36 protein-coding genes and 1 other RNA gene are annotated in these 40859 nt (G+C 63.5%); 26 read left to right on the top strand and 11 right to left on the bottom strand.

Annotation, left to right across the window (positions count from 1 at the left end):
• Positions 1-92: 92 nt before the first annotated feature.
• Positions 93-1952 carry a tetratricopeptide repeat protein gene (locus NCS00_RS10680; protein ID WP_250440050.1) on the bottom strand — a complete coding sequence of 620 codons (1860 nt, stop codon included), beginning with the start codon at positions 1950-1952 and terminating at the stop codon, positions 93-95.
• A gap of 131 nt (positions 1953-2083) precedes the next feature.
• Between NCS00_RS10680 and NCS00_RS10675 the strand changes: the two genes are divergently transcribed.
• From NCS00_RS10675 to NCS00_RS10665, 3 genes are read left to right on the top strand one after another with little or no spacing between them, the layout of a single operon-like run.
• On the top strand, positions 2084-2443 hold the full coding sequence (locus NCS00_RS10675; protein ID WP_085955275.1) for an ArsR/SmtB family transcription factor: 360 nt from the start codon (positions 2084-2086) through the stop codon (positions 2441-2443).
• 25 nt (positions 2444-2468) lie between these two features.
• A complete protein-coding gene (locus NCS00_RS10670) occupies positions 2469-3464 on the top strand; it encodes a cation diffusion facilitator family transporter (protein WP_250440049.1) in 996 nt (331 codons plus the stop codon).
• Between the two features lie 57 nt (positions 3465-3521).
• Entirely contained in the window at positions 3522-5258 is a 1737-nt protein-coding gene (locus tag NCS00_RS10665) for an FAD-dependent monooxygenase (protein WP_051996560.1), read from the top strand.
• Positions 5259-5290: 32 nt separating this feature from the next.
• Here NCS00_RS10665 and NCS00_RS10660 read toward each other — a convergent pair whose 3' ends face one another.
• Genes NCS00_RS10660 through NCS00_RS10645 form a run of 4 tightly spaced genes read right to left on the bottom strand, consistent with a single transcriptional unit; the run spans position 5291 to position 10519 of the window.
• On the bottom strand, positions 5291-5536 hold the full coding sequence (locus NCS00_RS10660; RefSeq protein WP_008342440.1) for a formate dehydrogenase subunit delta: 246 nt from the start codon (positions 5534-5536) through the stop codon (positions 5291-5293).
• Between the two features lie 3 nt (positions 5537-5539).
• On the bottom strand, positions 5540-8461 hold the full coding sequence (gene fdhF, locus NCS00_RS10655; protein WP_244807481.1) for a formate dehydrogenase subunit alpha: 2922 nt from the start codon (positions 8459-8461) through the stop codon (positions 5540-5542).
• A gap of 16 nt (positions 8462-8477) precedes the next feature.
• On the bottom strand, positions 8478-10034 hold the full coding sequence (locus tag NCS00_RS10650; protein ID WP_250440048.1) for a formate dehydrogenase beta subunit: 1557 nt from the start codon (positions 10032-10034) through the stop codon (positions 8478-8480).
• On the bottom strand, positions 10031-10519 hold the full coding sequence (locus NCS00_RS10645; RefSeq protein ID WP_250440047.1) for an NAD(P)H-dependent oxidoreductase subunit E: 489 nt from the start codon (positions 10517-10519) through the stop codon (positions 10031-10033). Before NCS00_RS10645 ends, NCS00_RS10650 begins: the two co-directional genes overlap by 4 nt.
• A gap of 128 nt (positions 10520-10647) precedes the next feature.
• On the opposite strand from NCS00_RS10645, the gene NCS00_RS10640 reads away from it, so the two are divergent.
• Both NCS00_RS10640 and NCS00_RS10635 read left to right on the top strand, forming a co-directional pair.
• Complete coding sequence (locus NCS00_RS10640; protein ID WP_008342436.1) at positions 10648-11718, top strand: substrate-binding domain-containing protein; 1071 nt, start codon at positions 10648-10650, stop codon at positions 11716-11718.
• Positions 11719-11812: 94 nt separating this feature from the next.
• Positions 11813-12082 carry a hypothetical protein gene (locus tag NCS00_RS10635; RefSeq protein WP_008342435.1) on the top strand — a complete coding sequence of 90 codons (270 nt, stop codon included), beginning with the start codon at positions 11813-11815 and terminating at the stop codon, positions 12080-12082.
• Between the two features lie 383 nt (positions 12083-12465).
• Here NCS00_RS10635 and ssrA read toward each other — a convergent pair.
• From ssrA to ompA, 4 genes are all read right to left on the bottom strand, one after another.
• Positions 12466-12824, bottom strand: a transfer-messenger RNA (tmRNA) gene (gene ssrA / locus NCS00_RS10630).
• Positions 12825-12883: 59 nt separating this feature from the next.
• Complete coding sequence (gph, locus tag NCS00_RS10625; RefSeq protein ID WP_250440046.1) at positions 12884-13648, bottom strand: phosphoglycolate phosphatase; 765 nt, start codon at positions 13646-13648, stop codon at positions 12884-12886.
• Positions 13649-13652: 4 nt separating this feature from the next.
• Positions 13653-14351, bottom strand: a complete 699-nt coding sequence (gene ubiG, locus NCS00_RS10620; RefSeq protein ID WP_008342396.1) for a bifunctional 2-polyprenyl-6-hydroxyphenol methylase/3-demethylubiquinol 3-O-methyltransferase UbiG — start codon at positions 14349-14351, stop codon at positions 13653-13655.
• Between the two features lie 192 nt (positions 14352-14543).
• Positions 14544-15206, bottom strand: coding sequence for an outer membrane protein OmpA (ompA, locus tag NCS00_RS10615; RefSeq protein ID WP_033537188.1), 663 nt, complete (start codon positions 15204-15206; stop codon positions 14544-14546).
• A gap of 732 nt (positions 15207-15938) precedes the next feature.
• Here ompA and gyrA point away from each other — a divergent pair.
• The 16 genes from gyrA to cysM all read left to right on the top strand — a co-directional run bounded on the left by gyrA (position 15939) and on the right by cysM (position 33833).
• Positions 15939-18584, top strand: coding sequence for a DNA gyrase subunit A (gene gyrA, locus NCS00_RS10610; protein WP_075583528.1), 2646 nt, complete (start codon positions 15939-15941; stop codon positions 18582-18584).
• 150 nt (positions 18585-18734) lie between these two features.
• Entirely contained in the window at positions 18735-19349 is a 615-nt protein-coding gene (locus NCS00_RS10605; RefSeq protein WP_008342389.1) for a DUF2059 domain-containing protein, read from the top strand.
• 207 nt (positions 19350-19556) lie between these two features.
• On the top strand, positions 19557-20639 hold the full coding sequence (gene serC, locus NCS00_RS10600) for a 3-phosphoserine/phosphohydroxythreonine transaminase (protein WP_008342388.1): 1083 nt from the start codon (positions 19557-19559) through the stop codon (positions 20637-20639).
• Between the two features lie 26 nt (positions 20640-20665).
• The gene (pheA, locus tag NCS00_RS10595) at positions 20666-21748 is read left to right on the top strand and encodes a prephenate dehydratase (RefSeq protein WP_034472713.1); all 1083 of its coding nucleotides are present in this window, start codon (positions 20666-20668) and stop codon (positions 21746-21748) included.
• A gap of 34 nt (positions 21749-21782) precedes the next feature.
• Positions 21783-22703, top strand: a complete 921-nt coding sequence (locus tag NCS00_RS10590) for a prephenate dehydrogenase (protein WP_250440045.1) — start codon at positions 21783-21785, stop codon at positions 22701-22703.
• 21 nt (positions 22704-22724) lie between these two features.
• Entirely contained in the window at positions 22725-24029 is a 1305-nt protein-coding gene (gene aroA, locus NCS00_RS10585; RefSeq protein WP_250440044.1) for a 3-phosphoshikimate 1-carboxyvinyltransferase, read from the top strand.
• 75 nt (positions 24030-24104) lie between these two features.
• The gene (gene cmk / locus NCS00_RS10580) at positions 24105-24791 is read left to right on the top strand and encodes a (d)CMP kinase (protein ID WP_008342380.1); all 687 of its coding nucleotides are present in this window, start codon (positions 24105-24107) and stop codon (positions 24789-24791) included.
• Positions 24792-24898: 107 nt separating this feature from the next.
• Entirely contained in the window at positions 24899-26629 is a 1731-nt protein-coding gene (gene rpsA / locus NCS00_RS10575; RefSeq protein ID WP_174447740.1) for a 30S ribosomal protein S1, read from the top strand.
• A gap of 23 nt (positions 26630-26652) precedes the next feature.
• Positions 26653-26982, top strand: a complete 330-nt coding sequence (locus tag NCS00_RS10570) for an integration host factor subunit beta (protein WP_008342376.1) — start codon at positions 26653-26655, stop codon at positions 26980-26982.
• A 295-nt stretch (positions 26983-27277) separates the two neighbouring features.
• Positions 27278-27571: a LapA family protein gene (locus NCS00_RS10565; protein ID WP_008342374.1), complete on the top strand. Its 294-nt coding sequence runs from the start codon at positions 27278-27280 to the stop codon at positions 27569-27571.
• 38 nt (positions 27572-27609) lie between these two features.
• Entirely contained in the window at positions 27610-28785 is a 1176-nt protein-coding gene (gene lapB, locus NCS00_RS10560; protein WP_250440043.1) for a lipopolysaccharide assembly protein LapB, read from the top strand.
• 82 nt (positions 28786-28867) lie between these two features.
• A complete protein-coding gene (locus NCS00_RS10555) occupies positions 28868-30271 on the top strand; it encodes a UDP-glucose dehydrogenase family protein (protein ID WP_034472707.1) in 1404 nt (467 codons plus the stop codon).
• The gene (gene rfaE1 / locus NCS00_RS10550) at positions 30237-31211 is read left to right on the top strand and encodes a D-glycero-beta-D-manno-heptose-7-phosphate kinase (RefSeq protein ID WP_008342371.1); all 975 of its coding nucleotides are present in this window, start codon (positions 30237-30239) and stop codon (positions 31209-31211) included. The genes NCS00_RS10555 and rfaE1 overlap by 35 nt, the downstream gene beginning before the upstream one ends.
• A gap of 19 nt (positions 31212-31230) precedes the next feature.
• Positions 31231-32223 carry an ADP-glyceromanno-heptose 6-epimerase gene (gene rfaD, locus NCS00_RS10545; RefSeq protein WP_250440042.1) on the top strand — a complete coding sequence of 331 codons (993 nt, stop codon included), beginning with the start codon at positions 31231-31233 and terminating at the stop codon, positions 32221-32223.
• Positions 32224-32298: 75 nt separating this feature from the next.
• Positions 32299-32673 carry a ComEA family DNA-binding protein gene (locus NCS00_RS10540; RefSeq protein ID WP_008342369.1) on the top strand — a complete coding sequence of 125 codons (375 nt, stop codon included), beginning with the start codon at positions 32299-32301 and terminating at the stop codon, positions 32671-32673.
• Between the two features lie 257 nt (positions 32674-32930).
• The gene (gene cysM / locus NCS00_RS10535; protein WP_250440041.1) at positions 32931-33833 is read left to right on the top strand and encodes a cysteine synthase CysM; all 903 of its coding nucleotides are present in this window, start codon (positions 32931-32933) and stop codon (positions 33831-33833) included.
• Positions 33834-33906: 73 nt separating this feature from the next.
• Here the strand turns inward: cysM and mltB are convergent, their stop codons facing one another.
• Entirely contained in the window at positions 33907-35079 is a 1173-nt protein-coding gene (mltB, locus tag NCS00_RS10530) for a lytic murein transglycosylase B (RefSeq protein ID WP_250440040.1), read from the bottom strand.
• A 308-nt stretch (positions 35080-35387) separates the two neighbouring features.
• Between mltB and NCS00_RS10525 the strand changes: the two genes are divergently transcribed.
• Entirely contained in the window at positions 35388-36311 is a 924-nt protein-coding gene (locus tag NCS00_RS10525; protein WP_244807478.1) for a histone deacetylase family protein, read from the top strand.
• Here the strand turns inward: NCS00_RS10525 and NCS00_RS10520 are convergent.
• Positions 36308-37189 (bottom strand): alpha/beta hydrolase, encoded by an 882-nt coding sequence (locus tag NCS00_RS10520; RefSeq protein ID WP_008342362.1) that lies wholly within the window; start codon positions 37187-37189, stop codon positions 36308-36310. The two genes, NCS00_RS10525 and NCS00_RS10520, sit on opposite strands and share 4 nt — an antisense overlap.
• A 164-nt stretch (positions 37190-37353) precedes the next feature.
• Here NCS00_RS10520 and NCS00_RS10515 point away from each other — a divergent pair, with 164 nt between their 5' ends.
• The 4 genes from NCS00_RS10515 to NCS00_RS10500 all read left to right on the top strand — a co-directional run bounded on the left by NCS00_RS10515 (position 37354) and on the right by NCS00_RS10500 (position 40765).
• Positions 37354-38388, top strand: a complete 1035-nt coding sequence (locus NCS00_RS10515; protein WP_008342360.1) for a methionine ABC transporter ATP-binding protein — start codon at positions 37354-37356, stop codon at positions 38386-38388.
• Complete coding sequence (locus NCS00_RS10510; protein ID WP_008342358.1) at positions 38378-39031, top strand: methionine ABC transporter permease; 654 nt, start codon at positions 38378-38380, stop codon at positions 39029-39031. The genes NCS00_RS10515 and NCS00_RS10510 overlap by 11 nt, the downstream gene beginning before the upstream one ends.
• 14 nt (positions 39032-39045) lie before the next feature.
• Complete coding sequence (locus NCS00_RS10505; protein WP_008342356.1) at positions 39046-39840, top strand: MetQ/NlpA family ABC transporter substrate-binding protein; 795 nt, start codon at positions 39046-39048, stop codon at positions 39838-39840.
• A gap of 175 nt (positions 39841-40015) precedes the next feature.
• Positions 40016-40765 carry an electron transfer flavoprotein subunit beta/FixA family protein gene (locus NCS00_RS10500; RefSeq protein ID WP_034472697.1) on the top strand — a complete coding sequence of 250 codons (750 nt, stop codon included), beginning with the start codon at positions 40016-40018 and terminating at the stop codon, positions 40763-40765.
• The last annotated feature ends 94 nt before the right edge of the window (positions 40766-40859 follow it).

Here is a 40859-nt window from a genome sequence, read left to right as displayed (position 1 = left end):
GAGTCGTGCGCTGTACTTGCTCATGAAAAAACACCCCAAATCGTTGAACGGGTGTCCAACTTTTGGGGTGCAGTTCATGAAGCGGGGATTTTTTATGCGGGAAGCGCCGCCAGCGCCGCCGCGGTGTCGTCGATGACTTCGCGCCATTGCCCCGGCGCGCGCTGACGCACGAGCCGCGCGCCCGGATACCACGCGCATTCGGCGCTGCCGATGCCCCAGCGCCAGTCGGCGGCGAACGGCAGCATTACCCAGAGCGGCTTGTCGAGCGCGCCCGCGAGGTGCGCGACGGACGTATCGACGGAGACGACGGCGTCGAGCCGATCGACGATCGCGCCCGTATCGGCGAAGTTTTCGAGCCGGTTTTCCAGCAGATGAATCGATGCCGCGTTCGCATGCGCGCCCAGCAAGTCACGCTCGCGGCCCGTGACGAACGGCTGCAGCACGACCCAGTCGATGCCTTCGAGCGCGAACAGCGGCGCGAGCTCGGCGACAGGGATCGAGCGCGTTTCGCCCGGCTGCATCCGTCCGGACCAGGCGATGCCGATCTTGCGCTTGTGCTGGCCACCGATCGAGCCGCGCCACTTGCGCCGGTATTCGGCGGGCACGACGAGATAGGGCGCGCGCGCCGGGATCGCGTCGAGCGCGGTCATGCCGAGCGCGAGCGGCAGGCTTAACAGCGGACAGAACGCGTCGGCGTGCACCGGGACGCCATCGGACTTGCTCTTCAGTTCCACGCGCGCGGCATGCGCGGCAGGCGCGAGCAGCGGCACGAGCGCGGGCTGCACTTCGAGCACCAGCTTGCCGGCGAGCTTCGCCGCGAACGGCACGAAACGCGCGAACTGCAAGGTGTCGCCAAAGCCCTGCTCGGCGCGCACGAGCAGCGTGCGGCCCGGCATCGGTTCGCCGTTCCAGCGTGGCAGGCGCGGCGGCGGCTCGCTGCCGGGCGTCTGCAGACGCCACTCGTAACCGGCGAGACCGCGCGCGTAATCGCCGATGGCGAGCAGGGCCAGCGCCCGGTTCAGATGCGCGGCGGGCATCGAAGGATCGATGCGCAACGCTTCGTCGAATGCGCGCAGCGCCGCCTGATGCGCGCCGAGCGCAAGCCGCGCGTTGCCGAGGCACAGCCAGGCGACGCCGTATTTCGGATCGAGCCCGACCGCGCGCTCGAAGTGCGCGATGGCGTCATCGTGACGGCCCAGCTTCGCGAGCGCGTGACCAAGCCCGAAATAGCCCGGCGCGAAATGCGGATGCAAGGCGACGGCTTTCTGCAGCGCTGGCAGCGCGTCTTCCGGATGGCCGTGCGTTTCGAGGAGATTGCCGAGATTGAAGTGCGCGGCGACGTAGTTGGGCTCGGCGTCGAGCGCGGCGCGAAAGTGCGCGATCGCGCCGAGGGTATCGCCGAGCGCGTTCAACGCCATGCCGAGATTGTTGTGCGCGCCGGCATGACGCGGACGCAGCGCGAGCGCGCGCCTGAACGCCTGCGCGGCGTCTTTGAAGCGCTGCAGCGCGGAAAGCGAGTTGCCGAAGTTGTTCCACGCGGCGGCGTCGTTCGGCTGCAGGCGCAGCGCCTTTTCGAACGCGTCGGCGGCGTCTTCGTGACGGCCGGCCGCCGTGTAGGCGTTGCCGAGGTTGTACTGCGCGAGCGGAAAGCCCGGCGCGAGCGTGAGCGCGTTGCGAAAGCGCTCGATCGCGTCGTCGAGACGGCCGAGCGCCTTCAGCGCGTTGCCGAGATTGAGCTGCAGGCCGGCATCGGTCGGGCGCAGGTCGACCGCGCGGCGCACGAGCTCGGCCGCCTCCGCGTGCTGGCCCTGTTGATGGCGCAGCACGCCGAGATAGTGCAAGGCGTCGACATGATGGGGTTCGGCGGCGAGCGCGGCCTGATAGTCGCGCTCCGCGTCGGTCAGGCGACCGTCGCGATGGGCCGCGAAACCGCGGGCGAATACGGTGTCCATGACGGGGAAACTGCTGTCCCGGAAAAGCAAACCTCGCATTTTCCCACACCGGGGACAGCGCCCCGCCAAAGCGACGTTGACTTGTTGCGGCGATGGCACTTAACATATGAACATCTATTCATATGTTGACGATGTCCGTGGCTTCCGATCCGGTTTCCGATTCTTCCGCCGCCGTCCCGATCACTTCGGATGACCGCGTCGTGCCGCTCGCCGATCTGTTCCGTCTGCTCGGCGACCCGACGCGCCTGCGCATCGTGCTCGCATGCGTCGAACGCAAGCGCGCGGTGGGGGCGATCGCGGAGTTGCTCGGGTTGTCCGCGTCGCTGGTGAGCCATCATCTGCGGCTCTTGCGCGCGGCGCGAATCGTGCGGGCCGAACGCCAGGGCAAGCAGGTTTTCTACGTGGCGGCGGATCGCCATATCAGCACGATGCTCGCCGAGTTGCGAGAGCACATCGCGGAGCCGCAGGCCGATGCCGCGGACATCGAATGACACTCACCGAACAACGAGCACGCCGATGAGCACGCATCAGCACGACAAACACGAGCATCACGACGGGCACGAGCACGAGCATGGGCACGCGCACGGGCACGGGCACGGCGGACATGGACATCACCATCATCACGCGCCGCAGGAAGGGCAGGGCCGCACGTTCGCGCTCGCGGTCGGCCTGAATCTGCTGATCGTGATCGTGCAGGCCATCTACGGCTTTCTCGCGCATTCGACCGCGCTGCTCGCCGACGCCGGCCACAATCTCTCCGATGTGCTCGGCCTGCTGCTCGCGTGGGGCGCCGTGTGGCTCGGCAAGCGCCGGCCGAACGCGCGCTATACGTTCGGTCTCGGCAGCTCGTCGATTCTGGCGTCGCTCGCCAACGCCGCGCTCCTGCTGTTCGCGTGCGGCGCGATCGTCCTCGAAGCGATCGAGCGTCTCTTCGACCCGGCGCCCGTCGCGGGCCTCGACGTGTTCATCGTCGCGACGCTCGGCATGGTCGTGAACGGCTTTTCCGCGTGGCTCTTCATGCACGGCAGCAAGGAAGACCTCAACGTGCGCGGTGCGTTCCTGCACATGGCCGCCGATGCCGCGATCTCCGCCGCCGTCGCGGTGAGCGGCCTCATCATCCTGTTCACGGGCGCGAGCTGGCTCGATCCGCTGATGAGCCTGATCGTCGTGTCGGTGATCGTCTACGGCACCTGGGGACTCGGGCGCGACGCGATGCGCCTCGCGATGGCCGCCGTTCCGCCTTCGGTCGACATGTCGCGCATCGAGCGATATCTGACCGGGCTTCCCGGCGTGCGCGACGTCCACGACCTGCACGTCTGGGCGCTCTCGACGACCGAAAACGCGCTCACCGTGCATCTCGTGATGCCGCAAGGCCATCCCGGCGATGCGTTCGTGCAGGACGTCGTCACGACCTTGCGCAGCGAATATTCGATGCATCACGCGACCGTGCAGGTCGAGTTCGGCGAGGCATGCCAGGCGTGCGTGCTCAGCGAGCGCGGCCACGCCCACTGAGCGAGCGGTTCGCGGGCGTACACTAGAGCGCGTGACGTTTCAGGGAGGACCGACTGCATGTTCGCGCCAAAGCTGAATCCGAACGACAAGCTGGACGTGGCGCCCGTTCTCATCGTCGGCGCCGGTCCGACGGGCCTCGCCGCCGCGATGAGTCTCGCGCGCGCGCACATTCCGGTGAGGCTCGTCGACCGCGCGCGCGAGCCGTCGCCGCATTCACGCGCGATCGGCATTCAGGCGCGCACGCTCGAACTCTTCGAACAGCATCGCGTCGTCAAGCCGTTTCTCGAGCTCGGCCATCGCGCGCGCGTCGCGAATCTCTATTCCAACGGCCAGCGCCTCGCGCGCCTCGATTTCGATCCGCTGCAGACGCGTTATCCGTATCTGCTCTTTCTCGAACAGTCGCAGACCGAACGTCTGCTCGCCGAGCATCTGGCGGGCTGTCGCGTCGATATCGAGCGCGGTGTCGAAGTGGTCGATGTGTCGCAAGGCTCCGCCGGTCTGCACGCGACGCTGCGCCATCCGAACGGGCGCGACGAGCTGCTGCGGCCTTCGTATCTGATCGCCGCGGACGGCGCGCACAGTTTCGTGCGGCATCGGCTCGGCATCGGTTTCGACGGCAAGACGTTCGATCAAACGTACCTGCTCGCCGATCTCGATGCGGACTCCGACTGGCCCGACGACGAATTTCACATCTTCGCTTCGGGCGAAGGCTTGGCCGCGCTCTTTCCGATGGGCGGCGACCGCGCGCGCCTGATCGCCGATCTGCCCGCGCCTGCCGCAAGCGCGGTCAACGCGGCCGGCGCGAAAGCCGGCCCGACGCTCGACGAATGCCGCGCGCTCGTCGAGCGGCGCGTGCATCACAAGATCGCGCTGTCGAACATGACGTGGTCGTCGTACTTTCATCTGAATAGCCGCATGGTCGACAAGCTTCGCGTGGAGCGCGTGTTCCTGGCCGGCGATTCGGCGCACGTGCATAGTCCCGCCGGCGCGCAGGGCATGAACACCGGCATTCAGGAAGCATTCAATCTCGGCTGGAAGATCGCTCGCATGCTCGCGGGCAACGCGCCCGAGCGGCTGCTCGACACTTATCACATGGAGCGGCATCCGATCGAGCGCGACGTGCTGCGCCAATCGAGCATGCTCACGCAGATGGCAGGCGCCGAGCATGGCCCGATGAAGCTGATGCGCGATCACGTGATGCCCGCGCTCGCCGCGATCGGTCCGTTGCGCGACGCGATGCGGCGCACGGTCAGCGAGCTGTCGATCAACTATCGCAAGAGTCCGCTCACGCTGGAGCGTCTGCTCGACGGCGGTCCGCGCGCGGGCGAGCGCGCGCCCGATGCGCGTGTGCATGTCGTCGACGGGCCGCTCGGGCGTTTGCCGGGCGTCGGCTGTCTTTACGATCTGCACGATCCCGGCTGCTTCTCGCTGTTTCTGCTGGTGAATCCGTCGGGCGAGGACGATATCGCCCTCGCGCCCGCGACGATCACCGTCGCCCACGCGATGCGCGATCCCGATCTCGACGGCCTCGCGCAGTCCGTCGAAGCGATCCTGCCGAACGCGGTGCGCGTGTGGCGCATCACCGATACGCAAGGCGACGGCGCGAACTCGCTCACCGACAACTATGGCCGCACGCGCCCCGCGTTCTATCTCGTGCGTCCCGATGGCTATATCGCGGCGCGCGGGCGGGCGCCGTCGGATGTGCACGCGCTCTTGCGTCACTGCGAAACGTGGTTCGGCGCGCAGGAGACGAACATCGAGCGGCAGCCGCAACGCGAGTATCGGGAGGATTGAAAAAGCCCTGCGGTGCAGGGCTTCGAGGAGTTTCAGGCGGTCGCAGCTTTCGGCGTCAGATCTATTCGATGCAGACTGAGCGCCTCGCGCACGATCGGCTCCATCGTCGCGCTCGCTTCCGGATTGTCGAGCGCGGCGAGAATCGCGAGCCGCATGCGCGGCTCCCAGAACCGGCGGATGTGATCCGCGACGCTATCGACGGCTTCGGGGCGGTCCGGCATCGAATCGAAGAATTCGCCGATGCGGTTCGCCATCTCGATCAGGTTATCGACATCCATTGCTTATTTTCCTGAAGAAGTCGTGGCGAGGTTGAGCAGTTCGAGCTGCTGCGTGTTGAAGCGCGAATACTCCTTCTGCCATTGCGACGGCTGCTCGACCGGCATCACCTGCACCGCCGTCACCTTGTACTCCGGACAGTTCGTCGCCCAGTCGGAAGAATCCGTCGTGATGACGTTCGCGCCCGACTCGGGGAAGTGGAACGTCGTATAGACGACGCCCGGCTGCATGCGCTCCGAGATCTTCGCGCGCAACACGGTCTGCCCCGCGCGCGACTCGATGCCGACCCAGTCGTCCATCTTGATGCCGCGATCTTCCGCGTCGACCGGATGGATCTCCAGGCGATCCTCGTCGTGCCATTGCGAGTTTTCGGTACGACGCGTCTGCGCGCCCACGTTGTATTGCGACAGGATGCGTCCCGTCGTGAGCAGCAGCGGATATTTGCGCGTGACCTTTTCCGGCGTCGCGACGAACTTCGTAATGACGAAGCGTCCCTTGCCGCGCACGAATTCGTCGATGTGCATGGTCGGCGTGCCGTCCGGCGCGCGCTCGTTGCACGGCCACTGGATGCTGCCGAGCTCGTCGAGACGTTCGTACGAGACACCGTGGAACGTCGGCGTGAGACGCGCGATCTCGTCCATGATCTCGGACGGGTTCGCGTAGTTCATCTCGTAGCCGAGCGCGCGCGAAAGCTTGATGGTCACTTCCCAGTCGGAGAAGCCCGCGAGCGGCGGCATCACCTTGCGCACGCGCGAGATGCGGCGCTCGGCGTTGGTGAAGGTGCCGTCCTTTTCGAGGAAGGTCGAACCGGGCAAGAGCACGTGCGCGTACTTCGCCGTCTCGTTCAGGAAGATGTCCTGCACGACGATGCATTCCATCGACGACAGCGCATCGGCGACGTGCTGCGTGTTCGGATCCGACTGAACGATGTCCTCGCCCTGGCAATAAAGGCCCATGAAGGTGCCGTGCATCGCGGCATCGAACATGTTCGGAATGCGCAGGCCCGGTTCCGGCTGCAGCTTCACATCCCACGCTTCTTCGAAGAGCGAGCGCGTCGCAGCATCGCCGATATGCCGATAGCCCGGCAGCTCGTGCGGGAACGAGCCCATGTCGCACGAGCCCTGCACGTTGTTCTGGCCGCGCAGCGGATTCACGCCGACGCCTTCACGGCCGACATTGCCGGTCGCCATCGCGAGGTTCGCGATGCCCATGACCGTCGTCGAGCCTTGCGCGTGCTCCGTGACGCCGAGGCCGTAATAGATCGCGCCGTTGCCGCCCGTCGCGTACACGCGCGCGGCTTCGCGCACCAGTTTCGCGGGCACGCCGGTGACGCTTTCCATCGCTTCGGGCGAGTTCTCTTCCGTCGCGACGAAATCGCGCCATTGGCCGAACGCGCGCTCCTCGCAGCGCTCGGCGATGAAATCGTCCTTCAGCAAGCCTTCCGTGACGATCACGTGCGCGAGCGAATTGACCATCGCGACGTTCGTGCCGGGGCGCAATTGCAGGTGATACTGCGCCTTGACGTGCGGCGTATCGACGATATCGATGCGGCGCGGATCGATCACAATGAGCTTCGCGCCTTCACGCACGCGGCGCTTCAGCCGCGAGCCGAAGACGGGATGGCCGTCGGTCGGATTCGCGCCGATCACGATGATCACATCCGACTGTTCCACCGATGCGAACGTCTGCGTGCCCGCCGATTCGCCGAGCGTCGTCTTGAGGCCGTAACCGGTCGGCGAATGGCAGACGCGCGCGCAGGTATCGACGTTGTTGTTGCCGAACGCCGCCCGCACGAGCTTCTGCACGAGATACGTCTCTTCGTTCGTGCAGCGCGACGACGTGATGCCGCCGATCGAATCGCGTCCGTACTTGTCCTGAATGCGGCGGAACTCGCTCGCCGCATAGTTGAGCGCTTCGTCCCACGACACTTCGCGCCACGGATCGGTGATCTTCGCGCGGATCATCGGCTTCTTGATGCGGTCCTTGTGCGTCGCGTAACCCCATGCGAAGCGGCCTTTCACGCACGCGTGGCCTTCGTTCGCCTGGCCGTTCTTGTTCGGCGTCATGCGCACGACGGTGTTGCCCTTCATCTCCGCCTTGAGCGAGCAGCCGACGCCGCAATACGCGCACGTCGTGATGGCGGAATGCTCCGCCTGGCCGAGCATGATGACGCTCTTTTCCTGCAGCGTCGCGGTCGGACACGCGGCGACACACGCGCCGCACGACACGCATTCGCTTTCCATGAACGGCACGTTTTCGCTCGCGGCGACGCGCGATTCGAAGCCGCGTCCGGCGATGGTCAACGCGAACGTGCCTTGCGTTTCCTCGCACGCGCGCACGCATCGATTGCAGACGATGCACTTCGACGGATCGTAGGTGAAGTACGGGTTCGACTCGTCCTTCCTGTCCTTCAGATGGTTTGCGCCTTCGTAGCCATAGCGCACTTCGCGCAAGCCGACGACGCCCGCCATGTCCTGCAACTCGCAATCGCCGTTGGCGGGACAGGTGAGGCAGTCGAGCGGGTGATCGGAGATATAGAGCTCCATCACGTTCTTGCGCAGCGATTGCAGCTTGTCGCTTTGCGTGCGTACTTTCATGCCCGCTTCGACGGGCGTCGTGCACGATGCCGGATAGCCGCGCTTGCCTTCGATCTCGACGAGGCACAGGCGGCACGAACCCCACGGTTCGAGCGAATCGGTGGCGCAGAGCTTCGGCACGTTGACGCCGGCTTCGATCGCGGCGCGCATCACGGACGTGCCGGCCGGAACCGTGACGCTTTCGCCGTCGATTTCCAGCGTCACGTCGACATCCGCATGACGCAGCGGCGTGCCGTAGTCGGTTTCGTCGAACGGATCGCGGCGCTGCACCGATGCCGCGCTCTTGCACGCGCAGTTGCCGGAGCCGCAGCCGTTGATGGTGTTGGACATGTTTGTCTCCTTTTCTTTACGCCGCCTTCTGCGCGGGCGTGCGGGGCAAGCCGAAATCTTCGGGGAAGTGATCGAGCGCGGACATCACCGGAAACGGCGTCATGCCGCCCATCGCGCAGAGCGAGCCGGACACCATCGTGTCGCACAGTTCGCGCAAGAGCGTGATCTGCTTCACCGACGTATCGCCCTCGCGAATCTTCGCGATGACTTCCTCGCCGCGCGTCGAGCCGATGCGGCACGGCGTGCACTTGCCGCACGATTCGAGCGCGCAGAAGTGCATCGCGTATTGCGCGAGCTCGGCAAGGTTCGACGTGTCGTCGTGAACGACGAGCCCGCCGTGACCGACCACCGCGCCGACCTTCGCGTACTCCTCGTAATCGAGCGGAATATCCCACTGGCTTTCCGGCAGATACGTGCCGAGCGGACCGCCGACTTGCACCGCGCGCGCGGGACGTCCGCTCGCGGTGCCGTCGCCGTAGGTATAGATCAGCTCGCGCAGCGTCACGCCGAACGCGAGTTCGACGAGTCCGCCTTGCTTCACGTTGCCGGCGATCTGGAAGGGCAGCGTGCCGCGCGAACGGCCCATGCCGAAGTCGCGATAGAAGGCCGCGCCCTTCGCGAAGATGATCGGCACCGTCGCGAGCGTGATGACGTTGTTGATGACCGTCGGCTTGCCGTACAGACCCGTGAGCGCGGGAACCGGCGGCTTCGCGCGCACGATGCCGCGCTTGCCTTCGAGCGATTCGAGCAGCGCCGTTTCCTCGCCGCACACGTACGCGCCCGCGCCCTTTGCGACATACAGCTCGAACTCGTGCGACGTGCCGAGCACGCTCGCGCCGAGCCAGCCCGCGTCGCGCGCCTTGTCGATCGCTTGGTTCAGCGTCGCGATCGAATGCGGATACTCGCTGCGCACATAGATGTAGCCCTTGGTCGCGCCGACCGCCACGCCCGCGATGATCATGCCTTCGATCAGCATGTACGGATCGCTTTCCATGACGAGGCGGTCGGAGAACGTGCCGGAGTCGCCTTCGTCGGCATTGCAGACGATGTATTTCTGGTCCGCCAGCGCGCCGCGCACGGTCTTCCATTTGATGCCCGCCGGAAACGCCGCGCCGCCGCGTCCGCGCAGGCCGGAATCGAGCAGCGCTGCGCAGACGGCGTCGCCGTTCATGTCGAGCACGTTGCGCAGGCCATGGAGTCCGCCGAGCGCGACGTAATCGTCGATCGACAACGGATCGGTAATGCCGATGCGCGCGAACGTCAGACGCTGCTGGTTCTTCAGATACGGAATCTCATCGACGATGCCGACGTTCTTTTCATGCGCGCTGCCTTCGTGGAAGCCCGCATCGAAGAGCGAGGCGACGTCTTCCGCGTCGACGTTCGAATAGCCAATGCGCCCGTCCGGCGTCTCGACCTCGACGAGCGGTTCGAGATAGAAGAGGCCGCGCGAGCCGTTGCGCACGAGTTGGACGTCGAGGCCGCGCTTCAGCGCTTCGCTCGCGATGGCTTGCGCGACGGCGTCCGCGCCCAGCGCGAGCGCGGCGGAATCGATCGGTACATAGATGCGGGTCATGCCGTCACCTCCGCGACTTTCGTCTGCGCCGCTGCATACAGGCGGTCGAACTTCGCCGGCGTCACGCGCGCGTGCAGTTCGCCGTTGATCGTCATCGCCGGGGAGAGCGCGCATTGACCGAGGCAGAACACGGATTCGAGCTCGGTCTCTTCGGCATGGCCGCTGTCGAAGCGGCAACCCGTGTGTCCTTCGATGTGATCCTTCAGCGCTTCCGTGCCCATGCTGCGGCACGCTTCCGCGCGGCAAAGCTGCACGGTCACGCGCGCGGGCGGGGCGGACCGGAAGTGATGGTAATACGTGACGACGCCATGAACTTCTGCGCGCGACAGCGACAGCGTTTGTGCGAGCGGCGCGATCGCCGTCTCCGGCACATAGCCGACTTCGTCCTGGATGGCGTGAAGAATGGTCATCAACGTCGCGCCTTGTATTGCGTGGCGACGCACGATTTCAGCGGATGCAGCGGCGGAAAGCTGCGGATGTGTCATGGGGCTCCTCCAACACTCGGCATATGTTTTGTTGGTACATATTTGGACGGATATAATTACGGGTGCCGAGCCTGTAAAAGAACAATAGGCGTCGTGATATATCTTGGCAATAGGAAGGGGGAGTGCATATGGTGGACGTCGAATGCCGCGCGGAGCTGATCCTGCGCGACGCGGATGGCCGGGAAACCAGTCTCAGCGCGGTTGTGCCGCTTTTGAAGCTCGTCGCGCAGACGGGCAGCATCGCGAACGCCGCGAGCGCTAAGGGTTTGTCCTATCGTCACGCGTGGGGTTTGTTGCGCGAAATCGAAGCGCGGCTGGGCGGTGCGCTCATCACCAAATCGCGCGGTCGCGGCTCGGTGCTGTCCGAACTGGGCGAATCGGTGTTGCGCGCGCAGCGCGTGTGCGGCGAGCGGCTCGAAACGCCGTTGCAGGCGGTGGCGAACGATGTGGCCATCGAGCTGAACCGGCGTCTCGCGGGCGGCGTCAGCCAGGTGCGGATTCACGCGTCGCACGGTTACGCGGTCGCGGCGCTCGTGCGCGCGCTGGGCGATCAACGCGTGCCGGTCGACATCAAATATCGCGAGAGCGCCGAAGCGGTGAGCGCCCTCGCGCGCGGCGAGTGCGAACTGGCGGGCTTTCACTTGCCGATCGGCGAATTCCGTTCCACTTGCGCGGACATTTATCGGCCGTTTCTGGACCGGAACAGGCATCAGCTCATCCGGCTCACACGCCGCACTCAAGGGCTGTTTCTGCCGAAGGGCAATCCGAAGCAGATTTCCGGCTTGCGCGATCTCGCGCGCGGCGACGTGCGCTTCGTCAATCGTCAGCCGGGTTCGGGCACGCGCATGCTGCTCGATCTGTCGTTGCGTAGCGTGGGCGTCGATCCCGATCAAATCAACGGCTACGCGACCACCGAGCTCACGCATTCGGCGATCGCCGCGTTCGTCGCGAGCGGCATGGCCGATCTCGGCTTCGGCGTGCAGCCCGCCGCTCATCATTTCGCGCTCGATTTCATCCCGATCATCGACGAGGATTACTTCTTCGCGTGCGAGCGCGCCCGGCTCGACGAGGCGCAGCTCGCGTCGGTGCTGCGCATTTTGCGCAGCGACGGCTTCACGGAGAGCGTCGCTCATCTGGAGGGCTACGATCCGGCGCACTGCGGCTTGCTCGTCGATGTCGACGAAGGCCTGCACGGCTGAAACGGAAACACGCTGTAAAAGAGCGGGGCGGACGCAAAACTGCCATCGACGGCGAATTGAGCTAACCTAACGCTTTGCTGTCGACTTCACTGCCATGAAACTCTCGTTGCTTGCTTGTTCTTCCGCCGCGCTCGTCGCTGGCGCGATCTATATGGTTCCCGTCGCCTTTGCCCAGAACTCGCCGGGCGTGCCGGGGGGCGTGCTGCAGGACCAATTCCGTTTGAACGAGCATCCGCAGATGCAGTTCGCGGCGTCGGCGCCGTCAGCGAAATATCAGCAGGGCAAATCGGCCATGCGCCGCCGTGGCGATAACGGCGATCCGAACGGCTGCAATCTGAAGTGTCCGCAGGACGGTTCGAACTAAGGCAAAAAAAGACCTCGCACGGAGCGAGGCCAAGGTACTTGGAATGACACCTGGCCCGCCGCAAACCGCCGACGTTCCGAAGTGCAGCTTCAGAATAGGCTGAGGCTCGGACGGCGAGAATCGGAGTTTTCTGAGTAAACCGGCTTCCGATCTGTTGGTCATTGACACAAAGCAACAGCATTCGGACCGCTCCGATACGAACGCAGCGCGTGGCCGCCTATTCTCTCGGACGTAGCGATGGTTGTCTCTGTCCTCGCTATGTCTCTCAAGGATGTTTGCCCCGCCCCCGTGCGGGGCTTTTTTTTCGTCTGTCGTTGTGCCTGCCGTGCGGCCAAAGAAAAACCCGCGATGCTTGCGCGATCGCGGGTTTCACGGGGGTGTTTTGGTGGAGGCGGCGGGAATCGAACCCGCGTCCAGAAGCGCTCTACGACCAGTTCTACATACTTAGTTCTGTCATTTGATTTAACCGTAACGACGCGGACGAACACGCTGCGTTACGGCGATTCACTAGATTTTCGACTCGGGCGTCGTGACGCCACCAAAGCTTATCTGACGTATATGACCTCTCGTGGTATTGCTACCCTAACCCGTCAGCGAATTAGTGAGAGGACGGCTAGCCCTTAGGCTGCCAGTGCGAACGTATCGTCGTTTGCAGTTACGTTTTTCCCATTGATTAACGAGGTGACGGGTCCTCGGTATGCCCTGACCGCTTCACAACCCCTGTCGAAACCAGGTCGCCCCCAAGCGGAAGAGAAATTATCCCACGAAAAGCCATATGAGGCGAATCGCGGGACTTTCAAGTCAGGCGATGTCACGCAGCAGATGCTGCAACTCCTCAGGCGAATCGACGACGTGATTGGCGTGCCAGCGGCGCGGCGGAATATCGTCGCCGCAATAGCCGTAGGCTGCCGCCACGGTGATCATGCCAGCCGCGAAACCGGCCTGCACGTCGCGCAAATCGTCGCCGACATAGACGATGCGCTCCGGCGCCACATCCAGCAGCTCGGCCGCGTGCAGGAGCGGTGCCGGATGCGGCTTCGAATGCGGCGTCGTGTCGCCGCAGACGAGGCAGCCCGCGCGCGTGTCGAGTGCCAGCAAGGCCACGAGCGGCGCGGCGAACCGCGTCACCTTGTTCGTGACGATGCCCCAGCGCACGCCGCGCGCATCGAGTTGATCGAGTATCTCGGCGATGCCCGGAAAGAGCGTCGTCTCGATGCACAAATCGGCTTCGTAATTGGCGAGGAATTCCTCGCGCATCGACGCGAAGTCGTGATGCTCCGGCCCGATCTCGAACGCGCCGCCGAGCAGACCGCGCGCGCCCCCCGACGCGAACGGCCGCAACGTTTCGAGCGGGCGCATTTCGAGGCCGCGATCGTGCCGCATCTTGTTCACCGCGGCGACGAGGTCGGGCGCGGTGTCGGCGATCGTGCCGTCGAGGTCGAACAGCACGGCCTGGCACAGCCCGAGGCCATCGCCTTCTGCGAGGCGCTGGGGCAGGGGATTCGTGTCTTCCGGAAGGGGCGTGGTATCGATGGTGCCCGTAGACAAGGGATCGTCGTTGGTCATGGCGTCAGGCTTCGCGGCGGCAAGCCATCATGTAGTTGATGCTCGTGTCGTTCGACAGGCCGAAGTGCCTGGAGATCGGCCGATACGTGATGCCCTTGATATCGACGGGCAAGAGCGAGGCGGCGCGCGCGAACGTGGCGAGCTCCGACGGTTTGATGAAGCGCGCGTAATCGTGCGTGCCGCGCGGCAGCATGCGCGCGATGTATTCCGCGCCGATGACGGCGAACAAATACGCCTTCGCGTTCCGGTTCAACGTGGAGAAGAAGACCCAGCCGCCCGGCTTCACGAGCGCGGCGCAAGCGGCAACGGTGCCCGCGGGATTCGGAACGTGCTCGAGCATCTCCATGCAGGTGACGACGTCGTATGAGCCCGGTTCGCGCGCGGCGAGCGCTTCCGCCGAGATTTCTTCGTACGCGACCTCGACGCCGCTTTCGAGACTGTGCAGATCCGCGACGCCGAGCGCGCTCGACGACAAGTCGATGCCTTTGACGTTCGCGCCGCGCGTGGCCATCGACTCGGACAAAATGCCGCCGCCGCAGCCGATGTCGAGAACGCGTTTGCTCATCAGATGCGCGTGCGCGTCGATCCAGTCGAGCCGAACCGGGTTCAGTTCATGCAGCGGCTTGAACTCGGCGTTCGGGTCCCACCAGCGATGCGCGAGCTCGCTGAATTTCTGCAGTTCGTGGGGATCGACGTTGGTCATGTTCGGGAGTGCCTTGTTTGAGTCGTGAATCGATTAGGACCGAGTATATAGGCGACGCAATGGGCGGGCAAAACGCGCCATAGCCGAAGCCTACCTGAATCGGCGGCCCATTAAACGAATGCGCGAAATGCTTCGGGCATAAAAAAACCCCCGCCGAGGCGGGGGTTTGATCTGCGGCAATCCTGCTCGCTATTACTGCTGCGGCTGACGCGTCGTGCCGACAACTTCGACTTCCACGCGACGATCCGGTGCGAGGCAAGCGATGAGTTGCTTGCGATTCTTCTGTTGGCAGCTACCCTTCGTGACCGGGTCGCGCTTGCCCTTGCCTTCCGTGTAGATACGGTTGGCTTCGATGCCCTTGCTGACCAGGTAAGCCTTCACAGCTTGCGCACGGCGCAGCGACAGACGATCGTTGTACTTGTCCGAACCGATGCGGTCGGTGTAACCCGTTGCAACCACGACTTCGAGGTTCAGCGCGCCGATCTTCGATGCCAGGTCGTCAAGCGCCGTCTTGCCAGCCGGCTTCAGAACAGCCTTGTCGAAGTCGAACAGGGCGTCAGCTTGATACGTGATCTTCTGCGTCGTGATAGCAGGCGGCGGCGGAGCGACCGGCGTCGGCGGCGGTGCAACTTGCGCGACCAGCGCGCCGTCGCACTTCGCGTTTGCCGTAGCCGGCGTCCAGAATGCGTCGCGCCAGCACAGTTCGTTCGTGCCGTTCATCCACACATACTCGCCCGTACCGTTCACCCAGTTGTCATTCACGGCTTGTCGCGAGGCCGGCACCGACTGTGCCGAGGCCGATGCAGCCATAACTGCGGTAGCTGCAATGAACGCGAGCTTTGAAAGTTTATTCATATTTCTCCTCTCGAAATTGAGATTACCGCAGGTTTACTGCGAGCCTGTAGACGAAGACAAGTCATACATTGCTCGAAGTATAACATTCCCTACGGAACAAAACGCGCTGTATAGACTTCGAGCAGTGTCTAAGTTTGTGCGTTGGCATTTTGCCATATCGTTCCCTTGCAACGATAAAAATATCCCCGCACGCTGCACGCCCGCAACCTTATGTGGTGCATGCGCAACAAGAAGGGGACAGGAGACGGTCAGGCCCGAAGAAGGCGCGAAATCCGCGCATATTGCGTGCCTGAATGCCATTTCCTGCGTGTTTTTATCGCGGGTACTTTATCGATCAGCAAAAAGACGAGGCGGCATGATAGCCCGCCGAAGTGACGAAAGGACGGAAATCGTTCCCCGGTTTTTGTAAGTAATTGGTACGACGTTGCGCAATGCGAACTCGGCGTGCACATTCTGGCTGGACGCGCGCAACACACTGTATGTATACAGCAGTCGTCAGGGCGCTAATGTCGCGCATGGTAGAATCTCCTGATGCGCTGCGTTCGCACGCATAAATATGACATGCGCAGCATATGCACCGTACGCAGCGCTCAGAGGCGTGCGCCGCATATGGGGCGCGCAGCGTACGCCGGCTACGCCCCGCGGCAGCCTCATGTCGTGCGGCTGACGGGCGAGTTTCGCGAAATCGTCGCGCGCTGCCGTGTCGCCGCTGCATAGTTCAAGACACGGATAATGGATCAATTCGCCAAAGAGACTCTGCCAATCTCCCTCGAGGAGGAAATGCGCCGCTCGTATCTCGATTACGCGATGAGCGTGATCGTCGGGCGGGCGCTTCCCGATGTACGCGATGGCTTGAAGCCGGTGCATCGTCGGGCGCTCTACTCGATGCACGAGCTGAACAACGACTGGAATCGCGCGTACAAGAAGTCGGCGCGTATCGTCGGTGACGTCATCGGTAAGTACCATCCTCACGGCGACGCGTCCGTCTATGAGACGATCGTTCGGATGGCGCAGCCGTTCTCGCTGCGCTACATGCTGGTCGATGGCCAGGGCAACTTCGGTTCGGTCGACGGCGACAACGCCGCGGCGATGCGTTACACCGAAATCCGCATGGCGAAGATCGGCCACGAGCTTCTGGCCGACATCGACAAGGAAACGGTCGACTTCGGGCCGAACTACGACGGCAGCGAAAACGAGCCGCTCGTTCTGCCGGCGCGCATTCCCAATCTGCTGATCAATGGCTCGGCCGGCATCGCGGTCGGCATGGCGACCAACATTCCGCCGCACAACCTGCGCGAAATCGTCGACGCCTGCCTGCATCTGCTGAATACGCCCGAGGCCACCGTCGACGAACTCATCGAGATCGTGCCGGCGCCGGACTTCCCGACCGCCGGCATCATCTACGGCGTGGCGGGCGTGCGCGACGGTTATCGCACGGGGCGCGGGCGCGTCGTGATGCGCGCGGCCACGCACTTCGAAGAGATCGACCGCGGCCAGCGCATGGCCATCATCGTCGACGAAATTCCGTATCAGGTGAACAAGCGCACGCTGCTCGAGCGCATCGCCGAACTCGTCAACGAGAAGAAGCTGGAAGGCATTTCCGATATTCGCGACGAATCCGACAAGTCGGGCATGCGCGTCGTGATCGAGCTGAAGCGCGGGGAAGTGCCGGAAGTCATTCTGAACAACCTGTACAAGCAGACTCAGCTGCAGGACACGTTCGGCATGAACCTGGTCGCGCTCGTCGACGGCCAGCCGAAGCTCCTCAACCTGAAGGAGATGCTCGAGTGCTTCCTGTCGCATCGACGGGAAGTGCTGACGCGGCGCACTGTATACGAACTGCGCAAGGCCCGCGATCGCGGGCACGTGCTCGAAGGTCTCGCTGTCGCGCTCGCTAACATCGACGAATTCATCGCGATCATCAAGGCCGCGCCGACGCCGCCTATCGCGAAGCAGGAACTGATGGCGCGTCCGTGGGATTCGTCGCTCGTGCGCGAAATGCTCACGCGCACCGAGACCGAGGCTTCGGGCGGCCGCGCGGCGTATCGTCCGGAAGGGCTGAATCCGGCATACGGCCTGCAGGAAGACGGTCTGTATAAATTGTCGGACGTTCAGGCGCAGGAAATTCTGCAGATGCGTCTGCAGCGCCTGACGGGTCTGGAGCAGGACAAGATCGTCGGCGAGTATCGCGAAGTGATGGCGCAGATCGCCGACCTGCTCGACATCCTCGCGCGGCCGGAGCGGATTCGCCAGATCATCGTCGAGGAGCTGGGCCAGATTCGCGCCGAGTTCGGCGACGACCGCCGTTCGCGTATCGAGATGAACGCGACCGAGCTCAACACCGAAGACCTCATCACGCCGACGGACATGGTCGTCACCATGTCGCATTCCGGTTATGTGAAGTCGCAGCCGCTTTCCGAATATCGCGCGCAGAAGCGCGGCGGTCGCGGCAAGCAGGCGACGCAGATGAAGGAAGACGACTGGATCGACACGCTCTTCATCGCGAATACGCACGATCACATGTTGTGCTTCTCGAATCGCGGCCGCGTGTACTGGATCAAGGTCTATGAAGTGCCGCAGGGCTCGCGCAACTCGCGCGGCCGTCCGATCGTCAACATGTTCCCGCTGCAGGATGGCGAGAAGATCAACGTCGTCCTGCCGGTCAAGGAATTCTCGGTCGACAAGTACGTGTTCATGACGACCGCGCTCGGCACGGTCAAGAAGACGCCGCTCGAAGCGTTCAGCCGTCCGATGAAGAAGGGCATCATCGCGGTGGGTCTCGACGAGGGCGATTACCTCATCGGCGCCGCCATCACCGACGGCCAGCACGACGTCATGCTGTTCTCCGACGCGGGCAAGGCCGTGCGCTTCGACGAGAACGACGTGCGCGCGATGGGCCGCGAGGCGCGCGGCGTGCGCGGCATGCAGCTCGAAGACGGGCAGCAGGTCATCGCGATGCTCGTTGCGGGCGGCGAGAACCAGTCGGTGCTGACGGCGACCGAGAACGGCTACGGCAAGCGCACCCCGATCAACGAGTACACGCGTCATGGCCGCGGCACGAAGGGTATGATCGCGATCCAGACGTCGGAGCGTAACGGCCGCGTCGTCGCGGCGACGCTCGTCGAGCCGGAGAGCGAGATCATGCTGATCACGACCGCGGGCGTGCTTATTCGCACGCGAGTTTCGGAAATCCGCGAAATGGGCCGTGCAACTCAAGGTGTTACACTCATCAGCCTTGACGAGGGAACGAAGTTGTCGGGACTGCAGCATATCGCCGAAGCGGAAGCCGAGGCCGAACTCGAGGCAGACGCCGGTTCGGAAGATTCTGCAGCGAAACCGGGTGACGCGGAAAATGGTGAAGGCGAAGAAAACGCCTGATATTTTTTGTGTCTCAACGCTCTCGTTATCGCTTTTGAAAGCTCGGATTGGTTAAGCTGCGCGACGTGACATGAGCGGGTTGCCGGCGTCGAAACGACAGGCAACGCTCGTCGCCAGTGCTGAACTGGATATTTTTTACAGGGAGTAATAATGCAAGGACGTTTCAAGCAGTGGATGTTGCTGGCCGCTTTCGTGCCGACCTTCGCGATGGCTCAGTCGCTTCAGAATCAGGCGCCCGCGCAAACGGCCGCACCGGCAGCCGCAGCAGCACCGGTTGATCCGGCCAAGCAAGCCGCGATCAAGGACCTGCTCGACGCGATCGACGCGCAGAAGCTGGTCGGTGCGATCGGTAACAGCGCGCAGATGCAATCGAAGCAACTCGTGCCGGCGATCCTCTCGGACGCGCTGTCCGAGAACAAGACGATGAACGACAAGCAGAAGCAAGCCGCCGTTCCGACGCTGCAGAAGAACGCAGTGCCGAAGCTGGTTGACTCCGCCGGCCAGGTTTTCGCCACCGACGCCTTCCGCAAGGACGCGATGCAAGCTCAGTACGACGCATACGCGAAGTACTACTCGACGGACGAGATCAAGGATCTGACCAACTTCTACAAGAGCACGACTGGCCGCAAGTTCATCCAGGTTCAGGACCAGGTTGGCCGCGACGTCGTGAATGGCCTGATGCAGAAGTACATGCCGCAAGCCATCAAGGCAACGCGCACGCAAGCCGATCAGGAAGTGGCGAGCGTCAAGCCGAGCGCCAAGTAAGCTCGATGACGTCGGCCTGACGGGAATCCGCCGGCCGGGCTCACCGCCCCGTGCATTGGCGGGTTTTCAGGACAGTGCGATAATGGCTGTTTGCGCGCGAGCGCAAGCAGCCATTTCTTTTTCGGGCGCGAAAACGGTGATTGCGCGGTCTTCGCTGCATTTGCCGCGCAATTCGCGCCTGCCGAATCGGATTTCCGGGATCTCCAGATGCGCGTGTTCAATTTCTCCGCCGGCCCAGCCGCCATGCCAGAAGAAGTCCTGAAGCAGGCAGCCGATGAAATGCTCGACTGGCAAGGCAGCGGCATGAGCGTGATGGAAATGAGTCACCGCGGCGCGGAGTTCATGTCGATCCACGAGGCCGCGCTCACCGATCTGCGTGAACTGTTGGACGTGCCGGCGTCGCATCGCATTCTGTTTCTGCAGGGCGGCGGCATCGGCGAAAACGCCATCGTGCCGATGAATCTGCTTGGCAAGCGGCAAACCGCCGACTTCGTCGTCACCGGTTCATGGTCGACGAAATCGTTCAAGGAAGCGCAGAAGTACGGCACGCCGCATCTCGCGGCGAGCGGCAAGACCGAAGAAGGCTTCACGCGCGTGCCGGCTTTCAGCGAATGGAAGCTGTCGGACGATCCGGCCTACGTGCATCTGTGCAGCAACGAAACCATCGACGGCGTCGAAGCCTTCGAGATTCCCGATCTGGGCGACATCCCGCTTGTCGCCGACGCGTCCTCGCACATCCTCTCGCGCCCGATGGACATCGCGAAGTTCGGCGTGCTCTTCGGCGGCGCGCAGAAGAACATCGGCATGGCGGGCGTGACCGTCGTGATCGTGCGCGAAGACCTGCTCGACCGCGCGCTGTCCATCTGTCCTTCGGCGTTCGAGTGGAAGACCGTCGCCGAGAACAACTCGATGTACAACACGCCGCCCACGTATGCGATCTACATCGCCGGTCTCGTGTTCAAGTGGCTGAAGAAGCAGGGCGGCCTCACGGCGATCGAAGCGCGCAACGTCGAAAAGGCGAAGCTGCTGTACGACACCATCGATTCGAGCGATTTCTACGTCAACAAGGTCGAGCGCCCGAACCGTTCGCGCATGAACGTGCCGTTCTTCCTCGCCGACGAATCGCGCAACACCGATTTCCTGGCCGGCGCGAAGGCGCGCGGGCTGTTGCAACTGAAGGGCCACAAGTCCGTCGGCGGCATGCGGGCATCGATCTACAACGCGGTGCCGATCGAGGGCGTGAAAGCGCTCGTCGATTACATGAAGGAATTCGAGCGCGAAAGCGCTTAAACCTGGCTTCAAACATCAAGCACCGCATGGACGACGATCTCAATACAAGACTCAAACCGCTGCGTGAGCGCATCGATGCGCTCGACGCGCAACTCATCGCGCTGCTGAATCAGCGCGCTTCCGTCGCGCTCGAAGTCGGCGAAGTGAAGAAGCATTTCAATGCGCCCGTGTTTCGTCCGGAGCGCGAGATGCAGGTCATCGCGCGCCTGCAGGAAATGAGCGACGGGCCGCTCGCCGACGAGCACATCGCGTCGATCTGGCGCGAGATCATGGCCGCGAGCCGCGCGCTCGAACAGACGATCAGCGCTGCGTTCCTCGGCCCGGTCGGCACCTATAGCGAACAGGCGATGTTCGAATACTTCGGGCATTCGATTCAGGGCGTGCCGTGCCCGTCGATCGATGAAGTGTTCCGCGCCGTCGAGGCGGGCGCGGCGCAGTACGGCGTCGTGCCGGTCGAGAATTCGGCGGAAGGCGCGGTGTCGCGCACGCTGGATCTGCTGCTGCAGACGTCGCTCTTGATCGGCGGCGAACTCGCGTTGCCGATCCATCACAATCTGCTGACCGCGTCCGGCACGCTCGACGGCGTGAAGCGCGTATGCGCGCATCCGCAGGCGCTCGCGCAGTGCCAGCGCTGGCTGTCCGCGAACGCGCCGCATCTGGAACGGCAAGCGGTGTCGAGCAACGCGGAAGCCGCGCGCATGGCGGTCGAAGATCCGACGGTCGCGGCCATCGCGGGCGATCGCGCCGCGACGCATTACGGCCTCGGCGTCGTGTTCTCGATGATTCAGGACGATCCGCACAATCGCACGCGATTCGTGATCGTCGGCAAGCAGCCGACGGATTCGAGCGGCCACGATCAGACGTCGCTCATCGTCACGGTGAAGAACGAATCCGGCGCGGTCTTCAAGCTGCTCGAGCCGCTCGCGAAACACGGCGTTTCGATGACGCGCTTCGAGTCGCGTCCCGCGCGTTCGGGCGCGTGGGAGTACTACTTTTATATCGACATCGAAGGCCATCGCGACGATGCCGCGGTTGCGGCCGCGCTCGACGAACTCGGGCGCAAGTCCGCGTTCCTGAAGATTCTCGGTTCGTATCCGCGGGCGCGTTGAGCGGCCGCTTCGTTTTCAGCTTCAGGCTGCATCGATGTTCTCTTTCAATAAACTGGTTATCTTCGGCGTCGGCCTGATCGGCGGATCGCTCGCGCGCGCGTTGCGTGAGCGCGCGGGGCTCGAAGGTCGCGTCGTCGGCGTGGGTCGGTCGCGTGCGTCGGTCGAGCGCGCCATCGAACTCGGCGTGATCGACGAAGCCGCCGCGCTCGACGACGACGCCGCGCTCGTCAAGGCGCTCGAAGGCGCCGACGTGGTGCTGCTCGCCGCGCCCGTCGCGCAGACCGAGCCGCTGCTCGCGCGCATCGCGCCGTTTCTCGACGCGCGAACCATCGTCACCGACGCCGGCAGCACGAAATCCGATGTCGTCGCGGCGGCGAAGCGCGCGCTCGGTGCGCGCGTCGCGCAGTTCGTGCCGGGACATCCGATCGCCGGGCGCGAGTCGAGCGGCGTCGATGCGGCATTGCCCGATCTGTACGTCGATCGCAATGTCGTGCTGTGTCCGCTGCCGGAAAATGCGGCGGATGGCGTCGAACGCATCGCGTCGATGTGGCGCGCGAGCGGCGCGTGCGTGCGTCAGATGAGCGAGGCGCAGCACGATCGCGTGTTCGCGTCGGTGAGTCATTTGCCGCACGTGCTCTCGTTCGCGCTCGTCGATCAGATTCTCGACACGCCCGATGCCGATCTGAAATTCTCGTTCGCCGCGGGCGGCTTTCGCGATTTCACGCGCATCGCGGCGTCGAGTCCCGAAATGTGGCGCGATATCTGTCTCGCGAACCGCGCCGCGCTGCTCGCCGAGCTCGACGATTACACCGCGGTGCTCGCGCGTTTTCGCGCGGCGATCGACGCATCGGACGGCGCGGCGCTCGAAGCGGCGTTCGCGCGTTCGCGCGTCGCCCGGAAAGAATGGCAGGAACGCGGCGGCATCAAGCCTTCGAACGACATCGCCGCCAAGTAAGCCGCGAAACAAGGAAACAACATGGAACATCTCGATCTCGGACCTTTTTCCCGCGCGTCCGGCACCGTGCGCCTGCCCGGCTCGAAGAGCATTTCGAACCGCGTGCTGCTGCTCGCGGCGCTTGCGCACGGCGAAACGTCGATCACGAATCTGCTCGATTCCGACGACACGCGCGTGATGCTCGCCGCGCTCCGGAACCTGGGCGTCGCCGTGCGCGAGGACGGCGAGCGCGTGATCGTCGGCGGGACGGGCGGCGCGTTTCCGTCGAAATCGGCGGAGCTGTTTCTCGGCAACGCGGGTACGGCGGTGCGTCCGCTGACCGCGGCGCTGGCCGTGAACGGCGGCGAATATCGTGTGCACGGCGTGCCGCGCATGCACGAGCGGCCGATCGGCGATCTCGTCGACGGGCTGCGTCAGATCGGCGCTGCGATCGATTACGAGCTCAACGACGGCTTCCCGCCGCTCAGGATCCACGCCGCGAAGATCGCCATCGACAAGCCGATCCGCGTGCGCGGCGACGTGTCGAGCCAGTTTCTCACCGCGCTCCTGATGAGCCTGCCGGTCGTGGAAGGCCGTAACGGTCCCGTTACGATCGAGATCGAAGGCGAACTCATTTCGAAGCCGTACATCGAAATCACGATTCGTTTGATGGAGCGGTTCGGCGTCACGGTCGAGCGCGACGGCTGGGCGCGCTTCACCGTTCCCGCCGGCGTGAGCTACAAGTCGCCGGGCGCGATGATGGTGGAAGGCGATGCGTCGTCGGCCTCGTATTTCCTGGCGGCGGGCGCGATCGGGCATGGACCGGTGCGCGTGGAGGGCGTCGGTCGTTCGAGCATTCAGGGCGATGTCGGCTTCGCGGACGCGCTGAACCGCATGGGCGCGAACGTGATGATGGGCGAGGACTGGATCGAAGTGCGCGGCGTCGAATCGGACGATGGCAGGCTCGCGCCCATCGACATGGATTTCAACCTGATTCCCGACGCCGCGATGACGATCGCCGTGGCCGCGCTCTTCGCGAGCGGCACGACGACGCTGCGCAATATCGCGAGCTGGCGCGTGAAGGAAACGGATCGCATCGCCGCGATGGCGAACGAGTTGCGCAAGGTCGGCGCGACCGTGGAAGAGGGTGCGGATTATCTCGTCGTCATGCCGCCGGCGAAACTGACGCCGAACGCCGCGATCGACACCTACGACGATCACCGCATGGCGATGTGCTTTTCGCTCGTGAGCCTCGGCGGCGTGCCGGTCCGCATCAACGATCCGAAATGTGTGGCTAAAACCTTTCCGGACTACTTCGACCGCTTCTCGACGCTCGTGAAAGCGTAACGGGAGCGCTGTACCGTGAAACGCGATGACTTCGACTTCCATGATCGTAATAACGGGCCAGAACGGCCAGACTCAATGAAACCGACCCGTCCTTTCGACCCAACACCAGTGATTACCATCGACGGGCCGACGGCGTCGGGCAAGGGCACGGTCGCGGCGATCGTCGCGGCGACGCTCGGCTTCCACCTGCTCGACAGCGGCGCGCTCTACCGGCTCGCGGCGCTCGCGAGCATCCGCTACGAAGTGGACAAGGACGACGCCCCCGGCCTTGCAAAACTGGTCGAGGCGCTCCATATCACGTTCCGCGAAGGTTGCGCGCAGCTCGATGGCGCCGATGTCTCGGGCGAAATCCGGCAGGAAGAAGTCGGCAACCGCGCCTCCGCGATCGCCGTGCATCCCGAAGTGCGCCAGGCGCTCGTCGCGCGCCAGCGGGCTTTTCGCAAGCGCCCCGGCCTCGTCGCCGACGGCCGCGACATGGGCACGGTCATCTTCCCCGACGCCACGCTGAAGGTGTTCCTGACTGCAAGCGTCGAGGCGCGCGCGGCGCGGCGGTATAAGCAATTGATGCAAAAAGGTTTTTCTGCTAATATGGATGACTTGCTGCGAGATTTGCGCGCACGCGATGCCCGGGACATGAACCGGAGCGCCGCGCCGCTCAAGCCCGCGGCGGATGCGAAGACGCTGGACACCTCCGGTTTGTCGATCGATCAAGCGGTCGAGCAGATCATCGGCTGGTTCAGCGAGATTCGTGTAGTGCAGTAGAAGGTGCTCTGCCGGGAGGCAGGGCGTGTGTTAAACCATTAACCCCGTATGGCGTTGCGCATCTGGGTAAAACCCGCCGGTTCATTCTGAATCACCGCGCAAAGGCCGTGCAAATATCGATTTTTATGTCCGACCTGCAAACCTCCACCCCGAATACCGAATCCTTTGCGGCTCTGTTCGAAGAGTCGCTGACCAAGCAGGACATGCGCGCCGGCGAAGTGATCTCCGCCGAAGTCGTGCGTGTCGACCACAACTTCGTGGTCGTCAACGCTGGTCTCAAGTCCGAAGCCTATATTCCGCTCGAAGAATTCCTGAACGACGCGGGTGAAGTGGAAGTGCAGGCGGGCGACTTCGTTTCCGTCGCGATCGACGCGCTGGAAAACGGCTATGGCGACACCATCCTGTCGCGCGACAAGGCGAAGCGCCTCGCTTCGTGGCTGTCGCTGGAAAAGGCGCTGGACAACAACGAACTCGTGACCGGCACGATCACCGGCAAGGTCAAGGGCGGCATGACCGTGATGGTCAACGGCATCCGCGCGTTCCTGCCGGGTTCGCTCGTCGACACGCGTCCGGTCAAGGACACGACGCCGTACGAAGGCAAGACGCTCGAATTCCGCGTCATCAAGCTCGATCGCAAGCGTAACAACGTGGTGCTGTCGCGCCGCGCGGTCATCGAAGCGACGCAGGGCGAAGAGCGCGCGAAGCTGCTCGAGACGCTGAAGGAAGGCGCGATCGTCGAAGGCGTGGTCAAGAACATCACCGACTACGGCGCGTTCGTGGACCTCGGCGGCATCGACGGCCTGCTGCACATCACCGACATCGCATGGCGCCGCGTGCGTCACCCGTCGGAAGTCCTGTCGGTTGGCCAGGAAGTCACCGCCAAGATCCTCAAGTTCGACCAAGAGAAGAACCGCGTTTCGCTCGGCATCAAGCAACTGGGCGACGATCCGTGGGAAGGCATCTCGCGCCGTTACCCGTCGGGCACGCGCCTGTTCGGCAAGGTCACGAACATCACCGACTACGGCGCATTCGTCGAAGTGGAATCGGGCATCGAAGGCCTCGTCCACGTGTCGGAAATGGACTGGACCAACAAGAACGTTGCTCCGTCGAAGGTTGTTCAACTGGGCGACGAAGTCGAAGTCATGGTTCTCGAAATCGACGAAGACCGCCGCCGTATCTCCCTCGGCATGAAGCAGTGCAAGCCGAATCCGTGGGATGACTTCAGCCGCAACTTCAAGAAGGGCGACAAGATCAGCGGCGCCATCAAGTCGATCACCGACTTCGGCGTGTTCATCGGTCTGCCTGGCGGCATCGACGGTCTGGTTCACCTGTCGGATCTGTCGTGGTCGGAAACCGGCGAAGAAGCCGTTCGCAAGTACAAGAAGGGCGACGAAGTCGAAGCCGTGGTTCTGGGCATCGACGTCGACAAGGAACGCATCTCGCTCGGCATCAAGCAGCTCGAAGGCGATCCGTTCAGCAACTTCGTGGCGATCAACGACAAGGGCGCTATCGTCGACGGCGTTGTGAAGTCGGTCGATCCGAAGGGTGCGGTCATCACGCTGTCCGGCGAGGTCGAAGGCTACCTGCGTGCTTCGGAAATCGCGCAAGACCGCGTGGAAGATGCGCGCAACGTGCTCAAGGAAGGCGAGAAGGTCAACGCGATGATAATCAACATCGATCGCAAGTCGCGTGGCATCAACCTGTCGATCAAGGCGAAGGATTCGGCCGAACAGCAGGAAGCCATGCGCAGCCTGCAGGGCGACTCGAACGCCGCCGCGACCGGCACGACCAACCTCGGCGCGCTGCTCAAGGCCAAGCTCGACGGCCAGAACAGCTAAGCCCTTAACGGCACAGCTGCAGAATGACCAAATCGGAATTGGTCGCCCAGTTGGCGTCGCGATTTCCGCAACTTGTCCTCAAGGATGCGGATTTCGCGGTGAAGACGATGCTGGATGCGATGTCGGAGGCTCTGGCCAACGGTCATCGCATCGAGATTCGCGGCTTCGGCAGCTTCGGGCTCAATCGTCGTCCGTCGCGCGTCGGGCGCAATCCCAAGTCGGGTGAAAAGGTGCTGGTGCCGGAGAAATTCGTGCCGCACTTCAAGCCGGGCAAGGAGTTGCGCGAACGCGTCGACGGCCGCGCGGGCGAGCCGCTGAAAGCTTCGAATGACGACGATGCCGACGATCTCTGATCGGCACGCATCGTGACTGATGATCCTTCAGGATTTTCGGTTCGCGGCGTCGGCCTGCGAGGCAATCGACCAGAAAAGCACCCTTCGGGGTGCTTTTTTTTTGCGCGGCGTTTCGATAGCAGCGATCCAGCGCGACGGGTGCGTTGTTTGCTAAAAATTCATGCGTCGAGCGGGCGACTGCCGGCGCCCGGGAGCATCAATTACAATACCGGTCACTTTGACCTGGGTGTTCAACCGCGCAGGCCCGGCCGAAACGGAAGGGCCGTCTGGTGCAACCGCTCTTGCGAGACCCTACATGAAATTCATCGTCTGGCTGATCCGCGTTCTGGTATTCGTGCTGTTGCTGGTGCTGGCGCTCGCCAATACCCAGCCCGCGACGCTGAACTTTCTCGCGGGCTACGCGTGGCAGGCGCCGCTTATTCTGATCGGCCTCGCGTTTTTCGTGGTGGGATTGCTCGCGGGGCTCGTGTCGGCTGTGCCGGCCAGGGTGCGTCTGCGCATGGAGAACGGGCGTCTGAAGCGCGAGCTGCGCGTCGCTCGCGAGACGCCGGTGGTGAAGGAAGAACCGCCGATGCCGCCGCTCATCTGACCTTTCGCGCAGACATCTGACACTCAACGACTAATCGCATGGATCTAGACTTCTGGTGGCTGCTTGTCATCCCCGTCGCTTTCGCGCTGGGGTGGATGGCGTCCCGCTATGACTTGAAAGCGCTGTTGTCCGAAAATGCGAATCTGCCGCGCTCGTATTTTCGCGGCCTCAATTTTCTGCTCAACGAGCAACACGACAAGGCGATCGATGCGTTCATCGAAGTCGCCAAGCTCGATCCCGAAACGATCGAACTGCATTTCGCGCTCGGCAATCTGTTTCGGCGCCGCGGAGAGACCGATCGCGCGATTCGCGTGCATCAGAATCTGTTGAGTCGCGCCGATTTGCCGGTCGCGGAACGCGATCACGCGCTCTACGAACTCGGACAGGATTTCCTGAAGGCGGGCCTGCTCGATCGCGCCGAGGAAACGTTCAAGTCGCTCAACGCCGGCGAATATTCGCTCGGCGCGCCGCGCGCGCTGCTGACCATCTACGAGATCGAAAAGGACTGGCCGAAATCGATCGCGACGGCCGAGCAGATCGAAAAGATGGGCGCGCCCTCGCTGCATATGGAAATCGCGCATTTCCACTGCGAGCTGGCGCAGGAAGCGCTTCAGCGCAAGAATCCAGATGGTGCGCGCGCCGAACTGAAGCTCGCGCTGGCATCGAACCCGGACAACGTGCGCGCGACCATCCTGGCAGGCGATGTCGAAGCGGCCGCCGGCAACGTCGATGTCGCCATCGCGCACTGGAAGCGCGTCGAGGAGCAGAACGAGGCGTATCTGCCGCTCGTCGCCGAGAAGCTGATGAAGGCGTACGCCGCGCTCGGGCGCAAGGAAGAGGGCGTCGCTCTGCTGATCGATTACGCGACGCGCTATCCGTCGAACGATCTGCTCGATGTCGCCTACAAGCACGTTCAAGAGTTGCGCGGTCTCGAAGCCGCGCACGAGCTGGCACGCAAGCAGATGCAAAGCGCGCCGAATCTCGCGGGCATGACGCGTCTGCTCGAGGCGCAGGAGGCGACGGCCGACGAGCCGCGCCGCGGCGAGCTCGAACTGATGCGTAATCTGGTGAAACAGCGCACTAAGAATCTGCCGCGTTATACGTGTCAAACTTGCGGGTTCCGTGCGCGTCTATTCTATTGGCAATGCCCCGGCTGCAGCGGCTGGGAGACGTACGCGCCGCGTCGCGTCGAGCCGATCACGAGCTCGGCCTGAGCCAGCGCGGCGAGCATGACATCGGGCGGCGCGCGAATGCGCCGCTTCTGCCACCGGCATTTCAGGAACAACCGGAAAGCGTATGAAAGTGACCATCGTCGGCACGGGTTACGTCGGTCTCGTAACCGGCGCGTGCCTTGCCGAAATCGGCAATGACGTGTTTTGCGTGGACGTCGATCCGCGCAAGATCGAAATTCTCAACAATGGCGGCGTGCCGATCCACGAGCCGGGCCTTCAGGAAATGCTGAGGCGCACGCGCGCGGCAGGCCGCATCCAGTTTTCCACCGACGTGAAAGCGAGCGTCGAGCACGGCGACATTCAATTCATCGCGGTCGGCACGCCGCCCGACGAAGACGGCTCAGCCGATCTGCAATACGTGCTCGCCGCCGCGCGCAATATCGGCAAGTATTCGAACGGCTTCAAGGTGATCGTCGATAAATCGACGGTGCCGGTCGGCACGGCGCTGCAAGTGAAGCGCGTCGTCGAGGAAGAGTTGCGGGCGCGCGGGCTCGGCGAGTCGGAGAAGCACGGCTTCTCGGTCGTGTCGAATCCGGAGTTCCTGAAGGAAGGCGCGGCTGTGGACGACTTCATGCGCCCGGATCGCATCGTGATCGGCATCGACGACGACCGCGCGGGCAACCTCGCGCGCGAGAAGATGAAGCGCCTCTACACGCCGTTCAACCGCAATCACGAGCGCACGCTGTACATGGACGTGCGTTCGGCCGAGTTCACGAAGTACGCCGCCAACGCGATGCTCGCGACGCGCATCTCGTTCATGAACGATCTGTCGAATCTCGCGGATACCGTCGGCGCCGACATCGAATCGGTGCGGCGGGGCATGGGCTCGGATCCGCGCATCGGCTATCACTTCCTGTATGCGGGCTGCGGCTATGGCGGCTCGTGCTTCCCGAAGGACGTGCAGGCGCTCGCGCAAACCGCGCGCGAAAACGGCCACACGCTGCGCGTGCTCGAGGCGGTCGAAGCGGTCAATAACGATCAGAAGGAAGTGCTCGTCAACAAGATCGTGAAGCGCATGGGCGAGGATCTGCGCGGGCGCACGTTTGCCGTGTGGGGCCTCGCATTCAAGCCCAATACCGACGACATGCGCGAGGCGTCGAGCCGGCGCATCATCGAGGCGCTGCTGCAGCGCGGCGCCACGGTGCGCGGCTACGATCCCGTCGCGCGCGACGAGGCAGAGCGCGTGTTCGCGCTCGATCTCGCGGATCGCCCCGACGACTTCCAGCGCCTGCATCTCGTGAACACGCAACAGGATGCGCTGACGGACGCGGACGCGCTCGTCATCGTGACCGAATGGAAGGAATTCAAGAGCCCGGATTTCTGGCACTTGAAGAGCGCGTTGAAGACGCCGGTGATCTTCGACGGCCGCAATCTGTATGAACCGGAAGCGATGGCCGAAATGGGCATCGACTACTTTGCAATAGGACGTCCCCATGTCGAACTCGACCGCAACGGCAGCCACAACTAACGCCGATATTCCCGTCGTCCCGCTTGCGCGCGTTTCGGCGGCGCGCGTGCTCGTGGTCGGCGACGTGATGCTCGACCGCTACTGGTTCGGGGACGTCAACCGCATCTCGCCCGAAGCGCCCGTGCCGGTCGTGCACGTGCAGAAGAAGGAAGACCGCCTCGGCGGCGCGGCGAACGTCGCGCGCAACGCGGCGGCGCTCGGCGCGCAGGCCGGCCTGCTTTGCGTAGTGGGACATGACGAGCCGGGCGAGCGCATCGTCGAGCTGCTCGGCGAAAGCAAGGTCGCGGCGCATCTCGAGCGCGATCCCGAACTGCTCACGACCATCAAGCTGCGCGTGCTGTCGCGTCAGCAGCAGTTGCTGCGCGTCGATTTCGAGAACACGCCGAATCATGAAGTGCTGCGCGCGTGTCTCGAACGGTTCACCGAGATCCTGCCGCAGCACGACGTGATCCTCATGTCCGATTACGCGAAGGGCGGCCTCACGCACGTCACGCAGATGATCGCCGACGCGAAACGCGCCGGAAAGCCCGTGCTCGTCGATCCGAAGGGCGACGACTGGGACCGTTATCGCGGCGCGACGCTCATCACGCCGAATCGCGCGGAGCTGCGCGAAGTCATCGGCCAGTGGAAATCGGAAGAAGATCTGCACGAGCGCGTGAGGAAACTGCGTGCGGAGCTCGATCTTTCAGCGCTGCTCCTCACGCGCTCGGAAGAGGGCATGACGCTCTTCACCGAGGACCAGGTGCTGCACACATCGGCCGAAGCGCGCGAAGTGTATGATGTCTCGGGCGCCGGCGACACCGTCATCGCAACGGTCGCGACCATGCTGGGCGCGGGTGTGCCGCTCGTCGACTCGATCGTCTATGCGAACCGCGCGGCGGGCATCGTCGTGGGCAAGCTCGGTACGGCGACCGTCGACTACAACGAACTCTTCGCCTGACCTTATCTGAAATAACGCCATGACCATCATCGTTACCGGTGCAGCCGGCTTCATCGGCAGCAATATCGTCAAGGCGCTCAACGAGCGTGGCGAGAATCGCGTGATCGCGGTCGACAACCTCACGCGCGCCGACAAGTTCAAGAATCTCGTCGATTGCGAAATCGACGATTACCTCGACAAGACCGAGTTCGTCGAGCGCTTCAAGCGCGGCGATTTCGGCCGCGTGCGCGCGGTGTTCCACGAAGGCGCCTGTTCGGACACGATGGAAACCGACGGCCGCTACATGATGGACAACAACTTCCGCTACAGCCGCGACGTGATGGACGCGTGCCTCGCGCAGGGCGCGCAGTTCCTGTATGCATCGTCGGCGGCGACATACGGCGGATCGAGCCGTTTCGTCGAAGAGCGCGAAGTCGAGAAGCCGCTCAACGTGTACGGTTATTCGAAGTTCCTCTTCGATCAGATCGTGCGGCAGGTGGTGCCGAAGGCGGAAAGCCAGATCGCCGGCTTTCGCTATTTCAACGTGTACGGCCCGCGCGAAACGCACAAGGGACGCATGGCGTCGGTCGCGTTCCACAACTTCAATCAGTTCCGCTCGGAAGGCAAGGTCAAGCTCTTCGGCGAGTACAACGGCTATGCGGCCGGCGAGCAGACGCGCGACTTCATCTCGGTCGAAGACGTCGTGAAGGTGAATCTGTTCTTCTTCGATCATCCGGAGAAGTCGGGCATTTTCAATCTCGGCACCGGGCGCGCGCAGCCGTTCAACGACATCGCGTCGACGGTCGTGAACTCGCTGCGCGCGTTGAACGGCGAAGCGGCGCTCTCGCTCGCCGAACTCGTGCAGCGCGGTCTGATCGAGTACGTGCCGTTCCCCGACGCGCTGCGCGGCAAGTACCAATGCTTCACGCAGGCGGACCAGTCGAAGCTGCGCGCAGCCGGTTACGACGCCTCGTTTCTTACGGTTCAGGAAGGTGTCGATCGCTACGTGCGTTGGCTATTCGGCCAGCTATAAACGCGCTTCGAGCCTCTCTAAACTGGGTCTCACGGTTGGCGCTGGTGCCGGCCGGTTCTTCACGGAGACTCAGTCATGTTCAAGCAAGCACTCTCGTCGATCGCTGCGTTCGCGCTCATCTTTTCCATCGGTAGCGCGTTCGCGGCCGTCGACGTCAATACCGCCAACTCCGACGCGCTGCGCGGCATCAAGGGCATCGGTCCGGCGAAGGCGAAAGCCATTCTCGATGAACGTCAGGCGCACGGTCCGTTCAAGGACGCGAGCGATCTCGGCACGCGCGTCAAAGGCATGGGCGGCAAGACCGTCCAGCGTCTGGAAGCGGAAGGACTGACAATCGGCGCAACGACGAAGACCGCGGCCGTCGCCGCACCGCCTGGCGGCGCGAACTCGGCTGTCGCGACGCCGGTTTCGGCGTCCGCATCAGCTAAACCGGTCATTGTGAAGAAATAAGCACGGCCCGGAGGCGCGCCCTGGTGCGCGGCGCGCCATCGGTCTCCTTCAGCCTTCGGATGTCTTGGGCTCCCCGCGGACGGCCTCCCCGCGGGGCTTTTTGCATGCGCGGACGGCGCGCGCGAGCGGCATTCCATCCGTGCATCAGGGATGCGCCGGCATCGGCGGAACCGGTGGGCTACAATCGACGAATCCCTATATCAAAATCCGCGCGGAAAGGCAGTGTCGTCCGCGGGGAATCCGAATCGGCTCCGCATATGGCTTACATGACTATCGAAGACACGATCGGCAATACGCCGCTCGTGCAACTCGTCCGCATCGTCGACGATGAAATTCGCAGCCGCAACAACGTCGTGCTGGGCAAGCTCGAAGGCAACAATCCGGCGGGATCGGTGAAGGACCGGCCGGCGCTGTCGATGATCAGGAAAGCTGAAGAGCGCGGCCGCATCAAGCCGGGCGACACGCTCATCGAAGCGACGAGCGGCAACACCGGCATCGCGCTCGCGATGGCCGCCGCGATGCGCGGCTACAAGATGGTGCTGCTGATGCCGGAAGATCTGTCGATCGAGCGCCGCCAGAGCATGGCCGCGTATGGCGCCGAAATCGTGCTGACGCCGGTGACGGGCGGCATGGAATACGCACGCGATCTCGCCGATCAGATGCAGCGTGACGGCAAAGGCATCATTCTCGATCAGTTCGCGAACCCGGACAATCCGCTCGCGCATTACGAAGGCACGGGCCCGGAGCTGTGGCGTCAGACCGAAGGCCGCCTTACCCACTTCGTCTCGTCGATGGGCACGACCGGCACGATCATGGGCGTGTCGAAGTATCTGAAGGAGCAAAACGAAAAGATCGAGATCATCGGCGCTCAGCCGGAAGAAGGCTCGCGCATTCCGGGCATCCGCAAGTGGCCGGAAGCCTATCTGCCGAAGATTTTCGATCGCAGCCGCGTGGATCGCGTGGAGAACGTAAGTCAGGCGGCCTCCGAAGCGATGGCGCGACGCCTCGCATCGGTCGAAGGCATTTTCGCGGGCATTTCGTCGGGCGGCGCGTGCGAAGTGGCGCTGCGCGTCGCGCGCCAGGTGGAGAACGCGACGATCGTGTTCATCGTCTGCGATCGCGGCGACCGTTATCTTTCGACGGGCGTGTTCCCGGCGTGATGCCGCGCATCCTGATCGCGCAATGAGAGAACCCCGGCGAGCCGGGGTTTTTTACGTCTGTAGCGGACAAACGTCACTGCGAATTCGCGCCCGTGTCGCCCGCGACCATGCGCGCCTTGACCGCTTCGCCAAGCTGATACACCGCGAGCGCGTAGAAGAAGCTGCGGTTGTAACGCGTCAGCACGTAGAAGTTCTTCAGCCCGAGCGTGTATTCGGTCGCGCGGCCGGGCGTGGGCAAATCGACGACGGTGAGCGGCGTCGGCGCTTCTGCGTCGATATTCAAGCCCGGCTCGTTGAGCAGCATGCCGGCCTTCGTCAGTTGCGCGAGCGACCATTTCGGTTCCGGCGCGCCATCGGCGGCGGCCTGCGCGATGCCCTGACTGCCGACATCGCCGGCGATGCGCCACACGACCGGCCGGCCCGGTTCCCAGCCGTTCTGCTTCAGATAGTTCGCCACACTGCCGATGGCGTCTGCCGGGCTCGTGCGCAGATCGATGCGGCTGTTGCCGTCGTAATCGACCGCGTATTGCACGATGCTGCTCGGCAGGAACTGCGGAATCCCGATCGCGCCCGTGTATGAACCGAGGACGGTCGTCGGATCGATCTGCGAATCGCGCGTCCACACGAGCAGGTCTTCGAGATTCTTGCGGAACGTCGCCATGCGCTCGACGCGGTTCGGGGTGTTCGGGTAATCGAAGGTGAGCGTGGTCAGCGCGTCGAGCGCGCGGAAGTTGCCCATGTACTTCCCGTAGATCGTCTCCACGCCGATGATTCCGACGATCACCTCCGGCGGCACGCCGAATTGCTCGGACGCGCGCTGCAGCGTCGCCTGATTCGCGCGCCAGAACTTCACGCCGGCGTTGATGCGAACCGGCTCGATGAAACGCCCCTGGTACGCGCGCCAGTTCTTGGCCTGCGGCGTGGGCGACGGCAACACCAGTTTCGCCGCGGTCGCCGAATAGCTCACGCGCGCAAACAGATCGTGCAGCGCGGACGAATCGAAGTCGTAGCGCGCGACCATGTCATTGATGAACGCATCGACATTCGGATTGTTCGCGTAGCGCTGCGGCACGATCTCTTCTTCGAACACCTGCCCTTGCGGCGTCGCGGCCTGCGGCTGCTGCGACTGCGCAAAGGCACTGTTCCCGGAGAGAAAGCCGAGCGCGCAGACGAGGGAAGTAACGAGTGCGCGCTTTGCCGGCCTGGATGAAGCCGTGAAGACGAACGGAGCAAACTGGAAAGTCATAGTGTGCGTGGTTGGGGGCGGTTGGGGCGATGCCGGATGCGCGAGTGGCCAAAAACGCCTGTGAAGTCGAATCGATGCAACGATTCTCAACGGAACGCAACAGCCTGCAACATGCCGCGCGCAATCGCTCGGCCGGCAAGGCGTCGGGGCAGTATAACCGACGCTTCGCGCCCATATCGGCCATGTGCCCGGGCGAGGGCGGCCGTGCCGGACGGTGTGGTAACTTAACGTCAATTACGCGACAAGTGGTCGCGTATGACGAAAAAATACGAGACGAGAGCCGACGACAAGCGGCATTGCGAGACATCATGGCCACCGGCTTCTACTCCCACCCCGACTGCCTCCAGCACGACAACGGCCAATGGCATCCCGAGTGTCCGGCGCGCCTGCAGGCGATCGAAGACCAGCTGATCGCGAGCCGGATCGATTCGCTCATCGAGCGCGAGGAAGCGCCGCTCGCCGACGAAGCCGACCTCGCGCGCGTGCATACGCAGGCGCACATCGACTACATCAAGAGCCGCACGCCGGAATCGGGCCGAAGCGAACTCGACCCCGATACGTCGATGTGCCCCCAGTCCTATCGCGCGGCGTTGCGCGCGGCGGGCGCGGCGGTCGCGGCCACCGATGCCGTCATCGAAGGCCGTTACGACAACGCGTTTTGCAGCATCCGGCCGCCGGGCCATCACGCCGAGCCCGCGCGCGCGATGGGCTTCTGCCTCTTCAACAACGTCGCGATCGCCGCGCGGCATGCGCTGGAAGTGCACGGCCTGCAGCGGGTCGCGATCGTCGATTTCGACGTGCATCACGGCAACGGCACCGAAGCCGCGTTCAGCGGCGATTCGCGCGTGCTGATGTGCAGTTTCTTCCAGCATCCGTTCTATCCGTTCTCCGGCGCCGACAATCACGCGGCGAACATGGTCAACGTGCCGCTCGCCGCGCGCACTAAGGGCATGCAGGTGCGCGAGGTCGTCGACATGATGTGGCTGCCGCGGCTCGAAGCGTTCAAGCCGCAGATGATCTTCGTCTCGGCCGGCTTCGATGCGCATCGCGAAGACGACATGGCGAACATGGGTCTCGTCGAGGACGATTACGCGTGGATCACCGAGCAGATTCGCGGCGTCGCGAAGCGCTACGCGCAAGGGCGCATCGTGAGTTGTCTCGAAGGCGGCTATAACCTGTCGGCGCTGGGCCGCAGCGTCGTTGCGCATCTGCGGGTGCTGGCGGAAATCTAGCGGGCGCGAGCGCGCGCGTAGTCCGCGCGCACGAGCGTCCAGTCGATCAGCTCGCGGATCACGCGCTCGCGGTCGAGATCGTTGAGCGTTTCGTGGGCGCTGCCTTCGTGGACGATGAGCGTGGTGTCGGTCGATCCCGCGTTGGCTTCGAACTCGCGGCTGCCGGCGGGATCGCAGATCGCGTCCGCGCTGCCGTGAAAGACGAGAAGCGGCAGCTTGATGTCGCCGCGCTTTTCCGCCACGCGCTCCATGCCGGCGAGAATCTGCGCGGCAGTGCGTGCGCAGACGGCTGAGTGATGCACGAGCGGATCGCGCTTGTACGCTTCGACGACGCCCGGCGCGCGCGACAGCAGCGCCGGATCGATGCTGAACGCGGCGACGCGCGGCGCGACCACGCCCACGATGCGGCTCAGTTTGGCCTTCCAGCGCGGCGTGCCCGGTCCGATCTTCAACGCCGGGCTCGACAGGATCAGACCGGCCAGCTTGTTCTCCTGCGCACGCTCGGCGGCGTAGAGCGCCGCGATCGTTCCGCCCATGCTGTGGCCCATCAAAAAGAGCGGCGTGCCGGCGGGCGGCGTGGCCGCGCACGCTTCGAGCAGGACATCGGTGTCGCGCAGATAGTCCGTGAAGACGCGAACCCACGCCCGTTCGCCCGACGACTTCCCGTGTCCGCGCAGATCGATCGCGATCAGCTCGATGCCCGCCGCGTTCAGCGCGGTCGCGAGCGCGTCGTAACGGCCCGCGTGTTCGCCGAGACCGTGGACGAGCGCGATCCGCGCGTTGAGTTCGATGCCCGGCGCGGGATGCCAGCGATGCAGAAACAGTTCGACGCCGTGTCGCGTCGTGACGGCGCTCGTCGAATAGATAGTGCGTGACATGGCGCGGTAAATATCTCCACGTTATTAGCCGATCTGAAATCATTATTAAACAGAATGTAACGCGTCCTGTAAAATCCCCGCCACGATACAAACAGCTAAGAACGAGCGGCGGCCGGCGGCGCGGGTGGGTTCCACCCGACAAGCCTTCCGCCGTTTGCATTTTCATGATCGAAATACGCAATCTTTCGCAGCGTTTCGCGGGGCCCCGAGGCTGGGTCGAAGCGCTGCACAACGTCAATCTGACGATTCCCGCCGGCGAAGTGTTCGGCATCATCGGGCGCAGCGGCGCGGGCAAGAGCACGCTGGTTCGCACGATCAATCTGCTGACGCGGCCGAGCGAAGGCAATGTGATCGTCGACGGACGCGATCTCACGACGCTCGGCAAGGACGATCTGCGCGCCGCGCGCCGCGACATCGGCATGATCTTTCAGCATTTCAATCTGCTGAGTTCGCGCACGGTGTACGACAACGTCGCGCTGCCGCTCGAACTCGCCGGCAAGAAGCGCGCGGAGATCGAAGCGGCCGTGTTGCCGCTGCTCGATCTCGTCGGCCTCACGACGCACAAGGACAAGTATCCGGCGCAGATCAGCGGCGGACAGAAGCAGCGCGTCGGGATTGCGCGGGCGCTCGCGAGCAAGCCGACAGTGCTGCTCTCCGACGAAGCCACGTCCGCGCTCGATCCCGAAACCACGCGCGCGATTCTCGATCTGCTGCGCAAGATCAATCGCGAGCTCGGGCTCACCATCGTGCTCATCACGCATCAGATGGAAGTGATCAAACAGGTCTGCGATCGCGTCGCGGTGCTCGACGCCGGGCGCGTGGTCGAAGAGGGCAAGGTCGTCGATGTCTTCATGCAGCCGCATCACGAAGTCACGCGCGCACTGATCGGCGACGTGATCGCGCACGAGTTGCCGCCCGCATTGAAGGCACGCGTGATCGAGCGGCTCAAGACCGGCAGCGGTCATTTGCTGCGGCTCGCGTTCACGGGCTCGGGCGTCGATCAGCCGATTCTCTCGGAGACGATCCGCCGCTACGAACTCGATTTCAACATCCTGCACGGCCAGATCGACGAGATTCAGGGGCAGGCGTTCGGCTCGCTCGCGGTGCTCGCGGGCGGTCAGCCGGTGAAGATCGCCGAAGCGATCGAATATTTGCGCTCGCAGGGCGTCGTCGTGGAGGAGTTGTCCCATGTTGAGTGAAATGTTCGACATGTTCGTCCAGTCGTTCTGGGAAACGCTGATCATGGTCGGCATCTCGGGACTCGTCGGCGCGGCGGTCGGTTTGCCGCTCGGCGTGCTGCTCTATCTCACCGATCGCGACGGCGTGCTGCAGAACATCGGCGTGAATCGGGTGCTCGGCGGCATCGTGAATGCGGTGCGCTCGACGCCGTTCATCATCCTTCTCGTCGCGGTGATTCCGTTCACGCGGCTCGTCGTCGGCTCGTCGATCGGCACCGCGGCCGCCGTCGTGCCGCTGACGATCGCCGCTGCGCCGTTCATCGCGCGGCTCGTCGAGACGGCACTGCGCGAAGTGGATCGCGGACTCATCGAAGCCGCGCAGGCAATGGGCGCGACGACATCGCAGATCGTCTTCAAAGTGCTGTTGCCGGAATCGCTGCCGGGCGTCGTCGCTGGATTGACGATCACGTTCGTGTCGCTCGTCGGCTATTCGGCGATGGCGGGCGCGATCGGCGGCGGCGGTCTCGGCGATCTCGGCATCCGCTATGGTTATCAGCGTTTTCTTCCTGAAGTGATGATCACGGTCGTGGTCATTCTCATCGTGTTCGTGCAGCTCGTTCAGTCGTTCGGCGACTGGCTCGTTCGTCGTCTCAGTCACAAATAACCACTCAAGAAACCATGCAACGTCGATTCATTCTGAAGTTCGCCGCCGCGCTGTTGAGCGCAACGCTGTTCAACGGTGCCGCGCACGCCGATGAAGCCATCAAGTTGGGCGTGACCGGCGGCCCGCACGCGCAGATCATGGACGTGGTGAAGCAGGTCGCCGCGAAAAACGGGCTGAAGATCACGGTCGTCGAGTTCTCGGATTACGTGCAGCCGAACGCCGCGCTCGCCGCCGGCGATCTCGATGCGAACAGCTATCAGCATCTGCCGTATCTCGACGCGCAAGTGAAGGATCGCGGCTACAAGCTCGTCAAGGTCGCCGATACGGTGACGTTCCCGATGGGCATCTACTCGAAGAAGCTGAAGTCGCTGTCGGCGCTTGCCAACGGCGCGCGCATCGCGGTGCCGAACGATCCGACCAACGGCGGCCGCGCATTGCTGCTGCTGCAGAAGCAAGGTCTCATCAAGCTGCGCGCGGATGCGGGTCTGAAAGCGACGCCGCTCGATATCGTCGAGAATCCGAAGAAGCTGAAGATCGTCGAACTCGACGCCGCGCAGATTCCGCGCTCGCTCGACGACGTCGATGCCGCCGCCATCAATACGAACTTCGCGATGGAAGCGGGCCTGAAGCCGAAGTCGGACGCGATCGCAATCGAAGATCCACGCGGTCCGTATGTGAACATCATCGCGGTTCGCGCGGCCGACAAGGACAAGCCGTGGGTTGCGAAGCTGATCGCGGCGTATCACTCGCCGGAAGTGAAGCAGTTCATCGAAGGCAAGTACGCCGGCGCGGTGATTACGGCCTGGTAATCGTTTTCATGGTCGGATTCGGGTTTTCGTGGATATAAATAGAACGATCGTTCGATAAAATTCGGCTCATACCTATTGCACGATCGCCGACCCCACCCGCTTTTGGAGGGGTGATCTTACGCGTCACTCGTATAATGGCGCTGGGTTGACGTAATCGTAACTTTGGAGCGTGTGCATGAAAATTCTGGTGCCAGTCAAGCGCGTGGTCGACTACAACGTGAAGGTCCGCGTGAAATCGGATAACACGGGTGTCGATATCGCCAACGTGAAGATGTCGATGAACCCGTTCGACGAAATCGCCGTGGAAGAGGCGGTGCGTCTGAAGGAAGCGGGTGTTGCTACGGAAGTGATCGCCGTATCGTGCGGCGTGACGCAATGTCAGGAGACGTTGCGGACGGCGCTGGCGATCGGTGCGGATCGCGCGATTCTGGTCGAATCCGCCGATGAGTTGCAGCCGCTGGCGGTCGCGAAGATCCTGAAGGCATTGGTCGATCAAGAGAAGCCTGAGCTCGTCATCCTGGGCAAGCAGGCCATCGACGACGACTCGAATCAAACCGGCCAGATGCTCGCTGCACTGGCGGGTTTGCCGCAAGCGACGTTCGCATCGAAGGTCGTCGTTGCCGATGGCAAAGCCACGGTATCGCGCGAAGTCGATGGCGGCGCCGAAACGCTGTCGCTGAAATTGCCCGCAGTCGTCACGACCGATCTGCGTCTGAACGAGCCGCGCTATGTGACGCTGCCGAACATCATGAAGGCGAAGAAGAAGCCGCTGACGACGGTGAAGCCCGCCGATCTCGGCGTCGATGTCGCGCCGCGTCTGAAGACGCTGAAAGTCGTCGAGCCGCCGAAGCGCAGCGCGGGCATCACCGTGCCCGACGTGAAGACGCTGGTCGAAAAACTGAAAACCGAAGCGAAGGTGATCTGAACATGACGATTCTCGTAATTGCAGAACACGACAATGCGTCGATCAAGGCAGCGACGCTGAACACGGTTGCGGCGGCATCGAAGATTGGTGGCGA

This window comes from Caballeronia sp. AZ1_KS37 (assembly GCF_023631165.1).
GTDB lineage: Bacteria > Pseudomonadota > Gammaproteobacteria > Burkholderiales > Burkholderiaceae > Caballeronia > Caballeronia zhejiangensis.
Note: the sequence above shows the minus strand (reverse complement) of the source record. Positions and strands in the feature narration are given on the sequence as shown.

What these genes read in the sequence shown, in the direction of transcription:
- gyrA (WP_075583528.1), top strand. Translation starts at nt 15,939, where the DNA reads ATGGATCAATTCGCCAAAGAGACTCTGCCAATCTCCCTCGAGGAGGAA.
- NCS00_RS10570 (WP_008342376.1), top strand. Translation starts at nt 26,653, where the DNA reads ATGACCAAATCGGAATTGGTCGCCCAGTTGGCGTCGCGATTTCCGCAA.
- NCS00_RS10640 (WP_008342436.1), top strand. Translation starts at nt 10,648, where the DNA reads ATGGTGGACGTCGAATGCCGCGCGGAGCTGATCCTGCGCGACGCGGAT.
- cmk (WP_008342380.1), top strand. Translation starts at nt 24,105, where the DNA reads ATGAAACCGACCCGTCCTTTCGACCCAACACCAGTGATTACCATCGAC.
- NCS00_RS10525 (WP_244807478.1), top strand. Translation starts at nt 35,388, where the DNA reads ATGGCCACCGGCTTCTACTCCCACCCCGACTGCCTCCAGCACGACAAC.
- NCS00_RS10510 (WP_008342358.1), top strand. Translation starts at nt 38,378, where the DNA reads ATGTTGAGTGAAATGTTCGACATGTTCGTCCAGTCGTTCTGGGAAACG.
- NCS00_RS10565 (WP_008342374.1), top strand. Translation starts at nt 27,278, where the DNA reads ATGAAATTCATCGTCTGGCTGATCCGCGTTCTGGTATTCGTGCTGTTG.
- serC (WP_008342388.1), top strand. Translation starts at nt 19,557, where the DNA reads ATGCGCGTGTTCAATTTCTCCGCCGGCCCAGCCGCCATGCCAGAAGAA.
- NCS00_RS10500 (WP_034472697.1), top strand. Translation starts at nt 40,016, where the DNA reads ATGAAAATTCTGGTGCCAGTCAAGCGCGTGGTCGACTACAACGTGAAG.
- NCS00_RS10650 (WP_250440048.1), bottom strand. Translation starts at nt 10,034, where the DNA reads ATGACCCGCATCTATGTACCGATCGATTCCGCCGCGCTCGCGCTGGGC.
- NCS00_RS10555 (WP_034472707.1), top strand. Translation starts at nt 28,868, where the DNA reads ATGAAAGTGACCATCGTCGGCACGGGTTACGTCGGTCTCGTAACCGGC.
- NCS00_RS10520 (WP_008342362.1), bottom strand. Translation starts at nt 37,189, where the DNA reads ATGTCACGCACTATCTATTCGACGAGCGCCGTCACGACGCGACACGGC.
- fdhF (WP_244807481.1), bottom strand. Translation starts at nt 8,461, where the DNA reads ATGTCCAACACCATCAACGGCTGCGGCTCCGGCAACTGCGCGTGCAAG.
- NCS00_RS10660 (WP_008342440.1), bottom strand. Translation starts at nt 5,536, where the DNA reads ATGGATGTCGATAACCTGATCGAGATGGCGAACCGCATCGGCGAATTC.
- NCS00_RS10540 (WP_008342369.1), top strand. Translation starts at nt 32,299, where the DNA reads ATGTTCAAGCAAGCACTCTCGTCGATCGCTGCGTTCGCGCTCATCTTT.
- rfaE1 (WP_008342371.1), top strand. Translation starts at nt 30,237, where the DNA reads ATGTCGAACTCGACCGCAACGGCAGCCACAACTAACGCCGATATTCCC.
- rfaD (WP_250440042.1), top strand. Translation starts at nt 31,231, where the DNA reads ATGACCATCATCGTTACCGGTGCAGCCGGCTTCATCGGCAGCAATATC.
- NCS00_RS10680 (WP_250440050.1), bottom strand. Translation starts at nt 1,952, where the DNA reads ATGGACACCGTATTCGCCCGCGGTTTCGCGGCCCATCGCGACGGTCGC.
- gph (WP_250440046.1), bottom strand. Translation starts at nt 13,648, where the DNA reads ATGACCAACGACGATCCCTTGTCTACGGGCACCATCGATACCACGCCC.
- ompA (WP_033537188.1), bottom strand. Translation starts at nt 15,206, where the DNA reads ATGAATAAACTTTCAAAGCTCGCGTTCATTGCAGCTACCGCAGTTATG.
- NCS00_RS10665 (WP_051996560.1), top strand. Translation starts at nt 3,522, where the DNA reads ATGTTCGCGCCAAAGCTGAATCCGAACGACAAGCTGGACGTGGCGCCC.
- lapB (WP_250440043.1), top strand. Translation starts at nt 27,610, where the DNA reads ATGGATCTAGACTTCTGGTGGCTGCTTGTCATCCCCGTCGCTTTCGCG.
- NCS00_RS10645 (WP_250440047.1), bottom strand. Translation starts at nt 10,519, where the DNA reads ATGACACATCCGCAGCTTTCCGCCGCTGCATCCGCTGAAATCGTGCGT.
- NCS00_RS10505 (WP_008342356.1), top strand. Translation starts at nt 39,046, where the DNA reads ATGCAACGTCGATTCATTCTGAAGTTCGCCGCCGCGCTGTTGAGCGCA.
- NCS00_RS10590 (WP_250440045.1), top strand. Translation starts at nt 21,783, where the DNA reads ATGTTCTCTTTCAATAAACTGGTTATCTTCGGCGTCGGCCTGATCGGC.
- NCS00_RS10515 (WP_008342360.1), top strand. Translation starts at nt 37,354, where the DNA reads ATGATCGAAATACGCAATCTTTCGCAGCGTTTCGCGGGGCCCCGAGGC.
- mltB (WP_250440040.1), bottom strand. Translation starts at nt 35,079, where the DNA reads ATGACTTTCCAGTTTGCTCCGTTCGTCTTCACGGCTTCATCCAGGCCG.
- NCS00_RS10675 (WP_085955275.1), top strand. Translation starts at nt 2,084, where the DNA reads ATGTCCGTGGCTTCCGATCCGGTTTCCGATTCTTCCGCCGCCGTCCCG.
- cysM (WP_250440041.1), top strand. Translation starts at nt 32,931, where the DNA reads ATGGCTTACATGACTATCGAAGACACGATCGGCAATACGCCGCTCGTG.
- pheA (WP_034472713.1), top strand. Translation starts at nt 20,666, where the DNA reads ATGGACGACGATCTCAATACAAGACTCAAACCGCTGCGTGAGCGCATC.
- ubiG (WP_008342396.1), bottom strand. Translation starts at nt 14,351, where the DNA reads ATGACCAACGTCGATCCCCACGAACTGCAGAAATTCAGCGAGCTCGCG.
- NCS00_RS10635 (WP_008342435.1), top strand. Translation starts at nt 11,813, where the DNA reads ATGAAACTCTCGTTGCTTGCTTGTTCTTCCGCCGCGCTCGTCGCTGGC.
- NCS00_RS10605 (WP_008342389.1), top strand. Translation starts at nt 18,735, where the DNA reads ATGCAAGGACGTTTCAAGCAGTGGATGTTGCTGGCCGCTTTCGTGCCG.
- NCS00_RS10670 (WP_250440049.1), top strand. Translation starts at nt 2,469, where the DNA reads ATGAGCACGCATCAGCACGACAAACACGAGCATCACGACGGGCACGAG.
- aroA (WP_250440044.1), top strand. Translation starts at nt 22,725, where the DNA reads ATGGAACATCTCGATCTCGGACCTTTTTCCCGCGCGTCCGGCACCGTG.